At 50.4% G+C, this 56,832-nt stretch carries 59 protein-coding genes (1 of these 59 only partly in view); 34 read left to right on the top strand and 25 right to left on the bottom strand.

The features are described 5' to 3' along the window. From BKD14_RS08490 to BKD14_RS08450, 9 genes are all read left to right on the top strand, one after another. Positions 1-393 carry the final stretch of a DNA polymerase III subunit delta' gene (locus BKD14_RS08490; RefSeq protein ID WP_075655198.1) on the top strand. The gene continues 687 nt to the left of window position 1, outside the view, so only the last 393 of its 1,080 coding nucleotides appear in the window; the start codon falls outside the window, past its left edge; its stop codon occupies positions 391-393. 222 nt (positions 394-615) lie between these two features. Then, positions 616-2,154, top strand: a complete 1,539-nt coding sequence (gene metG / locus BKD14_RS08485; protein ID WP_022712076.1) for a methionine--tRNA ligase — start codon at positions 616-618, stop codon at positions 2,152-2,154. Between the two features lie 76 nt (positions 2,155-2,230). Next, positions 2,231-3,007: a TatD family hydrolase gene (locus tag BKD14_RS08480; RefSeq protein ID WP_075655196.1), complete on the top strand. Its 777-nt coding sequence runs from the start codon at positions 2,231-2,233 to the stop codon at positions 3,005-3,007. Between the two features lie 83 nt (positions 3,008-3,090). Then, entirely contained in the window at positions 3,091-3,915 is an 825-nt protein-coding gene (locus tag BKD14_RS08475; RefSeq protein WP_075655194.1) for an MBL fold metallo-hydrolase, read from the top strand. A gap of 129 nt (positions 3,916-4,044) precedes the next feature. After that, positions 4,045-5,064: a histone deacetylase family protein gene (locus BKD14_RS08470; RefSeq protein ID WP_075655192.1), complete on the top strand. Its 1,020-nt coding sequence runs from the start codon at positions 4,045-4,047 to the stop codon at positions 5,062-5,064. Positions 5,065-5,295: 231 nt separating this feature from the next. After that, on the top strand, positions 5,296-7,047 hold the full coding sequence (locus tag BKD14_RS08465) for an amidohydrolase (RefSeq protein ID WP_075655190.1): 1,752 nt from the start codon (positions 5,296-5,298) through the stop codon (positions 7,045-7,047). Between the two features lie 71 nt (positions 7,048-7,118). Next, positions 7,119-7,577, top strand: a complete 459-nt coding sequence (gene soxR / locus BKD14_RS08460) for a redox-sensitive transcriptional activator SoxR (RefSeq protein WP_022712071.1) — start codon at positions 7,119-7,121, stop codon at positions 7,575-7,577. A gap of 197 nt (positions 7,578-7,774) precedes the next feature. Then, on the top strand, positions 7,775-9,241 hold the full coding sequence (locus tag BKD14_RS08455; RefSeq protein ID WP_083647006.1) for an MFS transporter: 1,467 nt from the start codon (positions 7,775-7,777) through the stop codon (positions 9,239-9,241). Positions 9,242-9,244: 3 nt separating this feature from the next. Further along, positions 9,245-9,658, top strand: coding sequence for a DoxX family protein (locus tag BKD14_RS08450; RefSeq protein WP_075655188.1), 414 nt, complete (start codon positions 9,245-9,247; stop codon positions 9,656-9,658). A 64-nt stretch (positions 9,659-9,722) separates the two neighbouring features. Here BKD14_RS08450 and BKD14_RS08445 read toward each other — a convergent pair whose 3' ends face one another. Beyond that, positions 9,723-9,938: a hypothetical protein gene (locus BKD14_RS08445; protein WP_022712067.1), complete on the bottom strand. Its 216-nt coding sequence runs from the start codon at positions 9,936-9,938 to the stop codon at positions 9,723-9,725. Positions 9,939-10,200: 262 nt separating this feature from the next. Between BKD14_RS08445 and BKD14_RS19090 the strand changes: the two genes are divergently transcribed. Continuing rightward, positions 10,201-10,518: a WYL domain-containing protein gene (locus BKD14_RS19090; RefSeq protein ID WP_139316367.1), complete on the top strand. Its 318-nt coding sequence runs from the start codon at positions 10,201-10,203 to the stop codon at positions 10,516-10,518. A gap of 61 nt (positions 10,519-10,579) precedes the next feature. Here the strand turns inward: BKD14_RS19090 and BKD14_RS08435 are convergent, their stop codons facing one another. From BKD14_RS08435 to cml, 3 genes are all read right to left on the bottom strand, one after another. Next, on the bottom strand, positions 10,580-11,275 hold the full coding sequence (locus BKD14_RS08435) for a glutathione S-transferase family protein (protein ID WP_075655186.1): 696 nt from the start codon (positions 11,273-11,275) through the stop codon (positions 10,580-10,582). 110 nt (positions 11,276-11,385) lie between these two features. Continuing rightward, the gene (locus BKD14_RS08430) at positions 11,386-11,781 is read right to left on the bottom strand and encodes a cytochrome c family protein (RefSeq protein ID WP_075655184.1); all 396 of its coding nucleotides are present in this window, start codon (positions 11,779-11,781) and stop codon (positions 11,386-11,388) included. A 108-nt stretch (positions 11,782-11,889) separates the two neighbouring features. Beyond that, entirely contained in the window at positions 11,890-13,107 is a 1,218-nt protein-coding gene (gene cml / locus BKD14_RS08425) for a CmlA/FloR family chloramphenicol efflux MFS transporter (protein WP_075655182.1), read from the bottom strand. Between the two features lie 322 nt (positions 13,108-13,429). On the opposite strand from cml, the gene BKD14_RS08420 reads away from it, so the two are divergent. The 6 genes from BKD14_RS08420 to BKD14_RS08395 all read left to right on the top strand — a co-directional run bounded on the left by BKD14_RS08420 (position 13,430) and on the right by BKD14_RS08395 (position 22,329). Further along, positions 13,430-13,675: a hypothetical protein gene (locus BKD14_RS08420; RefSeq protein ID WP_075655180.1), complete on the top strand. Its 246-nt coding sequence runs from the start codon at positions 13,430-13,432 to the stop codon at positions 13,673-13,675. Positions 13,676-13,993: 318 nt separating this feature from the next. Next, the gene (locus BKD14_RS08415) at positions 13,994-14,662 is read left to right on the top strand and encodes a protein-L-isoaspartate O-methyltransferase (protein WP_022711750.1); all 669 of its coding nucleotides are present in this window, start codon (positions 13,994-13,996) and stop codon (positions 14,660-14,662) included. 380 nt (positions 14,663-15,042) lie between these two features. After that, complete coding sequence (locus tag BKD14_RS08410; RefSeq protein WP_022711751.1) at positions 15,043-16,335, top strand: TolC family outer membrane protein; 1,293 nt, start codon at positions 15,043-15,045, stop codon at positions 16,333-16,335. A 306-nt stretch (positions 16,336-16,641) separates the two neighbouring features. Further along, complete coding sequence (locus BKD14_RS08405) at positions 16,642-17,520, top strand: DUF2497 domain-containing protein (protein WP_075655178.1); 879 nt, start codon at positions 16,642-16,644, stop codon at positions 17,518-17,520. Between the two features lie 276 nt (positions 17,521-17,796). Further along, positions 17,797-20,529, top strand: a complete 2,733-nt coding sequence (locus tag BKD14_RS08400) for a valine--tRNA ligase (RefSeq protein ID WP_075655771.1) — start codon at positions 17,797-17,799, stop codon at positions 20,527-20,529. Positions 20,530-21,084: 555 nt separating this feature from the next. Next, positions 21,085-22,329, top strand: coding sequence for an OmpP1/FadL family transporter (locus BKD14_RS08395; protein ID WP_083646940.1), 1,245 nt, complete (start codon positions 21,085-21,087; stop codon positions 22,327-22,329). A gap of 82 nt (positions 22,330-22,411) precedes the next feature. Here the strand turns inward: BKD14_RS08395 and BKD14_RS08390 are convergent, their stop codons facing one another. Beyond that, a complete protein-coding gene (locus BKD14_RS08390) occupies positions 22,412-23,281 on the bottom strand; it encodes an NAD(P)-dependent oxidoreductase (protein WP_075655176.1) in 870 nt (289 codons plus the stop codon). 65 nt (positions 23,282-23,346) lie between these two features. Further along, positions 23,347-24,276, bottom strand: a complete 930-nt coding sequence (locus tag BKD14_RS08385) for a LysR substrate-binding domain-containing protein (protein ID WP_075655174.1) — start codon at positions 24,274-24,276, stop codon at positions 23,347-23,349. A gap of 177 nt (positions 24,277-24,453) precedes the next feature. Here BKD14_RS08385 and BKD14_RS08380 point away from each other — a divergent pair, with 177 nt between their 5' ends. The 4 genes from BKD14_RS08380 (at position 24,454) to BKD14_RS08365 (ending at position 29,169) form a co-directional block, all read left to right on the top strand. Next, positions 24,454-26,901 (top strand): FAD-dependent oxidoreductase, encoded by a 2,448-nt coding sequence (locus BKD14_RS08380; RefSeq protein WP_075655172.1) that lies wholly within the window; start codon positions 24,454-24,456, stop codon positions 26,899-26,901. 39 nt (positions 26,902-26,940) lie between these two features. Then, positions 26,941-27,690 carry an electron transfer flavoprotein subunit beta/FixA family protein gene (locus BKD14_RS08375; protein WP_022711761.1) on the top strand — a complete coding sequence of 250 codons (750 nt, stop codon included), beginning with the start codon at positions 26,941-26,943 and terminating at the stop codon, positions 27,688-27,690. Between the two features lie 15 nt (positions 27,691-27,705). After that, positions 27,706-28,638 (top strand): electron transfer flavoprotein subunit alpha/FixB family protein, encoded by a 933-nt coding sequence (locus BKD14_RS08370; RefSeq protein WP_075655170.1) that lies wholly within the window; start codon positions 27,706-27,708, stop codon positions 28,636-28,638. Positions 28,639-28,737: 99 nt separating this feature from the next. Continuing rightward, entirely contained in the window at positions 28,738-29,169 is a 432-nt protein-coding gene (locus BKD14_RS08365; RefSeq protein WP_075655168.1) for a GFA family protein, read from the top strand. Positions 29,170-29,171: 2 nt separating this feature from the next. Here BKD14_RS08365 and BKD14_RS08360 read toward each other — a convergent pair whose 3' ends face one another. Next, on the bottom strand, positions 29,172-29,669 hold the full coding sequence (locus BKD14_RS08360) for a GNAT family N-acetyltransferase (protein ID WP_075655166.1): 498 nt from the start codon (positions 29,667-29,669) through the stop codon (positions 29,172-29,174). A gap of 161 nt (positions 29,670-29,830) precedes the next feature. On the opposite strand from BKD14_RS08360, the gene BKD14_RS08355 reads away from it, so the two are divergent. From BKD14_RS08355 to BKD14_RS08340, 4 genes are all read left to right on the top strand, one after another. Further along, positions 29,831-31,411: an ATP-binding protein gene (locus BKD14_RS08355; RefSeq protein ID WP_075655164.1), complete on the top strand. Its 1,581-nt coding sequence runs from the start codon at positions 29,831-29,833 to the stop codon at positions 31,409-31,411. Next, positions 31,408-32,013, top strand: coding sequence for a response regulator (locus tag BKD14_RS08350; RefSeq protein WP_075655162.1), 606 nt, complete (start codon positions 31,408-31,410; stop codon positions 32,011-32,013). The genes BKD14_RS08355 and BKD14_RS08350 overlap by 4 nt, the downstream gene beginning before the upstream one ends. 106 nt (positions 32,014-32,119) lie before the next feature. Further along, positions 32,120-32,605, top strand: coding sequence for a heme-binding protein (locus BKD14_RS08345; protein ID WP_083646938.1), 486 nt, complete (start codon positions 32,120-32,122; stop codon positions 32,603-32,605). Positions 32,606-32,761: 156 nt separating this feature from the next. Then, entirely contained in the window at positions 32,762-33,358 is a 597-nt protein-coding gene (locus BKD14_RS08340) for an ankyrin repeat domain-containing protein (protein ID WP_210215504.1), read from the top strand. A gap of 3 nt (positions 33,359-33,361) precedes the next feature. Here the strand turns inward: BKD14_RS08340 and BKD14_RS08335 are convergent, their stop codons facing one another. The 4 genes from BKD14_RS08335 to proV form a co-directional block, all read right to left on the bottom strand. Further along, positions 33,362-34,006, bottom strand: coding sequence for a pentapeptide repeat-containing protein (locus tag BKD14_RS08335; RefSeq protein ID WP_175576082.1), 645 nt, complete (start codon positions 34,004-34,006; stop codon positions 33,362-33,364). A 260-nt stretch (positions 34,007-34,266) separates the two neighbouring features. Beyond that, positions 34,267-35,133, bottom strand: coding sequence for a glycine betaine ABC transporter substrate-binding protein (locus BKD14_RS08330; RefSeq protein ID WP_075655156.1), 867 nt, complete (start codon positions 35,131-35,133; stop codon positions 34,267-34,269). A gap of 30 nt (positions 35,134-35,163) precedes the next feature. Continuing rightward, entirely contained in the window at positions 35,164-36,081 is a 918-nt protein-coding gene (locus BKD14_RS08325; RefSeq protein ID WP_075655154.1) for a proline/glycine betaine ABC transporter permease, read from the bottom strand. A 21-nt stretch (positions 36,082-36,102) separates the two neighbouring features. Then, entirely contained in the window at positions 36,103-37,308 is a 1,206-nt protein-coding gene (gene proV / locus BKD14_RS08320) for a glycine betaine/L-proline ABC transporter ATP-binding protein ProV (RefSeq protein WP_028233844.1), read from the bottom strand. 517 nt (positions 37,309-37,825) lie between these two features. On the opposite strand from proV, the gene BKD14_RS08315 reads away from it, so the two are divergent. After that, positions 37,826-38,143 carry a DUF982 domain-containing protein gene (locus BKD14_RS08315; protein ID WP_022711774.1) on the top strand — a complete coding sequence of 106 codons (318 nt, stop codon included), beginning with the start codon at positions 37,826-37,828 and terminating at the stop codon, positions 38,141-38,143. 11 nt (positions 38,144-38,154) lie between these two features. Here the strand turns inward: BKD14_RS08315 and BKD14_RS08310 are convergent, their stop codons facing one another. After that, positions 38,155-39,603 (bottom strand): GGDEF domain-containing protein, encoded by a 1,449-nt coding sequence (locus BKD14_RS08310; RefSeq protein WP_245293600.1) that lies wholly within the window; start codon positions 39,601-39,603, stop codon positions 38,155-38,157. 397 nt (positions 39,604-40,000) lie between these two features. Here BKD14_RS08310 and BKD14_RS08305 point away from each other — a divergent pair, with 397 nt between their 5' ends. Next, positions 40,001-40,609, top strand: coding sequence for a TetR/AcrR family transcriptional regulator (locus tag BKD14_RS08305; RefSeq protein ID WP_075655763.1), 609 nt, complete (start codon positions 40,001-40,003; stop codon positions 40,607-40,609). After that, a complete protein-coding gene (locus BKD14_RS08300) occupies positions 40,606-41,538 on the top strand; it encodes an EamA family transporter (protein ID WP_075655152.1) in 933 nt (310 codons plus the stop codon). The genes BKD14_RS08305 and BKD14_RS08300 overlap by 4 nt, the downstream gene beginning before the upstream one ends. Before the next feature lie 5 nt (positions 41,539-41,543). On the opposite strand, the gene BKD14_RS08295 is transcribed toward BKD14_RS08300, so the two are convergent. Next, entirely contained in the window at positions 41,544-42,224 is a 681-nt protein-coding gene (locus BKD14_RS08295; protein ID WP_075655150.1) for a YafY family protein, read from the bottom strand. Between the two features lie 80 nt (positions 42,225-42,304). Between BKD14_RS08295 and BKD14_RS08290 the strand changes: the two genes are divergently transcribed. Beyond that, the gene (locus BKD14_RS08290; protein ID WP_139316366.1) at positions 42,305-42,628 is read left to right on the top strand and encodes a hypothetical protein; all 324 of its coding nucleotides are present in this window, start codon (positions 42,305-42,307) and stop codon (positions 42,626-42,628) included. Positions 42,629-42,663: 35 nt separating this feature from the next. Here BKD14_RS08290 and BKD14_RS08285 read toward each other — a convergent pair whose 3' ends face one another. From BKD14_RS08285 to BKD14_RS08275, 3 genes are read right to left on the bottom strand one after another with little or no spacing between them, the layout of a single operon-like run. Then, complete coding sequence (locus BKD14_RS08285; RefSeq protein ID WP_075655146.1) at positions 42,664-42,882, bottom strand: DUF2283 domain-containing protein; 219 nt, start codon at positions 42,880-42,882, stop codon at positions 42,664-42,666. Positions 42,883-42,925: 43 nt separating this feature from the next. Beyond that, positions 42,926-43,384 carry a GFA family protein gene (locus tag BKD14_RS08280; RefSeq protein ID WP_022711781.1) on the bottom strand — a complete coding sequence of 153 codons (459 nt, stop codon included), beginning with the start codon at positions 43,382-43,384 and terminating at the stop codon, positions 42,926-42,928. A 55-nt stretch (positions 43,385-43,439) separates the two neighbouring features. Continuing rightward, positions 43,440-44,507 (bottom strand): D-alanine--D-alanine ligase family protein, encoded by a 1,068-nt coding sequence (locus tag BKD14_RS08275; RefSeq protein ID WP_075655761.1) that lies wholly within the window; start codon positions 44,505-44,507, stop codon positions 43,440-43,442. 186 nt (positions 44,508-44,693) lie between these two features. Here BKD14_RS08275 and BKD14_RS08270 point away from each other — a divergent pair, with 186 nt between their 5' ends. Next, positions 44,694-45,047 (top strand): cupin domain-containing protein, encoded by a 354-nt coding sequence (locus BKD14_RS08270; RefSeq protein ID WP_075655144.1) that lies wholly within the window; start codon positions 44,694-44,696, stop codon positions 45,045-45,047. 140 nt (positions 45,048-45,187) lie between these two features. Here the strand turns inward: BKD14_RS08270 and BKD14_RS08265 are convergent, their stop codons facing one another. Then, a complete protein-coding gene (locus BKD14_RS08265) occupies positions 45,188-46,012 on the bottom strand; it encodes a methyltransferase (RefSeq protein ID WP_075655142.1) in 825 nt (274 codons plus the stop codon). A 113-nt stretch (positions 46,013-46,125) separates the two neighbouring features. Between BKD14_RS08265 and BKD14_RS08260 the strand changes: the two genes are divergently transcribed. Further along, the gene (locus BKD14_RS08260) at positions 46,126-46,317 is read left to right on the top strand and encodes a CsbD family protein (protein ID WP_075655140.1); all 192 of its coding nucleotides are present in this window, start codon (positions 46,126-46,128) and stop codon (positions 46,315-46,317) included. A gap of 75 nt (positions 46,318-46,392) precedes the next feature. Here BKD14_RS08260 and BKD14_RS08255 read toward each other — a convergent pair whose 3' ends face one another. Both BKD14_RS08255 and galE read right to left on the bottom strand, forming a co-directional pair. Then, positions 46,393-47,382: a bile acid:sodium symporter family protein gene (locus BKD14_RS08255; protein WP_075655138.1), complete on the bottom strand. Its 990-nt coding sequence runs from the start codon at positions 47,380-47,382 to the stop codon at positions 46,393-46,395. 146 nt (positions 47,383-47,528) lie between these two features. Then, positions 47,529-48,539: a UDP-glucose 4-epimerase GalE gene (gene galE, locus BKD14_RS08250; RefSeq protein WP_022711787.1), complete on the bottom strand. Its 1,011-nt coding sequence runs from the start codon at positions 48,537-48,539 to the stop codon at positions 47,529-47,531. 123 nt (positions 48,540-48,662) lie between these two features. Between galE and mazG the strand changes: the two genes are divergently transcribed. Continuing rightward, the gene (mazG, locus tag BKD14_RS08245) at positions 48,663-49,487 is read left to right on the top strand and encodes a nucleoside triphosphate pyrophosphohydrolase (protein WP_075655136.1); all 825 of its coding nucleotides are present in this window, start codon (positions 48,663-48,665) and stop codon (positions 49,485-49,487) included. Positions 49,488-49,528: 41 nt separating this feature from the next. Here the strand turns inward: mazG and BKD14_RS08240 are convergent, their stop codons facing one another. Further along, a complete protein-coding gene (locus tag BKD14_RS08240) occupies positions 49,529-50,134 on the bottom strand; it encodes a flavin reductase family protein (RefSeq protein WP_075655134.1) in 606 nt (201 codons plus the stop codon). 35 nt (positions 50,135-50,169) lie between these two features. Next, the gene (locus tag BKD14_RS08235) at positions 50,170-50,763 is read right to left on the bottom strand and encodes a nitroreductase (RefSeq protein ID WP_022711790.1); all 594 of its coding nucleotides are present in this window, start codon (positions 50,761-50,763) and stop codon (positions 50,170-50,172) included. 206 nt (positions 50,764-50,969) lie between these two features. Here BKD14_RS08235 and BKD14_RS08230 point away from each other — a divergent pair, with 206 nt between their 5' ends. Continuing rightward, positions 50,970-52,103, top strand: a complete 1,134-nt coding sequence (locus tag BKD14_RS08230) for a hypothetical protein (protein WP_139316365.1) — start codon at positions 50,970-50,972, stop codon at positions 52,101-52,103. A 149-nt stretch (positions 52,104-52,252) separates the two neighbouring features. Here the strand turns inward: BKD14_RS08230 and BKD14_RS08225 are convergent, their stop codons facing one another. The 3 genes from BKD14_RS08225 to BKD14_RS08215 form a co-directional block, all read right to left on the bottom strand. Further along, positions 52,253-53,029 carry an amino acid ABC transporter ATP-binding protein gene (locus tag BKD14_RS08225; protein ID WP_028233848.1) on the bottom strand — a complete coding sequence of 259 codons (777 nt, stop codon included), beginning with the start codon at positions 53,027-53,029 and terminating at the stop codon, positions 52,253-52,255. Next, a complete protein-coding gene (locus BKD14_RS08220; RefSeq protein ID WP_075655132.1) occupies positions 53,029-53,709 on the bottom strand; it encodes an amino acid ABC transporter permease in 681 nt (226 codons plus the stop codon). The genes BKD14_RS08225 and BKD14_RS08220 overlap by 1 nt, the downstream gene beginning before the upstream one ends. A gap of 133 nt (positions 53,710-53,842) precedes the next feature. After that, the gene (locus BKD14_RS08215; protein WP_022711794.1) at positions 53,843-54,634 is read right to left on the bottom strand and encodes an amino acid ABC transporter substrate-binding protein; all 792 of its coding nucleotides are present in this window, start codon (positions 54,632-54,634) and stop codon (positions 53,843-53,845) included. 443 nt (positions 54,635-55,077) lie between these two features. On the opposite strand from BKD14_RS08215, the gene BKD14_RS08210 reads away from it, so the two are divergent. Beyond that, on the top strand, positions 55,078-55,512 hold the full coding sequence (locus BKD14_RS08210; protein ID WP_075655130.1) for an NUDIX domain-containing protein: 435 nt from the start codon (positions 55,078-55,080) through the stop codon (positions 55,510-55,512). A gap of 83 nt (positions 55,513-55,595) precedes the next feature. Continuing rightward, a complete protein-coding gene (locus BKD14_RS08205) occupies positions 55,596-56,357 on the top strand; it encodes an SIMPL domain-containing protein (protein WP_022711796.1) in 762 nt (253 codons plus the stop codon). An 87-nt stretch (positions 56,358-56,444) separates the two neighbouring features. Here the strand turns inward: BKD14_RS08205 and BKD14_RS08200 are convergent, their stop codons facing one another. Continuing rightward, the gene (locus BKD14_RS08200; RefSeq protein WP_022711797.1) at positions 56,445-56,741 is read right to left on the bottom strand and encodes a putative quinol monooxygenase; all 297 of its coding nucleotides are present in this window, start codon (positions 56,739-56,741) and stop codon (positions 56,445-56,447) included. Between the last annotated feature and the right edge of the window lie 91 nt (positions 56,742-56,832).

The raw sequence follows: 56,832 nt of genomic DNA, 5'->3' as shown, positions 1-56,832 counted from the left end.
AGTGCGCGGGCGGAAGGTTCTGTGCGCAAAGCTTTGTTGCTGGTTGCCCATGGCGGTTTAGAAATCACTGATACAGTCGATGCTGTACTGAGCGGCAATCATTTTGATCTGCCAAAAGCGCAGGCGCTTGCCTCTGTACTTGGTGGCCGCGAAGCCGATGTTCAGAACCAGCTCTTCCTTGAATATTTGCTGGATAAAGCTGCCGCGCAGGCACTTGGTCTTGCTGAACAAGGGCAGGCGGTGCAGGCCAGCCAATGGTCACAATTCTGGGATGATCTGCGCCGCGAGGCTATGGAAACGGAAAGCTATAATCTTGACCGCAAACAGGCGGCACTGATTATGATGGAAAAGATGCATCGCGCTATGCGTAGCGGCATGCCGGCCAGAATTTGAGATTCGGGGTTTGAGACCGGCTGATGCCGCCGAGCAAACCGGTCACTGTGAAAGGGCAGAAATATGCCATTCACAGGATCAAGAAACCGCATAAACAAGCATGAGTTTCTGAATTCGATGCATTTAGTGCTGACTTACGGTCTGACATGCGATATGCCGGTTTTATCAGTTATCATCATATTGACTTCATGAGATAAAATATCTCGACAAGACGGATCCGACATGAGCCGCGAAAAATTTTACATCACTACCCCGATCTTCTATCCGAACGGCACACCACATATCGGTCATGCCTATACATCGATTGCCACCGATGCCATGGCGCGCTTCCAGCGTCTGGATGGCAAAGATGTGCTGTTTCTGACCGGTACAGACGAACATGGTCTGAAAATGCAGCAGACCGCCGAGAAGGAAGGCATTACGCCGCTTGAACTGGCTGACAAAAACTCCGCCGTGTTCCGCGAAATGCTGGCGAAAATCGGTTCGAGCCATGACCAGTTCATCCGCACCACGGAAGAACGTCATTACAAAGCCTGTCAGGATATCTGGGAGCGCATGGTCGCGAATGGCGATATCTATCTCGACAGCTATGCCGGCTGGTATTCGGTTCGTCAGGAAGCTTATTTCGACGAGAGCGAAACAACTGTCGGTGAAGATGGCGTTCGCCGTGAGCCTATCGGTTCACCGGTGGAATGGCATGAAGAAGAAAGCTATTTCTTCCGCCTGTCCAAATACCAGCAGCCGCTGATCGATTATTTCGAAAAGCATCCGGAATTTGTCGGCCCGTCTGAGCGCCGCAATGAAGTGCTGAGCTTCATCAAATCCGGCCTGCGTGATCTGTCCGTTTCCCGTACCACCTTTGACTGGGGTGTGCCGGTTCCGGGCAATGACAAGCATGTGATGTATGTCTGGGTCGATGCACTGACCAACTATCTCACCGCTATCGGCTATCCGGATATGGATGCGGAGAAGGCACAGTTCTGGCCTGCAACTGCGCATATTCTCGGTAAGGACATTGTGCGCTTCCATGCAGTTTACTGGCCAGCATTCCTGATGTCGGCCGGTCTGCCTCTGCCGGAACGTGTTTTCGCGCACGGCTTCCTGTTCAACCGCGGCGAGAAAATGTCGAAGTCGGTCGGTAATGTGATCGATCCGTTTGCATTTATCGATCGTTATGGTCTGGATCAGGTGCGCTACTTCTTCCTGCGTGAAGTGCCTTTCGGTCAGGACGGCAGCTACAATCACGAAGCGATTGTCAACCGTACCAATGCCGATCTGGCCAATGATCTGGGCAATCTGGCGCAGCGCTCGCTGTCGATGATCGCCAAAAACTGCGAAGGTAAAGTGCCGGAAAAAGCTAACTTCCATGAGGAAGATACGGCTATTCTGAAACTGGCTGAAGAAGCAATTGAACTTGCCCGTAATGCGATGAAGGTTCAGGCCATTCATCAGGCGCTGGCGGCAATCTTCAATGTTGTATCCGAAGCCAATCGTTACTTTGCAGCTCAGGAACCTTGGGCACTGCGCAAGACCGATCCGGTACGTATGGGCACAGTATTGTATACGACCGCAGAAGTGCTGCGCCGCGTTGCAATTATGACTCAGGCCTATATCCCGACATCTTCAGCCAAACTGCTGAATATTCTGGGTGTTGCAGAAGACAAGCGCAGTTTCGCTGATCTCGGCGATGTGCTGATCAGCGGTGCTGAACTGCCTGCACCGGAGCCGATCTTCCCGCGTTATGTGGAAACTGAAGAGTAATATCTTATATCAGATACGGGCGAATTATCGCCCGTATCATTTTCCCGAGTGCTAAGCCTCGGGCAGGACTTTTATTATGCTTGTAGACAGCCATTGCCATCTCGATTTCGCTGATTTTGCAGAAGAGCGTGACGCGATTATTCAGCGTGCTCTCGATGCCGGTGTCGAAAAGATGATCACCATCTGCACCCGCGTTAAGAAGTTTGATCAGATTTTAGCGCTCGCGGAGAGCTATGATCCGCTTTATTGCTCGGTCGGCACCCATCCGAATAATGCCCATGAAGAACTGGATGTAACCGCTGATGAGCTGGTACGTCTTGCGCAGCATCCGAAAGTTGTGGCAATCGGTGAGGCAGGCTTAGATTATCACTATGATTATTCAACACCGGAAGCGCAGCGCCAAGGCCTGCTGACACATATTGAAGCGTCGCGCCGCACGCAATTGCCGCTTGTGATCCATGCGCGCAGTGCGGATGAGGATATGGCTGCATTGCTGCGTGAAGAGACCGCCAAAGGCGCGTTCCCGTTTATTCTCCATTGCTTCTCGTCCGGCATTGAACTGGCACGCACCGGCGTTGAGCTTGGCGGCTATGTGTCTTTCTCCGGTATCATCACTTTCAAGAACTCTGCCGAAATCCGTGAAGCGGCAAAAATCGTGCCGCATGATCGTCTGCTGGTAGAGACTGATGCACCTTATCTGGCACCGATGCCACATCGTGGCAAACGCAATGAGCCGTCCTATGTTGCGCATACAGCTGCAGTTCTGGCTGATGTCATTGGTGTGAGCGATGCGGATATCCGCCGGATGACCGGTGAGAATGTGCTGCGTCTGTTTACCAAAATATCTCGTTGATTATGTTCGTTCAAACTATCAGATAATCATTTCAACCTTTTGATATTTAATTATTAAAAGGCGTATAAAAGCGGAACTGGCACATGTCTGACTTCTATCGCTTTACGGTTCTTGGTTGCGGTTCATCTCCGGGTGTGCCGCGTCCGAATGGCGATTGGGGCAAATGCAATCCAGACAATCCGAAAAACCGCCGCCGCCGTGCATCGCTGCTGGTGGAACGTGTCAGCCCCCATGGCACAACGCGTGTGGTGATCGATACGGGGCCGGATTTTCGCGCACAAATCATTGACGGGCTGGCAGGCAAAACAGACCGTCATATCGATGCGGCGATCTATACGCATCCTCATGCCGACCATATTCACGGTATTGATGATTTGCGCAGTTTTGTGCTCGACAGCAAGAGCCTGATGCCGATCTATGCAAACCGTTTGACGCTCAACCGGCTTTATGAGGCTTTCGGCTATTGTTTCGCTACGCCCTTCGGTTCAAGCTATCCGCCAATTCTTAAAGCCCATGAAATCGGTAATACCGAGAGTTTTACCATTAACGGGGCAGGCGGTTCGATCCGCTTTAAACCTATGCCGATGGTGCATGGTGATATTACCAGTCTCGGCTTTCGTATTGAAAATGTGGCCTATTGCTCGGATGTGAACGAATTTCCGCCGGAAACAGCCGCTTCTCTGAAAAATCTGGATGTTTTGCTGATTGATGCTCTGCAGTACAGGCCGCACCCGAGCCATTTCAGTCTGGATGAAGCGTTGGAATGGGTTTCACGCCTGAAACCGCGCCGTGCTATTCTCACCCATATGCATGTGCCGCTGGATTATGATGAAGTGCGCGCTCTTGTACCTGAGAATGTCGAGCCAGCCTATGACGGTATGGTTTTTGAAGTCCCCGCAAATCACTGATTTAGCTCAGCCTGTTGTTTTTATTTGCAATCGGGCAATCCTCTCCGTAGTTTCCTGTCGTGCAGTTATTTCAGGAGGCCATATCGTAAATATGGAGCAATAATTGCAGCATGAGGAGGAAACTGATTTATGAAATTTACATTTGCTGAGCCTCAGCGCGCGCATAATCCGGCCATGTTTTTATCTGCCGGTGCCCGCAAACCCAATCCGGAAGTGCCTGAGCGCATACAGCGGCTTTTAACCGGCGCTAATGATGCCGGGCTTGCAATGATTGCAGCGCAGGATCACGGTCTGGCACCGGTCAGCGCCGTGCACAGCCCTGAATATCTGGAATTCCTGCAGGTCATTTACGGGCAATGGCAGACAATCAGCGGTGCGTCCGATGAGGTCATTCCGAATATCCATCCGAACCGCCGCGATTTTTCCTATCCGACATCACCGGTCGGTCGTGCGGGCTATCATATGGCCGATACGGCCTGTCCGATTGCTGCGGATACGTGGAATTCTGCCTATTGGAGTGCGCAGACGGCAATTGAAGCTGCCAAACTGGTGCAGAATGGTGAGCCTGCAGCCTATGCGTTGTGCCGTCCGCCCGGTCACCACGCCTATGCCGACATGGCCGGCGGCTTCTGCTTTCTGAACAATTCCGCGATTGCTGCACAGGTATTGCGCGAGAGCCATGACCGCGTGGTTGTTCTTGATGTGGACCTGCATCACGGCAATGGCACGCAAGGCATTTTCTATCACCGCGCCGATGTGATGACAGTTTCCATCCATGTTGATCCGGTGGTTTTCTATCCGTTTTTCTGGGGACATGCCTCAGAGCGCGGTGAGGGCGCGGGCCTTGGCTATAATTACAACCTGCCTTTGGCACGCGGATCCGGCAATCAGGAATTTTTGGATGCGCTGGATCTGGCATTGGATCGCATCCGCGCCTATCGGCCGGGTGCTTTGGTTCTGGCGCTTGGGCTTGATGCTTCCGAGCATGATCCGTTTGGCGGTTTTACCGTCAATGAGCAGGGTTTCACCAGCATTGCCCAGAAATGCGCAAGTCTGAACCTGCCGACAGTGATTGTGCAGGAAGGTGGTTATATCTGCGATCAGCTGGGCGGAAATCTCACGCATTTTCTGCGTGGCTTTGGCGGATAATCTACATTCAATGAATATTTGTTGAGCAGGCGGTCAAGAAACTGCCTGCTTCTTCAATAAAATTGTTTAAACGAACTTGATTTTGTGTATATTCAAAGCTGTTTTATATAAATTTCATTTGTATTTATTGTGATTTTAAAATTATTATTATTTTCAGTTTTATTTGATCTTACATATATGTGCGTTCAGGAATAATCCGGCATCAAATAATCATTACAGGGGAAATATCCGATGTGTTTAGCCTGCAATCCCGGAGTTACAGCCATTCTGAGAAACGCCGCATCACGGCGTAATTTTTTGAAATATATGGGAGTGGCGGCCACTTCTGTTTTCGCCGCCTCAGTTATGGAAAGCAGAACAGCGCTGGCCGCAGCTTCTGCTGACGGATCCGCTGATGTGATCTTTAAGGGCGGCACTATCCTCACCATGAATAAGGAGAATGCCCGCGCTGAAGCTATTGCCATTCGCGGCGATACTATTCTCGGCGTCGGAACGGCTGAGGATATGCAGGCTTTAAGCGGCTCTAAGACGCGCATTGTTGATCTTGGCGGCCGCACGTTAATGCCGGGTCTGATTGATTCGCATATGCATTCGACCTTTGTGGTGCTGGATGACTGGATTGACGTCAGCCCGATGGCCACACCGACCTTTAAGGATGTCTGGCTTCAGCTGAAAGCTGGCGTGGAGAAGGCAAAATCAGGCGACTGGATTCGGGCGAAGAATTTTGACCCCAGCATCACCAAAGATGCCCGCCCGCCGACAATGGCAGAGCTTGATGCACTGGCACTGGACAATCCGTTTTTCATGATGGAGAGTAACGGACATATTGCCTATGCAAACAGTGCTGCCATGAAACTGGCTGGCATTACGGAAGACACCAAAGACCCTTCCGGTGCACGCTTTGTGCGTGATGCAAATGGCAAACTCAGCGGCAGGCTTGAAGAGAGCGCGGCGCAGGAACCATTTATCGAAAAGATGCCGCAGCCAACGGCAGCGGAAGTGCAGAAGCGCATTCGCGGACTTTTCGATCATGCGGCATCTGTGGGCTGCACAAGCCTGCATGATTGCAGCATTGGTATGTTGTCCGGCGTCAATGATATTGCGCTTCTTGATGCCGTGATGGCTGATAATCCGCCGGTGCGCTATCGCGGGATGCTGATTTCAACATTGATGGATGAATGGGACAAACTCGGCATCAAACCCGGTCATGGCAATGACCTGTTCCGTATTGATGGTATCAAAGCCTGGGCAGACGGTTCCAATCAGGCCGAAACCGGCTATCAGCGCGAGAATTATCTGGGCAGCAATAGCCGCGGGGCACTGAATTACAGCCTTGAGCAAATCACCGAAGTCATAAAGCGTGCGCATGATGGCGGCTGGCAGGTCGGCGTTCATGCCAATGGTGACGGGGCAATTGACACGGTGATTGAAGCCTATCAAACCGTGCTGCAAGGGACGGCACCGAATGATCTGCGCCACCGGATTGAGCATTGCAGTGTTCTGCATCCTGAGCAGATGGAGAAAATGGTGCGGCTTGGCCTGTCGCCGTCTTTCCTCATCGGCCATGTGCGATGGTGGGGCAAGGCCTTCCGTGATCGCATTCTGGGGCCGGAGCGGGCGAAATATTATGACCCTTGCGCCTCGGCTTTAGCCGCCGGTTTGCGTATTTCGCTGCACTCCGACTGGAGCGTAACGCCGATTGAACCTCTGCGCTATGTGCAGGATGCGGTTGCCCGTGTGATGAATGAGGGCGGCGGTGTCTTCTTCTCCGACGAATGCATACCGGCAGAAGCCGCATTGCGTGCTGTAACCATTGACGCTGCATGGCATTGCCATATGGATGATAAGGTTGGCAGCCTTGAAACCGGAAAATATGCGGACTTCGCCATTCTGGAACAGGACCCGACTAGCGGCGTGAAAGATATTGGCAAAATCAAAGTCAGCGAAACATGGATGGCAGGCGAGCAGCGCTATACAGCCTGACATTTTCGTGAGTGCCTGTATTTATTGCGCAGCCTGATTTACCATACCTCATCCATTCTTGAGGTTTGATTATGTCATCGGGTAAACTCAAAGAAACGCTGACGGTGGGCGATGTTGCCCGCCGCAGCGGTGTTCCTGTTTCCACTATCCATTTTTATGAAGCAAAAGAGCTGATAGCCGGATGGCGCACCGCCGGTAATCAGCGGCGCTACCACCGTGCGGTTCTGCGCCGTATTGCTATTATCCGCATTGCCCAGCGTGCCGGAATTTCCCTGTCGATTATCCGTGATGCACTGGAAGATCTCCCGCATGACCATGTGCCGACAGCACGGGACTGGCGGCAATTTACCAATGCATGGAAAGATATGCTGGAGGAGCGCATTGTCAGCCTGATGCAGCTGCGCGATCAGATTGCCACTTGTATCGGCTGCGGGTGCCTTTCTCTGGCGGATTGTCCGTTGCGCAATCCGGATGATGAGCTTGGTGAGCAAGGGGCAGGGCCGCGCCGCCTGCTGAGAAAAAAACTTTAACACAACAATACAAATACGGCTTGACCTCAACTTTGGTTGAGGTTTTATAAGCGTGTCGGTGCTTGCGACGACTTGTCATTTTTGGCCGGTTGTCACGGCATTCTTTTGAGATGCTGCATGAATTTCTCCGTGAAAATCCGGTGAGGTCTGCGGCGGCAAAGGAACCTTTGCGTTCACACGCATTTTGGAGAGCCGACATGAGAAATGATACGACGGGCGCAGTATCAGCCGGTGCTGATGCCGCCACGGTAAAAAGAGATAATGCTCCGGCCGGCTGGGGTGAATTATTCAGCGGAAAAAACGGAATCTATGCGCTTGCCCTTGCCGGTGGCGTAACTTTGCATGCCGTCAATATGTATATCGCCACAACGGTTATGCCTTCCGTGATCGTTGAAATCGGCGGGCTCGATTTTTATGCATGGACAACAACATTATTCGTGGTCGCCTCAATTCTGGGCGCGGCTCTGACCGCTAAATTACTGAAAAGCACAGGGCCGCGCGGTGCCTATCTGGTCGCCACATTGTTATTTGGCACCGGCACGCTGATTTGCTCGCTGGCGATCAATATGCAGGTTATGCTACTCGGACGTGCAGTACAGGGACTGGGCGGCGGCTTTCTCTATGCACTTGCCTATGGTCTGACACGGATCGTGCTGCCCGAGCACCTATGGGGGCGGGCGATTGGCCTGATCTCGGCTATGTTTGGTGTGGCAACTCTGATTGGCCCCGCAATCGGCGGTGTTTTTGCTGAATATAGCGCATGGCGTGCGGCTTTCTGGTCTTTGCTGCCCTTTGCTGCTTTGTTTGCCGTGTTAGCTTTCACAACTTTACCAAAGCGCAGCTGGGATAAGAATGAGCAATCCTCCATACCGGTTTTACAGCTTATTCTGCTGACCGGTGCAGTGCTGGCGGTTTCAGCCGGCAGCCTGTCAAAAGAATTGTCATGGAATATGATCGGTCTGGCCGGAGCGCTGACTATGGTTGTCGCCATAGCTCTCGTGGATATGAATGCCAGATCCCGCCTGTTGCCGCGCAATGCTTTCAATATTTCCACACCGCTGGGGGCGCTCTATCTGATGATTGCTCTGCTGATGATGAGCATGCAGCCGGAAATTTATGTGCCTTATCTGTTGCAGAAACTGCATGGTCAGACTCCGCTCTGGGCAGGCTATCTTGCAGCACTGATGGCGATTGGCTGGACAGCGGCTTCTTTCCTCAGCTCACGTTGGCAGAAGAGCGGCGGTTTTCTGATTTTCTCAGGTCCCGTCATGGTACTGGCGGGGCTGATCCTGCTTGCCATTTTCATGTCGGTTCATGGTGGCGGAGACTGGAGATATTTGCTGCCTCTCTGCATCGGGCTGGTTCTGATCGGCTTTGGCATTGGTCTGGCATGGCCAGGTCTGGTCACGCGGGTTTATCAGAGTGCACCGGCAACCGAACAGGATCTTGCTTCAGGAGGCATGACCACAGTGCAATTATTCGCCATTGCATTCGGAACAGCCTGCGCCGGTATGATTGCCAATTTTGCCGGTATATCGGATGCGGGTGATGTTGCCGGTGCGTCCAATGCCTCGCTATGGCTGGCGGGTATTTTCGCAGCGGCTCCGGTTCTGGCTATATTTGTGGCGATGAAAGTCGTGCGCCTCACCGGAGGCAAAGGATAAGCCATGCCGGACATCATCGCAAAAATACTGGATTCCTATTGGTTTGATATTCTGGCGAGAATTCTGCTCACACTGGTTTTCTGGACAAGCGGTCTGGCAAAATTATTCGATTTCACTGCCAATGCAGGGATTATGGATGATTTCGGTCTGCAACCGGGCTGGGCTTATAATCTCGTGACACTGATCCTGCAAATCGGTGCCTCGCTGATGATTATCTGTAACAAAGGTGTCTGGCTGGCAACCGGCGCACTGGCGGTCTTTACGGTGCTGACGATACCAGTTGCGCACCCGTTCTGGGCGAAGGAAGGAGAAGAGGCTTTCCGCGACATGACTGTCGCTCTGGAACATGCCTCAGTTATTGGCGGCTTGGCAGTATTTGCCCTCTATTCCCGCTACAGAGCCCGCAATTGCTGGTGAGCAATATGCAACAAACAGTCACTCCTTTTAAGCGGAGTGACTGTATCTGAAATACCCTATGCAATCAGATATAGGCCGCAACCATATTGGTGAAGAACAGAATAATGCTGAAAATCACGATCAGGGAAATAACCCAGACACCGAAAGCTTTGATTTCCGCATATTGAGAGCCGGATTTTGCCTCAAGATATTTTTTTTCAGCAAAGGCTGCGATGACAACCGACAGCGGCAGCCCGATAAACAGAAGAGAAACAATGAGCGTGGTTGCCTTGAAAATCATCTCATACTCCTGATTTTCCATTTCTGTTTAATAACAACAGCTTCAATCTATAGGCCTTTGCATCAATTGCAATAATGAATCATGATATCCGCCTATGTTGCTGAATATATTTCATATATTAAACATTCAATATTAGGCATTAATTATATTACTTATATTGATATTCGATTTTATTTGCGACTATAGTCTATATTCGTGTGGTTTTTATTGAAATTGTCCCCGACTTCTGTCATTGCACGCCCAAACGCGGGAGGGGTACCGCATGCTGGCATTTCCAATACTCTGCGACGCAATCCGGCAGAGAAGACAAGTTCGTTTTATTTATAAATCATTTCGTTGGATCATCGAGCCATATTTGCTCGGCTATTCCGCACAGGGAAATATGGTTCTGAATGGCTGGGTTATCGCGCATCGCAGCGAGGCCGGCTGGCAGCAGTTCCATGTTCCGCTGATCTCGAATGTGGCGCTGTCCCAAAAACGCTTTCTGCGGGCAAGGGCGGATTATAATCCCTATGATGAATCCGTTGCTCAGGTAGTCTGGCGTTTTGAGAGCTTCAACACCTCGATTGATACGGATTAAGATCAATTGAAACCATCTCCATACAGCGATCATGCGTGACCGCTGTATGGAATGATCTTCGTTATCCGGCTGCTCTGAGATCCTGCAGCCATGGCCCTGCATTGCGCGCTTCAACCTCATGCGCCTCATCGCGCCAGACCTCAGCGAGACTAGCAGTATACCAGTCCTGCATCACTGGCAGATTACGCAAATGGGCAGCATAGGCTGCGGCTTTATCGCTGAGCCTGATACCATAGGTCTGGAAGCGGAAGGCAACCGGCGCAAAGAATGCATCAACAGCACTGAATTCAGCACCCGCCAGAAATGGCCCGCCAAACGCATCCAGCCCTTCATTCCAGAGCTGGTCAATGCGGCCGATATCTTTCTGCAGGGCAGGTGTTGTCTGCGCACTGACATCAATCCGCAATCCGATATTATTGGTGCATATTGAGCGCAGAGAGTGAAAACCGGAATGCATTTCTGCTGTCGCACAACGTGCCCAGGCTCTGGCTTTCTTATCCTGCGGCCAGATTTGCGGATGATTATCCGCCAGATATTCGGTGATCCCGAGCGAATCCCAGACTGAGATAAAGCTGCCGTCAGCCTGCTTTTCCGAGAGGCAGGGAACCTGCCCTGTCGGAGACGGGTTTTTATCCCAGTCTGCGCTGCCAAAAGGGATCTGAATTTCTTCAAACGGAATGTCCAGCTGCTTCATCAGAAGCCATGGCCGGAGTGACCATGAGGAATAGTTTTTATTCGCAATATAGAGCGTGTACATGAAATATCCGTCCTGATGCTGGTGCAACAGTCATTCCATGAAATGACTTTCCGGTACAGAGGAACAGCGCATATTTCCGCTATTCAGGACAAAAGAAACAGTTCCGTCAACTATGGCTTGGACGCAGCTTCCGCTTGCGCATTAATATAGGCCAGCAAATCGTCAATCTGCCCCTCCCACAGCCCCCAGAAACGCATTGTTGTGCCGGGGATCATGGTTTTAGGCGCTGTCAGGAATTCTTTGAGCGTCGCATCATTCCAGATCAGACCGTCTTCACCGGCCTGTTTCATAGCGGCAGAATATTGAAAACCTTCAATCGTGCCTGCTTTGCGCCCCTGTAACTGCATCAGATGCGGCCCCATGCGATTAGCCGGCTGATTGAGAATATGGCAGAAGCGGCATTTCTGGTAAATTTTCTCGCCGTTCTTGATGTCGCCTTCTGCCAATGCTGCCGCCGGTGCCGACAGACAAAAAGCAAGAAGTGAAATTTTAAACAGGCGGAGCATGTCAGATACCAGTCAGTTTTTAATCCGTTTTCGCTGATCTACGCCGGATTACAGCCTGCCGCAATATGGCACCGGTCAACAAATGGTGCCGGTGCCATATCCTGACTTTTATGCGCTGATGGTTTTTGTCAGCACCAGAGTAAGGAGTGCTGATGTGATGGTGAAAACAACCAGAGGCAGAATTGTATTGCCGCCAAGCAGCACGACCACGAGCGTTCCGGCAATGCTGACGATCAGGCTTTCAATGCAGTAATAAATGGCCGTAGCCGTGCCTGCATAGTCACCGAAGCTCTTCAGCGCTCCGTTCGCTGTTACCGAGCAGGTGAGGGCAATGCCCGCCGCGACCACCCACATGGCGACAATGAAGGCTGGCACAGACAATTGCATAACTCCGCCGAAGAGCAACATCAGCCCGCCACCGCACATAATCAGAAGCATACCGCGTCTTAATGTGCCGCGCAGTCCCCACCATTGCGTATAAAAACCGGCAAAACGGGCGAAAACCACCATAACAATGGCGATACTGGCAAAACACAGGCTGAACGTGACCGAAGATAGACCAAGCCCGTTGACCAGCAAGAGCGGCGCAGTGGAGAAGAAAACAAAGAACGAACCCATCGCGGCACTAAAGCCGGTTGTATAGGTCCAGAACGGCTTGCTTCCGAGAATGGAACGCAGCTTTCCCTGCGGTTTTGTCAGGCTTGGCACGCGGGTTTCCGGCCAACGCCATGCGGCATGCAAACCTGCAAAAGCACCAAGCGCTGCCAGCACCCAGAAAATACTGCGCCAGCCAAACTGAATATCCAGCAAAGCGCCGATCAGCGGTGCAAGTGCAGGCACAAAGGCCAGCATGGAGCTGAACAGACTGTAGATGACCGCACTTTCCGCACGTTGCGCATAAACATCGCGCACCGTAGCAAAAGTTGCCACCAGCATTGCCGCAGCCCCTGCGGATTGCAGCAGACGCAATGCCAGAAAGAGCGGCGCAAAACCGGTGATTGCCAGTCCGGCAGAGGCACAGGTAAAGAGCAGCGCTCCACCCAGCAAAACCGGTTTCCGACCGATTTTATCCGAGAGCGGGCCGAAGATAAGCTGACCTGTACCCAGTACGCCCAGATAGAGGCTGAGTGTCAGCTGCACCATTTCAGGGCTGGTCTGCAGCGCTTCCGACATATGCGGAATAACGGGCAGATAAATATCCATTCCCATAGATGCCAGAAGATCAAACGGCGCCATGAGAACCAGTGCCGCTGCAAGACTAAAATTCCATTGCACCGGCAGAATGCCCTCTGCGGGTTGCAAAGACTTGTTTTTATAGAAAGACATATGTCGAATCCACGCTGTGAGGCGTGCATACAAAAGCAATCATGCAGCGGTGCTTAAGCGACCGGCAGAGCGTGGCTTCTGAATGTTACGCCGTAAATTTTCTTCAGATGATGAAATTTACGGCTGAGCGGGTTGCGGATTCGACTGTACTCATGATGCGCATTGTTTAGATATTTGTCAGCATATTGTCAAAGCACTGTCTCTGTTCTGCCTGAGTTCTGCCTGAAACCAAGTATCAGTTTGCCGCTCCCGATCCCTGTATATAAATTGCACTTGCTTGATTACCTGCCGGATATGGCAGGCGAAAATGAGAGGGTTTGTAATGGCAAAGCTGATTATTGAAAAATATACCGAAGGTCAGCTCGGGAAGAAGACGAATGTTCCGCTTCCGCTGGTGCGGATAGCTGCACGTATTTTGCCGGATGCAGCGCTAAGCCAGCTAAAAGCAAAAGGGATTGATCTTCCGGCAGTCTGTGCTGCCAGCCGTATCGGCCAGCCTTATGAGACGGTTCTGGATATTCGTGAAAAGCGCCAAAACAAAAAAGTCGTGATCTCTTTGCAGCACTGACGCACTATAATTTTACAAGATAAATTTCTGTATCTTGCCGCTGATAAACGCAAATGTGAGCGGTTTATCAGCCATGCGGCACTATGAGCGCGGTAGGAATGTCGGTCTTTGATTGACTGCGCGGTGTATTTTTGCCAAATCAGCGAAAATGATTTTCATGGAAGTGCAGGTTTCTGCCTGTATAATGCTTCTGTGTTTATTGCAGAATGTTGCAGCAAATTTTAAATCCCGATCAGGCATTGCTGCCGCGGTCAGGTAAGCTGCAATGTGAGATTGAGATTATTACGTGCGTCAAACGCACAGGAAAGGTTTAGGGCTATGACAGCCGATTTCCGCGAGCTTCGTGTTAATATGGTTGATACGCAGATCCGCACGACGGATGTGACGGATCTTGCTGTTCTGGATGCTTTTCTGGCAGTTCCGCGTGAAGAATTTGTACCGGCGCACCGTCGTGAGCTGGCCTATATTGATGAAGATCAGCTGCTGGCAGAAACACCGGAAGGTGCGCGCTATCTGATGGAACCATCACCGGCAGCCCGTCTGGTGCAGCTTGCATCGGTCAAAAAACAGGATGTGGTGCTCGATATCGGTTGCGGCACAGGCTATCTGGCAGCGGTTCTGTCGCAGCTTGCAAGCTCGGTGATCGCTCTTGAAAGCAATGCGGATTTCGCTGCCACGGCTTCGGAAAAACTGCAGGCACTGGGTTGCGACAATGTTGTGGTTGTCAGCGGTGAACTGACTGCCGGCTACCCTAAAGAAGCCCCGTTTGATGTCATCATCATTGAAGGCGCAGTTGATTTTGTTCCGGAAGCTCTGCAGGCACAACTCAGAGACGGCGGCCGTCTGGTTGCTATCGAAGGGCAGGGCAATATGGGCGTTGCGCATATTTATGTGAAAGAAGACGGTATCGTATCCCGTCGCGGTGTATTTAATGCTGCGGTGAAACTGCTGCCGGGCTTCCGTCATGCGGCCGAATTCGTATTCTGATACGCAATAAATTCTTTTCAGAAAGCCTGTCACGGATCTCCGCGGCAGGCTTTTTGTTTATTACCGATATTTAAGCTTAAAATCTCTGTGTAACCTGATATTGTCACACTCGTTGAAAACCACTATTTTTAGCCCGCCGCTTACAAAAGGGTAAAAATTGTGGCAGACCAGAAATTGTTGTTTTGGCAACAATAACAATTTGTTTATTAATGAATTAAGCTGATGGGTGGAAAATCCGATTTTTACCCGTTATTAGCAAATGCCCGAATGAGTTTGGGAAATTTGATTCGAATTGTATGGGGTAAACCGTGGTCAATTTACGCAAACAGGTTTTAGCTGTTGCACTATTAGCGAGCACGGTACTCGCACCGGCTCCTGTCATGGCGGAAACGCTGTTCGGAGCAATGCAAAAAGCATATCACAATAATGCTTCGCTCAATTCATCCCGCGCCGGTCTGCGCGCAGTTGATGAAGATGTGGCAATTGCCAAATCAGGCTACCGCCCGACACTGAGCGGCACATATAAATATGGCCGCAGCCGTAACGGCACGACTGATATGTATTCGACAACAGGCGAGGTCGGCATTCAGCTGAACCAGACACTGTTCGATGGTTTCCAAACAAAAAACAGCGTGGCGGCGGCCGAAAGTAACGTATACGCCCAGCGCGAAAATCTTCGCAATGACGAGCAGAACCGTCTGTTCGAAGCTGTTCAGGCCTATATGGATGTTTACCAGAACCGCCAGATCGCTTCTCTGCGCCAGAAAAATCTGGCCGCATTGAACGAGCAGGTTCGTGCAGCCAAAGCCCGTCTGGATGTTGGTGAAGGTACCCGTACTGACGTAGCGCAGGCCGATGCGCAGCGCTCCGCTGCTGTTGCGCAGCTCAATGCTGCTCTTGCCAATGTTAAATCGGCAGAAGCAGTCTACCGTCAGGTAACCGGCTCTGCTCCGGATAAATTGCAGGCCGCCAAGCCTGCCGGTAAATCGCTGCCAAAGAGCATTGCTCAGGCCTATGCGATTGCTGAAGCCGGTCACCCTGGTGTTAAGGCAATGCAATTTGCCATGGATGCTGCCGGTCATAATGTGAAAGCTAAAGAAGGTGCCTTGCTGCCGACTGTCGGCGTAACGGCGTCCGCTTCGCATTCATCGGTTTATTCCGGTCTGCCAATGGCTGGTAACGGCAATTCCGCTTCGATCGGTGTCGGCGTTACTGTTCCGATTTATTCGGGCGGCAAAACATCTGCAACTGTTCGCAAATCTAAAGAACAGCTTGGTCAGGCGCGTATTCAGATTGATGTTGTGCAGGATCAGGTGCGTGCCGCCGTGGCCTCATCATGGTCGCAGCTTGAAGCCGCAAAAGCATCCCTGTCTGCCTATCGCGACGGTATCTCCGCAGCACGTCTCGCATTGGACGGCGTGATTGAGGAGCGCAATGTTGGTCAGCGTACAACACTTGATGTTTTGAACGCCCAGAATGATCTGGTCGATGTTCAGATCCAGCAGGTTCAGGCTGAACGTGATGTTGTTGTGGCAAGCTATGCTGTGCTTTCATCCGTTGGCCGCCTTACAGCACGCCAGATCGGTCTGCAGGTTGCAGAATATAAGCCTGAACAGCATTATGATGCTGTGAAAGATAAGTGGATCGGTCTGCGTACGCCGGACGGCCGCTAATCAGGATTAGATTCAAGCTTTTAAAAAGCGGCGCATTATGCGCCGCTTTTTTGTTTTCAGCTGACATTTCCGCGAGCGTTACGCGGCCACAATGACAGCAATAGTTAAAAATCACTTAAGAAATCTGTGTTTTACGCCGCAGCGGGGTCTGCAGGGATTCTCAAATCAGCAATGGTTCTGTACTTTAGAGCTAAGATTCGTTGAATTTTCAGACTGAAGAATTTTACGCATTATTCTGCCGGAGAAAACTTAAGGCTAAACAAGCCGTTTCCGCAGATAAGCGACAGCCAAAGGATGCTGCACGATATGGCTCAGACTTCCAGCGCAACACGTGAACCGTCCATGGAAGAAATTCTGGCTTCCATTCGCAGAATTATTGAAGACAGCGATGTCACAAAACAGGCAACAGCTGATCTGACATCAGCTCCGGCTGCAAAAGCACAGCCTGAAAACCGCGCTGAAACAGTTAAAACCTCAGAACCGCCTGCAGAAGAAAAACGCGGGGAGGTTGCCCAGTTTCCCCGTGCTGTTTCTTCGGAAACAGTACAAGCAAACAACCACGCTGTTTCTTTAGAAACAGCGCCAACTAATAATGCTGTTGTTTCGTCAGAAACCACAACTGCTGAAACTCAGCCGGCACCTTCATTCACGCTGGATGCGATCTTGCGTGGCAGCATTCAGGAACAGGCATCACCAGCACAAAAGCCGGAACTGACACGGGCTGAAATGCATGAGCGCAATGTTGCTCATGTGCGTATTGCGACGGTCAACCCACCGGTGCCGCCGGTTGTTGTTGCCGCTACCGAACAACCTAAGAGTGATGCCATAAAAATGTCAGAGGCGCTTCTTATGCAGGTTGCAGAAAAGCGGGTTGTGTCCATGACCCAGCCAGCCGCAAAAGAAGAGGTTGCCACTGTGTCTGAAAAAGCATTTGAAACCGCTCCGCAAACTGTATCCGCTCCTGCACAGGACAAGTCTCTGATTTCAGAAGCAGCGGAAAAGCAGGTTGCAGCATCTTTCGGCAGTCTCAGTCAGGCTCTTATCGAAGAGCAGAAGCGTCTGCTTAATGAGAAAATGGAAGCTATGCTGCGCCCGATGTTGCAGGAATGGCTTGATACCAATCTGCCGCCGCTTGTCGAACGACTGGTGCGTGAGGAAATCGAGCGCGTCGTCCGCCGCGGCTGACGGAAAGAATGCTCAATTGCGGATTTACAGCCCCTTTACCACTGTAAACGGGGCTGTTTTTATGTTTAAAGCCATCCTATATAGAATACGGAAATACCGTGATTTGCAGTGTGAGGCACGCAGTTTTCCTTGATTCTTTGTTTCAAACTTGCTTTGAAACATATCACTGAGACTTGTTTGTACCGGATAGGTGGTCGGATCTGCTGCTGCTAAGGCAGGATTGAACGATCACTGCTTTCGTTGCGCCTGCCTTCATATAAAGAGACAGAGTTTTTTATGTTAGAGAAAACCTACGATTCCGCGGCTACCGAGCCAAAAATTGCTGATATTTGGGAAAAAGCGCAGGCTTTTAAAGCCGGTGCGGGTTCCAAGCCGGGTGCGGATCCGTTTGCTGTGGTGATCCCGCCGCCGAATGTCACCGGTTCTCTGCATATGGGCCATGCCCTCAATAATACCATTCAGGATATTATGGTGCGCTTTGAGCGCATGCGCGGCAAAAACGTGCTGTGGCAGCCGGGCATGGATCATGCCGGTATTGCAACGCAGATGGTTGTTGAACGCCAGCTGATGGAACGGCAGGAGCCGAACCGTCATGAAATGGGGCGTGAGAAATTCGTTGAGCGCATCTGGCAGTGGAAAGAAGAATCCGGCGGTCTGATTTTCAATCAGTTGCGTCGCCTTGGTGCGTCCTGTGACTGGTCGCGTGAACGCTTCACAATGGACGAAGGTCTGTCCAAAGCCGTTCTGGAAGTTTTCGTCACGCTCTACAAAGAAGGCCTGATTTATAAAGACAAACGTCTGGTCAATTGGGATCCGAAATTGCAGACAGCAATCTCGGATATCGAAGTTGAACAGCGTGAAATCAAAGGTCATTTGTGGCACTTCCGCTATCCGCTGGAAGGCGTGGCTTTTGATGCGGAAAATCCGGACACTTATATTGTTGTTGCAACAACCCGTCCTGAAACAATGCTGGGCGATAGCGGTATTGCGGTTAATCCTGAAGACCCGCGCTATCAGTCCCGTATCGGCAAAAATGCCGTATTGCCACTGGTTGGCCGTGCGCTGCCGATCGTTGGTGAGGATTATGCTGATCCGGAATCCGGTTCCGGCGCGGTTAAAATTACGCCTGCGCATGATTTTAATGATGCGGAAGTCGGAAAACGTAATAACTTACGTAAAATCAACATCATGTCACCTGTTGCTACCATTTTGCTTCAGGACAATGAGGACTTTGCGGAAGGCCTGACACCATCTGCTGAGCTGGATGCGCTGATTGAACGCTTCCACGATCAGGATCGCTTCAAGGCGCGTAAAGCCATTGTTGAGATGATGGAAGAAGGTGGCTATCTCGAGAAAATCGAAGACCACACCCACATGGTGCCGCATGGCGACCGCGGCGGTGTGCCGATTGAACCATTGCTGACTGACCAGTGGTATGTAAATGCTGCGGAAATGGCCAAGCCGGCCATTGCGTCTGTTCGTGAAGGCCGTACAGCGATTGTACCGAAAACATGGGAAAAGACCTATTATGACTGGATGGAAAACATTCAGCCATGGTGTATTTCCCGCCAGCTGTGGTGGGGTCATCAGATTCCTGCGTGGTATGGTCCGGATGGTACAATTTTCGTAGAAAAGAGCGAAACAGAAGCTCTTGCCGCAGCTCAGAAACATTACGGTGAACCGACATCGCTGACCCGTGATTGTGACGTGCTGGATACATGGTTCTCCTCAGCGCTGTGGCCTTTCTCGACCCTTGGCTGGCCGGATAAGACACCGGAACTCGACACCTATTATCAGACAGATGTGCTGGTAACAGGTTTTGACATCATCTTCTTCTGGGTTGCCCGTATGATGATGATGGGTCTGCACTTCATGAAAGAAGAGCCGTTCCACACCGTTTATGTTCACGCTCTGGTGCGTGACAAGAACGGCGCGAAAATGTCGAAGTCCAAAGGCAATGTTATCAATCCGCTTGACCTGATTGATGAATACGGCGCCGATGCGCTGCGTTTCTCGCTGGCGATCATGGCCGCACAGGGACGCGACGTGAAGCTCGATCCGGCACGTATTGCCGGTTACCGCAACTTCGGCACCAAGCTGTGGAATGCGACACGCTTTGCGCAGATGAACGGTGTGAGCCGCCAGCCGGATTTCAAACCGGAAGATGCGAAACTGGCGGTTAACCGCTGGATTCTGACCGAGCTGACACGCGCGACCAGAGCCATCACTGAGGGCATTACAACTTACCGCTACAATGATGCGGCAAGTTCTGCCTATCGTTTTGTCTGGAACCAGTTCTGTGACTGGTATCTGGAACTTCTCAAGCCGATTTTCATGGGTGATGATGAAGATGCAAAGCGTGAAGCGCAGGCTTGTGCAGCTTATTGTCTGGATGAAATCTACAAGCTGCTGCATCCGTTCATGCCGTTTATGACGGAAGAACTATGGAGCCTGACAGCCGGTGAAGGACAGAGCCGCGAGACGCTGCTTGCCCATGCACCATGGCCTGATTTGTCCTTCGAAGATGCATCTGCTGCTGATGATATCAACTGGCTGATCGAACTGGTCAGCGGCATTCGTTCCGTTCGCTCGGAAATGAATGTTCCGCCGTCAGCACAGGCACCGCTTGCGGTTCTTGAAGCCAATGCGCTGACCAAAGAACGTCTGGCGCATCATGATGCGGCAATCAAACGTCTGTCCCGTGTTGCTGATATCAGCCTGTCTGATGCCGCGCCAAAGGGCTCTGCACAGCTGGTTGTCGGCGAGGCGACCTATTGCATGCCGCTTGGCAGCCTGATTGATCTTGGTGCGGAAATGCTGCGTCTTGAAAAAGAAAGTGGCAAGCTCACAGCCGAAATGGAGAAAATTGACAAGAAGCTCTCAAATGAGAAATTCGTTGCCAATGCCAAGCCGGAAGTTGTGGAAGCAGACCGTGCCCGTTTTGCTGAATTGCAGGAAGCACAGGGCAAAATTGCAGTTGCCATGCAGCGCCTGAAGGATGCCGAATAAACCGACCTTTTAGAGATACCTAAAGAACGAAAGCGCCCTCAAATCACACTGATTTGAGGGCGCTTTCTTTTGATGCCTCATTCAAACAGTAACCGGCAAATCAGGCTGCGGGTTAATCGGATTGATTCTGTGGTTTATTCGGAAAACTTACAACTATTTGATTTATCTATGTTTATTGAGTTTTGAATTAAAGTTCTGTAATGTGAATGCAGCATTTTTACAAACAATGATGCTGAAACTGATCTGCTGCATCACGTTTGAAATGCGCAAGACCGGTGGCGCGGTATAGGTTTCAAGAGGTGAAAAACGATTGTCTTTTTTGCGTGACATATTTGGCACAGCGCACGTTTTGAAGGCAAAATCAGGTCAAAACTGACGTTTTGGATGTGAATTTATACGGCAACTCACAAAAAAACTGAGTAAGACGATCAAAAATCTGATTTTCGGTCGACTCTGTGACGAACCGGTGGTTCGTTTTCAACTTTCTTGTACTTGCAGAACCCATTCGGCATGTTACGCTCACGTCAAAATTAAGTATAAAAATTGAGGGACAATATGCTTAAAACTGCCTTGAAATTATCTGCCGTGTCGCTGGCATTGTCGGGGGGAATTTTGACCGCGCATGCCGGTGGTCTGGAGCGCAGTTCTCAGGATTTCGATATTTTATTTGAAGAAGGCAATGTGGTGGAAACCGGTGCGACTTTTGTTGCGCCGCAGCGTAAGCTGAAGAACATTGGTGGCTCTACGGTTGGTGCTATTACAAGAGGTATCAATCCTACGACGGGAAAACCGTACGAGACTTCAGTTGATGAAGCCACCTCTTATTGGGTGCCTAAAATCTCAGCACGTTTTCAGTTAACAGATGAACTTGCTTGTGCAGCACAATATCGTCAGCCATGGGGTATTGAAACTGATGTAGGTATGGGTACAGAGCGTATGTATACCGCCATCAAACAAAAAATCTCATCACGCGATTATGGTCTGAACTGCTCGTATCGCTTTGCTGTAACGGATAAGAGTTTCGTACGCATTCTTGGCGGCGTCAGTTATCAGGAGCTAAAAGGCTATCAAACACGTCTGCTGCCACAACAGGCAATCCCTGGTGTCGGTACTTTGCCTTTTCGTATTGGTACACTTGATGTAGAGGATGAAAGTTTTGGCTGGCGTATTGGTGCCGCTTATGAAATCCCGGAAATAGCTTTACGCACCAGTGTTGTTTATCAGTCCAAAGTTAAATACGAACTAAGTGGCACTGTCGACGGTGTATTCCCCGGCGCAGCAGCGAATGTGATGGGTGAAGTTTCAACACCACAATCTATTGATGTTAAATTTCAAACAGGTATAGCACCTGGCTGGTTGGCTTTGGCGGGTGTTAAATGGACAGACTGGTCAAGTGTTGATCGTGTCGGATTTAATAATACTGGTGCACGATACGGAATTTTCCAACCCGGAGCTGAAGTTACAGCATTAAATTTATACTACAAAGACGGCTGGACTGTTATGGGTGGTATTGGTCATAAATTTAACGATCAATGGTCGGGTGCTGCAACAATTACATGGGATCGAGCAACAAGCACAGGCCTTACATCTCAGACAGATGTATGGTTGTTCGGTCTTGGTGCATCTTACAAGCCTCAGGAAAATTTCGAAATTCGCTTAGCTGGTGCATTGGGTTGGCTTGGCTCTGGCACACTCGATGACCGCGTAGTTAATGGCGAAGCAAAACCTACTGGATCAAAAGCAGATTTTTCCAATGACCTGGTGGGAGGCATGACTGTTTCTGCTAAAATTAAATTCTGATCGCATGATCGGATAAAGAAAAGGCGCTGCGATTGTGGTGATCGCAGCGCCTTTTTATGTGCTTAAACAGCACTTTAGCGGTTTATTTTTCGAGACGGGCGAGCAAGGACGATGTATCCCAGCGACCGCCGCCAAGTTTCTGCACATCCTTGTAATATTGATCCACGAGGGCAGTCAGAGCGAGCGTGGCACCATTGCGATCTGCTTCCTCAAGACAGATTTTCAGGTCCTTGCGCATCCAGTCAGCAGCAAAGCCGAATTCATATTCGCCTTTAATCATTGTCGGTGTGCGGTTTTCCATCTGCCATGAACCGGCAGCACCTTTGGACAGCACATCAATCACGGTCTGAATATCCAGTCCGGCACATTTACCGAAATGAATGGCCTCAGCCAGTCCCTGAACAATACCGGCAATGCAAATCTGGTTCATCATCTTGGCGAGCTGACCGTTACCAACAGCGCCCATCAAACCAACCGAACGGGCATAGGCAGAAATAACCGGCTTGGCTTTATCGAAAACAGCCTCATCAGCGCCGCACATCACAGTGAGAACGCCATTCACAGCACCGGTCTGTCCGCCGGATACCGGCGCATCGATGAAATGGAAACCACGCTGGCGGGCTTCCTTGTCGAGTTCACGGGCAACCTCAGCAGAGGCTGTGGTATTGTCGATGAAGATAGTGTCTTTGCCCATGCTCTGAAATGCACCGTCTTCGCCAAGGGTGACTGAGCGCAGATCATCATCATTACCGACACAGCAGAACACAAAATCCTGACCACGGGCAGCTTCGGCCGGTGTTGTAGCAAAACTGCCTTTAAATTCCTGCGCCCAGGCCTGTGCCTTAGCCGTGGTGCGGTTATACACGGTTACTTCATGTTCGCCGCGTGTTTTGAGATGGCCAGCCATCGGATATCCCATAACACCGAGGCCGATAAACGCAACTTTAACCATAGTAACTCCCATTTAATCAATGCTCTAAAGATGTTGGATAAAGTAATTTCTAAAAGAGAAACCCGCTATGGATTGTTAAGCGGCAACTCCCGATGCATTTGCTCCAAAATCCAGTCACGGAATTTCTCTGTGCCGGACTTGATCTGGCGCGATGCCGGAGCCACCAGAAAAATGCTCTTTCCGGCCTTGTAGGAATTCTCCAGCGGTATAACCAGTTTACCACTTTCCAGATAACTGCCGATCAGATGCCGCCAGCCGAGCGAAATACCCTGACCGTGAATTGCCGCCTGCATTGAAGCGAGATTATCGCTGAACACCACATCATGAGGCAGTTTGGCACTGGAAACACCCTGATATTCAAGCCATTCACGCCAGCCGATACGGGAGCGATGTTTTTCTTCAAAATGCAGCAGGCGGTGGTTGAGCAAATCGGCCGGCGTATGAATAGGACCATGAGCAGCCAGATATTCCGGACTGCACACACAGACCGTTTCTTCCAGACACAGCTGCCATGAGCGCAAGCCCTGCCATTCGCCATTACCGAGACGGGCGGAGAGGTCAATATCCTCTTCGCCGAGATCAATATAATCTTTCGGGCTTTCCTCAATATGCAGCGCGATTTCCGGATAGCGGTTTTTGAAATCTGCAAGGCGCGGCAAGAGCCATAGCGAGATAAACACCGCCGAGAATGAGGCGCGCACAATGTCTTTTTGGTATTTTCGCTGCAGGGACGAAATCACCATATGCAGATGATCAAAAGAGGCCTGCACCTCCTGATAGAGCCGCTGTCCTTCCGGCGTCAGCTCCAGTCGCGCACTTTCACGGCGAAACAGTTTCAATCCTGTCGATTCTTCAAGTAACCGTATGGTTTTACTCACTGCGGGCTGGCTGACATTCAGCTCTTTGGCCGCGGCAGTGAAGCTTAAACGCCGTGCTGCGGCCTCAAAGGCAAACAGGTAATTGGCGGAAGGAATGAGATTACGGAGTCTGTGCATAATCTGAAGTTATACCTCGGACTATTTTTTTACAAGATCACAAAGCATCTGCCGCATCCTATTGTGAGATCAAAATCAGCCGTAATTTTGCGCGCTGAGAAAACATGAAAACAGTCTGAGATCATTGCACTAAGGAGAGGTGCACCGATCTTTCATAAAAATAAATCGGGTGGAATTATGCAAACTTATGCACGGGTTGTGGTTGTCGGCGGCGGTTGTGTCGGGGTTTCCGTTCTCTATGCACTGGCCAAACGCGGCTGGACAGATTGTGCGCTGCTGGAACGCACATCGCTGACAGCAGGCTCAACATGGCATGCGGCAGGGCTTATTCCCTCTTATGCGCGCAGCAATAATGTCGGCCGTATGATTGCGAAAACCATTGAGATTTATGAAGGACTGGAAGCCGAAACCGGCCAGAATGTCGGCTGGCATAAATGCGGCCAGCTGCGTATCGCCAATACGCGCGACCGGATGGATGAATATAAGAGCTATATGGATGTGGCCGAGGCGCAAGGCACCAATGCCCGTCTGGTTTCGCCAAAAGAGGCTATGGAACTCTGGCCGCTGCTGGAAAATAACAAGCATATGATCGGCGCACTCTATCATCCGGATGACGGACATATCGCACCGGCTGACGTGACCATGGCGATGGCTAAAGGTGCCCGTGATATGGGGCAGAAAATCTATCAGAATACGCAGGTCAATACTTTTGAACGTCTGCCAAACGGCGAGTGGAAAGTCTCGACCAATAACGGCGATATTATCTGCGAACATATTGTTTCCGCGACCGGCAATTATGCCCGCCAGACCGGCGCATTGCTCGGTATTGATATTCCGGCAATCCCGATCCTGCACCAATACTGGATCACCGATGCGGTACCGGAAATTATTGAGCGTAAAAAACAGGGGCTGCCGGAAATGCCGATCCTGCGCGATGAAGGCTTTGCCGGATACTTGCGCGAGGAGGGTGACGGATTGATGTTTGGCCCTTATGAGCGTACTGAACATCTGAAACTCTTTGCCGTGGACGGTGTGCCGGAATGGTTCGGCGCTGATCTGGTGGAAGAGGATTTCGACGCGGTTGAGTGGAACTGGGAAGTAGCCACAGATTATGTGCCGGCTCTTGCCCGCACCGGCATTAAAGCCAATGTGCGCGGGCCATTCCAGATGACTGCCGATGAATTGCCGCTGGCTGGCCCTGCATGGGATCTGCCAAATGTATGGCTTGCGGAAGGTGTGCCGGGCGGCATTCTCTGGGGCGGCACACTGGGCTTCCATCTGGCAGAATGGATTATCGACGGTGCGCCGTCCAAAGATATGTCGGAACTCGACCCGCGTCGTTTCTCCAATTATGCCAATAAAACCTGGACGCGTCACAAGGTGCAGGAAACATGGGGCACACACGCGGATATTAAATTTCCGGGTCAGACCATGCCTGCATCCCGTCCGCAGAAAACCGCGCCTTCCTATGATCGCCTCACTGAAATGGGCGCTGTATGGGATGTGCTGAACGGCTGGGAAATGCCGCAATGGTTTGCGCCAAGCAAAGAAGAAGCCATTCCTGATCTGAGCTTCCGCCACACCCAGCGTGCGGCTAAATATATCCGTGAAGAAGTGACTGCGGTGCGTGAAGGCGTTGGCCTGATCGAAATGACACCGATGACCAAATTTGAAGTTTCGGGGCCGGAGGCTGAAAGCTGGCTGGACGGCATTCTCGCCAATAAGCTACCGAAGCTCGGACGTATCGGTCTTTGTCATCACCTGAATAAAAACGGCGGCGTGGTCAGTGAATATACGGTTATCCGCTTCAAACCGGATGCATTTTATCTGATCTCCACACCGCGTGGCGAACGCCTGAACTTTGATGAATTATCAAAAATCCTGCCGGATGACCGCAGTGTTACACTGACCAATGTCACCATGGAACGCGGTGCTTTAACGCTTGTCGGGCCAAAGGCACGCGATGTGTTGCAGAAGATCACCGAGGTTGATCTGAGCAATGCGGCTTTCCCGTGGATGAGCATGCAGACCGGTACAATCGGTCTTGCCAGTGATGTGCGGATGCTGCGCGTAACATATGAAGGCGAGCTTGGCTGGGAACTCTATCATCCGATCGGCTATCAGCGTCATCTTCTGGATGAAATTCTGAAAGCCGGTGAGGAATTTGGCATCCGCATGGTCGGTCTGGCCGCATTGGAATGCTGCCGTCTCGATAAATCCTACCGCGCTATGTATCGCGATATGAATGCCGAACTGACGGCATTGGAAAGCAGTCTCGACCGTTTCATCAAATTCGATAAAGGCGACTTTATCGGCCGCGATGCTCTCGTCCGCCAGCGCGAAGAGGGGCTGAAGCGTCGTATTTGCACCATCACCATCGCCACAGATGGTGCCAGTGTGCAGATGAATGAGGGTGTTTATCACAATGGCAAACTGGTTGGCCGTATTACCTCCGGCGGTTATTCCTGCCATTTCAGCCATGATATCGCCCTTGCCCTGCTGCCGCCGGAATTAGGCAATCAGACCGGGCTGGAACTGGAAGTTCAGGTGCTGGGTGAATGGCGTAAGGCAAAAGTGGTTGAAGAGTCGCTCTACGATCCGACTAATTCGCGTTGCAAAATGTAATTTTAACAGTCTGATACATTGAATTGACAGGATAAAATCATGAAAGTTCTGGTCGCAGTTAAACGGGTTGTTGATTACAACGTGAAAATCCGCGTTAAGGCCGATGGCAGTGGTGTTGACCTTGCCAATGTTAAAATGGCGATGAACCCGTTTGATGAAATTGCCGTGGAGGAGGCGTTGCGCCTCAAAGAAGCGGGCAAGGTTTCGGAAGTGATTGTGGCTTCTGTTGGCCCCACACAGGCGCAGGAAACGCTACGCACAGCACTGGCTATGGGGGCTGATCGCGGTATTCTGGTGAAAGTGGATGATGCTGTTGAACCGCTTGCTGTTGCTAAAATCCTAAAGAAACTGGTTGAGGAAGAGCAGCCACAGCTGGTGATCGTCGGCAAACAGGCGATTGATGATGATGCCAACCAGACCGGCCAGATGCTCTCGGCACTGCTGGGTTGGTCACAGGCAACCTTTGCATCGGAACTGGAACTTGGTGAAGGCAAAGCCGGTGTGACTCGTGAGGTTGACGGTGGTTTGCAGGCGATTGAAGTGAAACTGCCAGCGGTGGTGACTGTTGATCTGCGTCTCAACCAGCCTCGCTATGCTTCTCTGCCGAATATCATGAAAGCCAAGAAAAAGCCGCTTGATGAAAAAAGCGCGGCAGAACTTGGCGTAGATACTGGATTGCGTCTCAAGGTTCTGAAAACCGAAGAGCCGGAAAGCCGTCAGGCAGGTATTAAAGTGGCCAATGTGCAGGAACTGGTTGCAAAACTGAAAAACGAAGCCGGACTGATTTGATAGGGAAATAAGATCATGGCAATTTTACTTTTAGCGGAACATGACAACCAGACCCTGTCAGACCAGACAGCAAAGGCGCTGACCGCAGCACTGGCTATCGGTGGTGATGTGGATGTGCTGGTTGCAGGGCAAAATGCCAAATCTGCGGCTGATGCAGCAGCAAGCCTCAAAGGTGTACGCAAAGTGTTGCTGTCAGAAAATGCAGCACTTGAAAACCAGCTCGCAGAACCACTGGCCGATCTCATTCAGACATTGAGCGCGGATTATGATGTGATTATCGCCGCTGCCACAACCACAGGCAAAAATGTGCTCCCGCGTGTAGCTGCATTGCTTGATGTGATGCAGGTGTCGGACATTATCGAGGTAATCTCGGCGGATACATTCAAGCGCCCGATTTATGCCGGCAATGCCTTGCAAACCGTTCAGGCACTGGATGCGAAAAAGGTGATTACTGTGCGTACTGCCGGTTTTGCTGCGGCAGAAAAGGGCGGGGCGGCTGCGGTTGAAAATATTGCCTATGCCAATGACCCGCAATTGTCGAAATTTGTTGAAGCAAAGCTTTCCGGCGGAGATCGTCCGGAGCTGACTTCGGCAAAGATCATTGTTTCCGGTGGCCGTGCGCTTGGCTCCGCAGAGAAATTTCAGGAAGTCATGCTACCGGTGGCGGATAAGCTCGGCGCTGCCGTTGGTGCAAGCCGCGCAGCAGTGGATGCAGGTTATGCGCCGAATGACTGGCAGGTCGGACAAACCGGTAAGGTGGTCGCACCAGATCTTTACATCGCTGCCGGTATTTCCGGTGCTATCCAGCATCTGGCAGGGATGAAGGATTCCAAAGTAATCGTGGCGATCAATAAAGACGAAGAAGCTCCGATCTTTCAGGTCGCAGATTACGGACTGGTCGGCGACCTGTTTGAAATCATTCCGGAACTGGAAAAAGCACTCGGCTAATTTTTCCATCAGAATTTATTGAAATGAAAAGGCATTCACCTGTTCAGGTGGATGCCTTTTTGCTTTAACCTGACATGAAATTTATGGGAGAACTGAGCGATGAGCGAGACAAATAAAACAGTCAACGGTGCCTGTCATTGCGGGACCGTGCGGTTTCGGGTGAAACTGTCCGACGGGCTGAACTCCGCGCGCCGCTGCACTTGCTCCTATTGCCGGATGCGCGGGGCTGTAGCTGTCTCAGCGCAACTTGGCGGTTTGGAGATTATCAGCGGTGAAGATGCGCTGACGCTCTATCAGTTCAATACCAAGGCGGCGAAACATTATTTCTGCTCAATTTGCGGGATTTATACGCACCATCAGCGCCGTTCCAACCCGCAGCAATATGGTATTAATGCCGCTTGTCTTGAGGGCGTCAGTCCGTTTGATTTTGATGAGGTTCTTGTCACCGATGGCATTAATCATCCGTCTGATGACAAATCAGCAAACAGGCCGCCCTATGTCGGTGTATTGAAATATATCCGCTGCGAATAATGCTACTGATCGTTGATAATCGCCCAGCGTTCATGGTCACGCCAGTCGCCATTGATAAACAAATAGCGCGGTGAAAAGCCTTCTTTGTGAAAGCCCGCACGTTCGACAAGGGCGAGGGAGCGTAGATTGTCCGGCTGGATATTAGCTTCAATCCGGTGCAGGCCGATTTCCCTGAAGCCATAAGCCACCGCCTGCTTCAGGCCTTCGGTCATTAATCCGCGACCGGCCAGATGCACCATGCTGTAATAGCTCAAATAGGCGCTGCAAAACGCCTTCATAAAAATCTGGCTGAAGGTGAAAACACCGGCAATCTTGCCGCTCTCCGTATCGCGCACAACAAATGCCTGTGATGCGCTGCTTTGCAGATTACCAAACCAGTCTTCAAAACCGGCGAGATCAGTAAAATTGCGCATCCATGGATGATGATGATTGCGGCTCGCAAGATTGCCCGCGATCAGTTCGGTTGCATCTGCTCTTCTGACAGGTTGTAAATTAATCATTTCATCCTCCGGCCGGATGCGTTTTATGACGTTTAGTACAGCGCACTGACAAGCCCAAACCTGTGTGATGAAGAAGTTTTTCGGCCTGTGCATTGCGTGTTGCACTATATTATGTCAGCGATATTCAAGTGTAATTACAATATTGTGTATGGGGGAAGCGTTTGACGGGCAATAAACAGATTTGGAAATCCTATCTGACAATATCGGTTATCTGGCTGATATTGCTATTGCTGTTTGTCGCATTCACCGCCCGTCAGAGCATTAATCAGGCGCGTGACGAGGTGAAGCAAACCGGCACAGCGCTGCATCGTGTTCTGTCGCAGCGTGCCGCCCAGCATGATGCTCACCTCACCAGTTTGAACGCACTGATCCTCTCTGCCAGTCCGGCACCGGTGGATGCTTTGCGGCAGGTATCGCGCAATATTATCCGCTTTTACCCGCGCATCAGTGTAATTGACGTCATGCTGCTGAACCGCACCGGCTCCAAGGTTAATGCAGAGCCTGTGCTGATGGTTGATGAGACTGAGCATGATAATATCGCCGTTGATTTTGCCGCGCAGGTCGCAGAACAAAAACCGGGCGAGGTGCGCACTTATCTGTCTGACAAGCTGGCAGACCGTTATTATCTGGGCAAAAAATCCGACAATGCCAATCCCGGTTATGCGATTTTCATGGCTATCAATCCGGCTCTGATGATTGAACCGGATGAGCGGCCGGATTGGGCAGATCTGACCCTGTCCATCAATGATAAGATTATTCTTGAACAGCAGTCCGGTCTGCAAACAGTAGCATCGCGCTTTCTGGAGCAACCGGTTTTCTCTCAAAAAATCGACAGTCAGAACCAGCCGCTTTTGCTGCGTCTCAGCCGTCCGATGGCGCTGTCAGATGTGATTGATCCGCTGCGCACCATATTATTCGCGGTTTTGTCATTAATTGCTTTGACCGGTGCTTATGCGCTCTGGCGTTTTCAAAAAGCGACCAGAGAGGCCGAGCAGAAAGCACAGTTGTCGGAACATGAAACGCGGCTTGCTCATGCGGCGCGGGTGAATTCTATGGGCGAGCTGGCCTCCGGCATCGCTCATGAACTGACACAACCGCTGACAGCCTTGCTGAGCCAAAGTCAGGCCGCATTACGCCTTGAGGCATCCGGTGAGCGGCCTGAATTATTGAAACAGGCTTTGGCCGCCAATGTGCGGGAAGCATCGCGTGCCGGTGAGATTTTGCAGCGTATGCGCAATTATATGAGCAATCATGAACCACAGCGTAAATCTATAGAAATAAACCAGATTATCCGCGATGTGGCGGAATTACTGCGCACGGATCTGGCGCAACGCAATATCAGCCTGCATCAACAAACCGAGAAAATATCGCCGATGGTTACTGCTGATCCGGTAGAGATGGAGCAGGTGCTTTATAATCTGATCCGCAATGCTGCCGACAGTCTGAGCCAGAGCGAGATCAGCGATAAACGCATTACTGTGACAGCTGAAGCCAGAGACGGGCAGCTCATCCTGAGCATTGCTGATAATGGCGGCGGCATTGCCGATGATATTCTGCCGCGTTTGTTCGAGCCGTTTTTCACCACCCGTGAAGCGGGTATGGGGCTGGGGCTTTCGCTCTGCGCAACCCTGATTGAGCGGATTGACGGGGAAATATCGGCAGCAAATGCACCATCCGGCGGTGCAATCTTTACAATTACCATTCCGATGGCTGAGCCTGAGCAATCAAAGGCAGCAGAATGAAAAATCTCAAAATTTATCTGATTGATGATGATGAGGCCGTGCGCGAGGCATTGTCGCTGTTGTTGCAGACCTATGGCATGCATGTGGAGACATTCCGTGATCCGGCGACATTTCTGGCGCATGTTGATCCGCAAAAGCCCGGTTGTCTGATACTCGATTTGCGTATGCCGATGATAAGCGGCTTGCAACTGCAACAAAAACTGCTGGAACGCGGGATCGACTGGCCGGCGATTATGATTACCGGTCACGGGGATATCAATGCCTGCCGGCGTGCTTTCAAGGCAGGCATTCTCGACTTTCTGTCCAAGCCCGTGGATGAGCAGGTTTTACTGGAGGCACTGGAGACAGCTTCTCAAGAGCTGGATAAAATTCTGGAACGGTCAGAAGCGCAAAAACTGATTGCCAGACTGACCGACCGCGAGCATGAGATTTTCGATCTGATCTGCAAAGGTTTTGGCAGCAAAGAAATTGCCTCTGCGCTGAATATTTCCGTGCGCACCATTGATGCACATCGCGCCAATATTGCCGAAAAACTGGAAACCAGTTCAGTGGTGGATTTTGTGCGGCTGCAATTATCCGGCAGCAGTGCAGGGCATCCGTAATTCTACCTAGAGCTTTCAGCGGTATCGCGGATTCACGCAAAATGATTGTTTCACTAGATTGAGTGTCAGAAAGCCGGTTGCTTTCATCAACACTCAGGAGACGATCATGAAACGCATTTTGTTTGCCGGTGCTGCGGCACTTGTACTGACCTCAGCTGCTTCCGCGCAGGTTTTGCAGGAAAAGAACATGCCGCTCGATCTTGCGGTAAACATTGCCAATGAAACAATCGCTGCCTGCTCTGCCAAAGGCTACAATGTAGCCGTAGCTGTTGTTGACCGTGCAGGCGTGCTGCGCACTCTGATGCGCGCTGATAATGCCGGTGCTCATACACCTGCCGCAGCGACCGCCAAGGCTTTTACCTCGGCCTCTTCGCGCACTCCAACCGGCGTAATGGCTGAAAATATCCAGAAAAATCCGGCAGCTGCAGAACTGGCTAACATTCCGGGCTTCCTCGTACTGGCTGGCGGTGTACCGGTTAAAATTGGCGATGCAACCATCGGCGCAATCGGCGTCGGCGGCGCACCGGGCGGCCATCTGGACGAAGCCTGTGCAGTTGAAGCACTCGACAAGGTCAAAGACCAGCTTAAATAATTGCCCCAACCGCCGCACTGTTGTCTCAGTGTGGCGGTTCACGCATGATGTATTTTCAATGAGGAGAGAGACATGTCACATTTATTGTCCCTGCGGAATATTTTCAGAAGCACTCTGCTTATTGCCGGTTTTATTTTGACAATCACGGGAGTTGCCATGTCCGCCTCAGCCAGCAAAGAACGCAAATTACTGGATGCCGCTGCCACCGGTGATGTCGCAACTATTCAGAGCCTGCTGAAAGATGGTGTGAAAGCCGATACACGCAACGACCACCGCCAGACTGCATTGCTGGTTGCAACCCATAATAATCAGATCGAAGCGGCAAAAGTTCTGATTGATGCCGGTGCAGATGTGAATGCCAAGGATATGATACAGGACAGCCCGTATCTCTATGCCGGAGCACGCGGCCATCTGGAAATTCTGAAAATGACTTTGAACCATGGTGCTGATCTGAAAAGCACCAACCGCTTTGGCGGTACGGCACTTATTCCGGCATCGGAGCGCGGTCATGTGGAAACGGTGCGCACGCTGATTGAGGCCGGCGTTGATGTCGATCATGTCAATCGTCTCGGCTGGACTGCGCTGATTGAAGCCGTAATCCTGAGCGATGGCGGGCCTGCCCATGTAGAAATTGTAAAGCTTTTGAAAGCCGCCGGTGCCGATCTTTCTATCCCTGATAATGAAGGTGTAACAGCACTTCAGCATGCTAAAAAGCGTGGCTTTACTGAAATCGTTGCAGTGCTTGAGAAATAGTTTCTACAGAACCAGCAGACCGATGCCGCTGAGGATATCCGTTGCCTGACTTTTTGAGATGATGGCACCTTTGAGCACTGAGGCATCGTGAAATGTCAGGCTGCCCAGATCGCAACCACGCAGATCAGCGCCTTTGAATTTGCTCAGCCGTAAAGTGGCGCCACGCATCCGGCAATCCTGAAAGACCGTATCGCGGAAATCACATTCTCTGAGATCAGCTTCGCTGAAATCCATATTTGTCAGAATTTTATTGCGAAACGACGCGCGCGGCAGAAAAGCTGCAATCAGCAAACATTCTTCAAAATCAGTGCCGATCAGGCTGCAATCAGTGAAATCCGCACCGGTAAGTTTGGAGCGTGAATATTTCACGCCATTGAGATTGGACCGGCTCCACAGTGTATTGGAGAGATCGCAATCGTAAAATTGTGCGCTATTGCCGTCAATATTGGACAGGTTCGCACCACTGAGACGGCATTTATTGAATTGCGTTTCAGTAAGGATTGCGGCTTTGAAATTACAATTTGTAAATATGCATTCTGTGAAAATACAGTCCGATAAATCCTGACCGGATAAATCAGCCCCGTCACATATTAGGCCGCTGAAATTGCGGGTGCCGTCACTCATTTGCTTTAAGAATGCGACTGGCACAGGGCTGTTCTCAGCGTTTGCGGTTCAGGACAACATAGGCAACGCAACCGGCCAGACCGAAAGCGATAATACCCTGAATAAGAAATACCCACTGTATCATACTCATAACATCACCTTTTCATTGCAGGAAAAATATGATCTGCGCAGTGCTTTATCATTCCCCCGTGGCGATGTCAGCATTTTAAAACAGCAATATTACAAGCCGGAATAAAAAAACGGCAGCGCTTGTGCACCGCCGTTTTCAACCGAACTATCAGAGATTATTCAGCCAGCCATTCTTTGATACGATCAGGATTGTCGGCAATATATTTGTCGACGGCCTTGTCGTATGATGTTTCCTGCGCCTCAAACATTGCTTTTTCGAGGTCTTCCAGCGGGATATTCATCTTTTCCAGCAGAGAGGCGACTTTCGGATTGTCTTCCTTAAAGCCTTTGCGGGCGAGGGCATTCACATGCTCTGCGGCACCAAGCGCACCTTCAGGATCTTCCAGATAGCGCAGCTTATATTTACCGAACATCCAGTGCGGGCTCCAAGCTGTGGCCACAAACCAGCCGTCTGAGCGGGTTGCACGGTCAACCGTTGTGAGCATCGCTGCCTCACTGGAAATCTGAAGCTTGTAATTCAGGCCGTATTTTTTGATTGCTTCTTCTGAAAGGCGGGTCAGACCGGCACCCGGATCAATACCCTGAATCTGACCTTTCAGCTTCTCGTGAATATCGGCTTTCTTTAGGTCTTCAATCGACTTGATATCGCTCTCGGGCACGGAGGCGGGCACAACCCAGCCAAGTTTTGCACCTTCATAGAGCGGCCCCAGATCTTCAACCTTGCCTTCAACACGCTTGTAATAATCCGCATGTGTTGCAGGCAGCCAGGCCATCATCATCGCATCAAGATCACCACGGCTCACGCCCTGATAAAGCGGTGCAACATCTGTCTGCACCAGCTCAACTTTCTGATCCAGATTATCCTGAATAAGTTTAGCCGCGAGTTTGGTCACAAACTCAGCATCGGACCAGGGTGCCCAACCAAGTTTGACCACTTTGGCATCGCCTGCAGCCAATGCTGAAGTTGCCATGGTTCCCGCCAGCAATGCCGCCAGGCTTAGACGTGTCAGTTTCCCGAACATATCTTCTCCTTTAAGGTTTCTATAGGTGAATTAAGCTTCCTGCTTGCGCAGGGAAGTTGTTTTCTTGGCTCCGGTTTCCGCTTCCGGCTGTTTGCGCAGCGCTGCAAAGCGCTTGAACAGACCTGGTTGCGGTTTACCGAAGCTCTGAGTGATACGGTCAAGCACAACGGCCAGAATGACCACAGCAAGTCCGCCCTCAAAACCGGTGCCGACATCAAGACGCTGAATACCGGTGAGCACTGTATTCCCCAGACCACCCGCACCGATCATCGAGGCAATCACCACCATCGACAGCGACAGCATGATAGTCTGGTTGATACCGGCCATAATCGAGGGCAGGGCATTGGGAAGCTGTACTTTGAACAGCAGCTGTTTTGCCGTACAGCCGAAGGCCAGACCGGCTTCAACGAACTCTCCATGAACCTGCCGGATACCGAGATTGGTCAGGCGCACAACCGGCGGCATGGCAAAAATCACAGTCGCAATTGTGCCGGGTACAGCGCCAAGACCGAAGAACATGGCCGCCGGAATGAGATACACAAAGGCAGGCATAGTCTGCATCAGGTCGAGCACAGGACGTATGAAAGATGCCAGCAACTCGCTGCGCGCCATGGCAATACCCAGCGGAATACCAATGACAATGGCAATGATTGTTGCGGCCAGCACCAAAGACAGGCTCTCCATCGTGCCCGACCACAGTCCCATATGATGGACGAGTGCCAGTGCGAGAGCAGTGAAAATCGCAAATTTCCAACCCACACGCCACAGCGACAGCAATGTCAGAATGGCAATACCCACAACAGCCGGAATTGCCAGCAATCCACCCTGAATACCGCCAGTAACAAAGCCGATAACCGCAGCAATCATGTCCAGCGCCGGTGTGAAATGGTCGAGAATGTAATTCACAGTGATATCGGCACCTTTGCCGATACTAAAATTCATATCCATATTTATACCAATCGTTTCAGCTCAACCGGCGCGGTCGAGCGTTTCCAGAAGTGCCGATTTGGAAATCGCACCGACATATCTGTTTTTTTCATCAACAACCGGAACCGGCCAGCGGCTTTCAGCAACGCGGCCAAGCACGTTGGAAAGCGGTTCGCTTGCTTCAATAGGAGTGATATCGCTTAAGAACGCTTCCCTGTACGGATGCGGGGATTTGGCTTTGACCTTCTCAATCAGCCCGTCCTGACTGATCATGCCGTGATAGCTGCGGTCACGGCCGACAATAACGGCAACGTCACGCCCCGTTGTTTCCATCTGTTCCAATGCGGAGGCGGCAGAAACACCCTGACGGTCAAAGATCGTCAGCAGGGTTTTACGCGCCACATCACCGGCAGAAAACACGTGAGACACATCCACATTCTTGAAGAAGGAGCGCACATAATCATTCGCCGGAGCAGAAACAATCTCATCCGGCGTGCCAACCTGTACAACCTTGCCGTGCTGCATGATGCAGATACGGTCGCCGATGCGCATGGCTTCGTCCAGATCGTGGCTGACGAAGATAATCGTGCGGCTGTTCTCCGATTGCAGGCGGATCAGCTCATCCTGCATTTCCGTGCGGATGAGGGGATCAAGCGCGGAAAACGCCTCATCCATCAGCAGGATTGTCGGCTCATTGGCCAGAGCGCGGGCAAGGCCGACACGCTGTTTCATACCACCGGAAAGCTGGTCGGGCATGCTCTGGGCATAGGGCTCCAGACCGACGGCCGTGAGCGCTTGCATTGCGCGCTCATGGCGCTCGGCCTCAGCCATGCCGGCAACTTCAAGGCCGAAGGCAGCATTGTTGAGAACAGTACGGTTTGGCAGCAATGCGAAAGACTGGAAAACCATGCTCATATCGCGGCGGCGCAGATCGATCAGCTCGCCTTTGGACATTTTGGTAATGTCGCGTCCGTCAACGGCAATGGTACCGGAGGTTGGCTCGATCAGCCGGTTCAGCAAGCGCAGGAGTGTGGATTTGCCGGAGCCGGACAATCCCATGATGACGAAAATCTCGCCATCCATAATTTCAAAGCTCGCACCGTCAACGCCGATAGTGCAGCCCGTATCCTTGTGGATCTCTGTTTTGCTTTTTCCGGAACGCAATTGGCTCATTGCTTTTTCCGGCTTTTCACCAAAGACTTTAAAAACATCTTTTAAAGATAGTTTTACAGACTTTGGCTCATTCATACTCTCATTAATTGTATAAACAGCCATATAATAAGTTAACCCTGCCATAATGGCAGACCTATTCTCCTTTTGTATTTAAATAAGAGAAATATCTGCGAAATTAATGCAAATATTATGCTTTAAATTTCATTTAGAAATTGCAGATAAATCTAAACTGATATTCAACAATATATAGAAATATCGAAAAAAGTCCACCCAACATATGGGAATTGCTGCAAAACCCTATGTTTTCAGGGCGCAGCGCATAATCAGAAAAAGGTAGCGCAGCTATAAAACAAGCCCCCATGAGCCTATGAAACTGCATTTGATGCAAGGGAGATTCTCACCATATCCATGATACAAAAGCAGATGAAAAATCTGCAATATTGATTGAGTATGAAGTAAAAGATCAAAAACTTCACAAAACAGATGAAATTTTTATTATTAAATATTCAATATTAAATTTTATAAATATACGCTTTAATATTTGCAAAAATGAAGTATCATCATGCATATCGCAATCTTCGATGGATAATACATGGAGAAAGACTGGAACTTCTTTATTATTGTCGAGCCGGTGCAAGGGCAGGTATTTAAAATATCCTGCTGGACCGATTTGTCTGTGTTTTTGCTGTGCCACTGGCCGGTAAAATACGGAACATCCTATACTGTGGCGGTATGTACTCTGTCACAGAATTATTATAAGAAATCCAATATTGAACTCATCATTAAACATTTCATTGCTGCACTCAATGAAGCAAAAATTCCCTATTACTTCAAAACAGACAAGCATATAGCTGATGCAATAGTACCGGCAATCCCGACAGGCATATCAGCCACCGCCATTAGCGAGTAAACCTCCACTCATCAAGACAGAGGAATAGCAACTTCCGTGCGGTTTCTGCCGTTTTGCTTAGCCTGATACAGCGCCTGATCTGCGGTTTTAATCAAATGGCTGAAGTCAGGATGGCCATTGAATGTGGAAACACCAATCGACAGCGTAATATTTTGCGACCCGCCATCCGGCAGTGAGAATTGCTGACCGGCAATTTTCAGTCGTAGTTTTTCAGCCGTTTCCAAAGCAGTCTTTGCACTTGCTTCAATCAGCACCACAAGAAACTCTTCGCCGCCATAACGGAAGACAAAATCGCTGGCACGGGAATGCGTGAAAATGCTTTCTGCCACCTGCTGGAGAATATGGTCCCCGCCACCATGGCCGTAAGTGTCATTGATACGTTTGAAATTGTCGATATCGACCATCATGACACTCAGCTCCATCCGGTTTTGTGAAGCCATTTTGACCTCACGCGACAGAATGGAAGGTAGGAAGCGTCTGTTCAGTGTGCGTGTCAGCGGATCGCGACCGGTTTCCATCGCAGCAGCAGCCTGAAAGAGTTCTGCCAGCAGAAATTTGATCTCTCCGGTTTTATTTTTAAAGGATTCAATCAGTTCGGTTAGATTTTGATCCGCATCGGCACCGGCAATGGCAGGCAGCAAAACGGTGTCAATATATTTCATATCCGCACGAATATTTTCCAGAACCAGCGAACCATGAAAAATCATATCGCCTTTATGATGCAGCCACAGGCCAAAATCAGAACTGGAGAGCAGAGGCAGCACAGCTTCGCGTCTGTTACCATAGAGACTGAACAGAACCGACTGGCTCCACTCCATGAGGCTGGCACGCTGGATTTCACGTTCCAGTGTCACATCCTGACTGAGTGCGAAAGCGCGATAGGCTTCATCCGTCTGTGCATCGCTTTTGGTATTGCTGACAAAAGCCTGGCTCATAAATTCAATAGCAATATTAATGGCATTGCCGACATAATCGGCCATGACAGCAAAGTCACCAAGACTGATTGTCTGACTTTGCAGCTGACAAACAATCTCGTTTTTCAGCAGGCGCGCGCCTTGCATAACCACATGAATAGGCACCTGAATACGCGCATGAACCTCGCCGATCTTGCGCTGCTCAGCCACAAACACCGCAACATCCATGGTTCGCTCAACAAAAAGGCGGCGCAGCCAGCCGCGCATCGAATGCTGCAAACGGTCGTGAACCACATCCTGAGAGAGAAACGGACTTGCATCCGGATTTTGCAGCAGCCGGTCGTAGAAAACACCTACCAGACGGTCTTTATCCGCCTCGATCAGACAGGCAAGCTGCTTTGCAAGATTATCAGGCAGGCTATGAATGAGCTGAACCCATTCGCTCTCGGAAGGCGTCAGGCAGATATGAGGATTACGGATATCATCACCGGACATCTCTGTAGGCAGAGCAGGGACATTCATAACCGTCATAGCTTCATCACTCATATGCTGGAGCGCATATTAAAAATCCGAAACTTTTGATCTGTTTCCGGCTTTAAGAATGCGCATAATTTCAAAAACCAAAGCAATTCCAATAAGTTCCCCTAACTGAAAATGCCTTAAACTCTGTTAAAGAGCATGCCCGATAATGATATCAAACCGTTCATTCCGGCAGATGCAAATCTCCCTGCAACGCGCAGATTGCACGCTGTTTGCTATCAGTCAGAGATCATAATTATACCGGCTTAAGCCCCGCCAAGTGTTCTCATTATTATGTCTTGTTGATGAATGATACGCTTAAATAGCTGTTTTTAAATGAATACTCCGTTCACAAATATATTACCGCTTGTCTGCTGAAAATTAATTATGTAGACTGACCTACCTAATGCTGAAAAGAGAAATTATGTCTGCCTCTGCAAAGCCGTCCAAAGCTCAATCTGTGCGTGATCGTCTGCTCGATGCGGCGGGTATCCTGTTTTATAATTACGGGATTAACGCAACCGGCATTGATATGATTACCGCAAAAGCAGGCGTGGCCAAAATGAGCCTGTATAATAATTTTGCATCAAAATCAGAGCTGGTCGCCGCTTTTATTGAGTTGAGGCATCAGGAATGGCTTGATTTATATGCTGTGCGTTTAGCACCTGCCACAAACCCGAAAGAGCGGGTTATGGCCGTGTTTGATGCCTACAGAGACCATGCTGAATATGATTATGAGAACGGTTTTCGCGGTTGCGGCTTGTTGAATGCTGCAGCTGAACTCACCGTAGGCGATAAGGGCAGGGAAGCTGTGCGCCGCCATAAGGAAGAAGTAGAGCATTTTCTTATTCAGCACCTGCAGGAATGGCGCACTCAAACAGGTAAAGCATTGACAGCGGAGCAGGTGGAAATGACCGCAGAACATCTGGCATTTCTGCTGGAAGGCTCATTCTCCCGCGCCGGTCTTGAAGGCGATAGTAAGCGTGTTCAACATGCAAGACGTCTTGCAGAAAGTATTTTGGCCGGTTTATGAGCAATGTATCAGTTATCAAAACGGATAGTGCAGGGCTTGGCATTGTCTGCGTTTTAATCGCGTCTTTCCTGTGGGGCACAACCGGCACTGCCGCAACTTTTGCACCCGAAGTCGGGCCCATGGCCATCGGCGCGGTTGCCATGGGGGTAGGTGGGCTTTTGCAAGCCCTGCTCGCTTTACGGGCTTTGAAACGCGATTACAGCAAGTTACAGCAACAATGGCTTCTTGTTTTGTTCGGCGCGGTTTCTGTAGCTGTCTATCCGCTGGCCTTTTACTCGTCGATGTATCTGGCGGGCGTCACAGTCGGCACGGTTGTCACAATCGGTTCCGCACCGTTATTTTCCGCGCTGATTGAATGGGTGATTGATCGCAAAACCCTGAGCAAGCAATGGATATTCGGCGCGGCTCTCGGGCTTTCCGGCATTGTTCTGCTTTGCTTTTTCGGTGGCGGCGACCATCAGACAGCATCAGTTGCATTTTCTGCGGGAGCGACTGCGGCAGGCGTATTGCTGGGACTTGTCGGCGGACTGACCTATGCCCTTTATGCATGGGCGGCACACCGGTTGATGTGTAAAGGCATTTCCTCAAAAGCGGCAATGGGGTCAATTTTCGGAGCAGGCGGCCTGTTGCTGATGCCGGTATTGCTGCTGACCGGCGGGGCATTGCTGGCCTCATGGAATAATGCGCTTGTCGGTGCCTATATGGCTGTCATACCGATGTTTACCGGCTATGTCTTATTTGGTTATGCGCTGGCGCGTATTTCCGTCAGTACCGCAACAACTATAACACTCACAGAACCTGTGATTGCCGCTTTGCTGGCCGTTGTAATCGTTGGTGAAAATCTGTCGCCACTCGGATGGCTCGGTGCTTTGCTGGTGATATCCTGCCTTGTTATTCTCTCTGCTCCGAAGAAAGAGCAGGCGCGGTAAATTCGTCAGGCAAGCGTTTTGAGATAGTCTTCAAAACGCTTGCCTTTTTCATCCCGGAATACTCTGTCTGCAAGCTGAATGGCTTCAATACGATCAGCACGCAGATTACGGAAATCCATGCGGTTCTCACACCAGACAGTCAGAAGCCAGACTTGCTCAAACATCGTCAGGCCAAGCGGGCGAACGCTTCGCTGACTGCGTTTATTCTCCAAATCGCAATAGGTAATATTTAATACGGCTTTATCGCGTAAAGCAGTGCGCAGGATTGCAAGATGTCCGGATGCCTTGTCACTCTCAGAACTTTGTCTTGCAACAGCGCGTAATGGCAGACGCGTATAGGCTTCACCTTTATCGTAACCAATAGCAGCACTGATTTTGGCCGAGACACGGCTGGCAGCTGCAGCCAGTGTTTCATCACCGCGGGACGCGATCAAGCGGGTTCCGAGCATCAAAGCATCCAGTTCATCAGGATCGAAATGAAGAGGGGGCAGAAAATACCCCTTTTCCAGCTGATAACCAATGCCGGCCTCACCGCGCAAGGGCGCTCCCATAGCCTGCAAAGTCGCCATATCGCGATAGATTGTGCGGACTGAAACCTGCAGTTCCTGTGCCAGCATTTCTGCTGAAACCGGCTCTGTTCGGCCTCGCAAATGATCGAGGAGAGCAAAAAGGCGAAGTGTGCGCATGGAATATCTATACAGCATCCTGACAGAAACTGTCAGGATGAATATTGTATGCAACGCTCCCCAAACAAGGAGTTAATGCAATGCAATCAGTTAAAAACCAGACATCCTTTCAGGCAAAAATATCCGGTCTCGAATTGGGGCGTTTTCGTCTGAAATACGGCGTCAATGAAGCGGATATGCACACTGCCTATGAATTGATGATTGCAAGCCATTTGTCCAAACAGAATGGCTGGTGCAGCCAGCATCTGGTAAAGCTGGGCGATGGTGTTTTTCTTGATATTGCTTTTGCGCTTACTGAGGATCATGCAAAGGCAATTTGTGCAAGCTGGCGCAATCAACCGGTCTGCGATGCTTTTCTGGCACTGATTGAGCCTGAGAGTATGGAATTCGGAACAATTTTATAAAACTTGTCCGGTTTCAGCCATTTCCGGTGAACAGATCAGGATTGCGATAATGCAAGCAAATATGCAGGTAATTTCTTACTGGCCTGCAATATCTCAATCCCGGTCAACCGCCCGTCGCTATTGAAATCCAGATTGATTTCCCCGTCCGTTTCGCGCGGATCACAGCAATAGGTAAAGCCGAAGGCAGTTTCATCTTCATCTGATTTGAACTGAATATAAGCAGCATCAGCGGCCGCATCGTAAGTCAACTTCATGATCGCATCCTGATGGGATAAAGTTTCGCACAAACTGGCTGTTTCACTCCATTTGCCGTGCAAATTCACCCATCAGCTTTTCATAGTCTTCTAAAGGCGGAAAAGCTTCATAATGATAAAGTGCCGGTGTCTGTGCCCAGGACAGCTTCTCCTTTGTCATGGTCTCCACGAAAGGTACAAACCAGCTATGGTCATCAAACAGTGATGGCCGGACATTGACGAAAGCATCAACGCCTTCAATGCGCGTGAACATCCATGTCATGCAATAGGCGCAGAAATAATGATGCTGTTGCGGACCATGTAAACCACCGATTACCGGCTTACCCTCCGTGACTTTAAAGCCGGAAGAGGGGATCATCGCCGTCAACGAAAACGCACTGCTGCTCATTGTCTGACAGCCTGTGCAATGACAGGCCGCCGTCATAATCGGTGCTGCGCTGACCTCAATCCTGACTTTTCCGCAGCGGCATTGCCCGCTGAAGGGGAGTTGCGGTGTTTTCATCACTGATATCCTTATAAAACAGGCATTTCATTGATTTAATAAGTCATATTCTTCATCAACTGCCGCGTTTCAGACCATGAGCTATGAGCCGGTCGAGAATTTGAGCATAGCTGACGCCACTCACAGCCATTACTTTCGAATACATACTGATATCGGTAAAGCCCGGAATCGTATTAATTTCGTTGAGTATGATACGCATATCATCCGTCACAAAGAAATCCACGCGCGCCATTGCACCGCAGCCGGTAGCACGGAATGCTTTTTTCGCCATCTCACGGATCTGCGTTTCAACGGATACCGGCAAGTCGGCCGGTACTTTTAAAGCTGCACCGTTCTCATCCGTATATTTCGCATCATAGCTGTAAAAACCATGGCTTTCAGCCGGTGTAATCTCGCCGCAACGGGAAACGAAAAGCGTACCGTCAGCATCCTCAAGCACAGCACATTCAATCTCGCGGCCACGGATAAATTCTTCTGCGAGAAGCTTATTGTCGTGCAGGAAACCTTCATCCAGCGCCAGCCTGTAATCCGCCGGCGTTGCAACCTTATTGACACCCACGGATGAGCCTTGCCGTGCAGGCTTCACAAAAAAGGGCAGGCCGAGCGCATTCTTGACAGCTTCAAACTCCGGTACATTTCCCGAATGGAGCGTCACAGCATGGGCAACAGGAACTGCGGCCTCTCTGTTCACACGTTTAGTCATGTCCTTATCAAGAGCGACGGCAGAACCGAGAATACCACAGCCGATCAGCGGAACGCAGGCAACTTCAGCCAATCCCTGTACCGCACCGTCTTCGCCATGAAGACCGTGCAAAACAGGAAATAAAGCATCAATTTTCGGCAATTCCTGAAGCCCCTGATCTGCATCAATACCGATAATTCGCCCGTAACCACCGGAAACAAGGCAAATTTCAGTACCGGAGGAGGGCTTCGCCAATTGTCCCTGCTCATAACTGCTGAGCAACCATTGTCCTTCGCGGGTCACAAAAACCGGTACGGCCTCGTATTTATCAGCATCCAGCGCCTGCATCACATTGGTCGCGGAAAGCACAGAAACATCATGCTCCGGCGAGCGGCCGCCAAACAGCACAGCAATACGTAATTTACTTTGTTTTCCGGTCATGACACCATCCATAATATCAATATTTTCAATAAGATGCGGGAGATAATGAATATCGTTTTTCAACCGGATCATTTTCCGGAAATCCGGCCATATTAAGTTTCAAAGATGTACAATCTTGGAAGCCGCGGCTTTTGAGTTTTTATGGTAAATAAAGACTGCATTCAGAATGAGGTTGAGGTGAACCACATGCAAAAACAAGCAGTAATTCTCGAGCGTACAGAATGGGCTGAAAAGCCTGATGTCTGGCACGGAGAGTTTGAAGGAAAGCGCTTTGGTACGAATGTATCAGTGATGTTTTATACGACCGAGCATATCGGGCGCGGACCAAGGCTGCACAAACATCCTTATGATGAGATATTTATCATACGTCAGGGCCGCGCTTTGTTCACAGTCGGTGACCGGCAGTTTGAGGCTGTAGCAGGACAGATCATCTTCGGACCAGCCAACATTCCGCATAAATATGTCAATCTCGGCCCGCATAGTCTGGAGATGACGGATATTCATGTCACCGACAAGTTCGAACAGGAAAATCTGGACTGATCCGAGACGGTCAGGCGGCTCACTACCAATCGGCCAAAGCCACATGCTTTAATCACATAAGATAGATTATGGAACTAATTGATATATAGAAGAACGGCAGATGTTATATCTGCCGTCCTGTAATCCTTGGATTTTAAGGCTTAAACCTTACGGGCAATATACAAATGGCCAGGAACCGGCTTGCCTTGTTCGCTTCGCACAGTGATATCCGTCACACGCAGCATTTTAATGCCATGGCTCAGCAGTAGCTTTTCAACATAATCCCGTTTATGCGCAAAACGCTGATGCGGCCCGACAGTATAATCACTGCCGGCAAAATCCTTGTCAGCCAGCGTTTCGCTTGAAAATGCGAAAATGCCATTGCGGTTCAAATTCAGCGGGATTTTCGAGAAAAACGACTCCAGCTCACCCATATATGGCAGCACATCCGTAGCGATAATAATATCCCATGCCGGCGCAGTCGTCTGGTCAAGGAAATTCACAACTTCACCGACATAAAGCGCATTATAATCGCCTTTTTCATCCGCAATCGCGATCATATTTTCAGCGATATCAACGCCGGTGCGATGCTCGGTCATTTCGAACAAGGCATCCGCACCAAGACCGGTGCCACAGCCCAGATCGAGCATACGGGCATAATGCACATCAGGATCAATTTCTTCCAGCTGGTCGGCCAGCTGCAGCGGAACATCATAACCCAGCTCGTCTACGAGGATCGTGTCAAACATCTCTGCATGCTGATCGAACAAAGTGGCGACATAGGCCGGAGGCGCGCTCACAGGCACAGCGCCTCGTCCCATACTGGCCAGTCTTACAGCAGCGCCGCCATGGTCTGCCGGATCAATCTCCAGCGCCTTTTGATAGGCTTTTGCAGCACCGTCAAAATCACCGGATTTTTCCAGTTTCAGCGCTTCATTATAGGCTTGTTCCAGCGCGTCTTCATCAAATATCGGCGTCTCAGACATGTTTTATAACTTTCTGTATTTAGGAATACGCTGCACAAATACCGGAACTGTTGCGCTGCTTATACGTTGATCCGGTGAAGTCATTTTACATCACACCCTCAAGGGAGATTATCATGAACAGCACAACAGATAAAATCAAAGGCCTTGCTAACGAAGCCGCCGGTAATGTCAAGCAGGCAGTTGGCAAGGCAACCGGTTCTGCAAAATTAGAGGCTGAAGGCCGTGCACAGGAGCTGAAAGGTGAAGCCCAGCAGGCTAAAGGCAAAGCCAAAGATACAATCAAAAAATTCGTTGATAAGGCTTAATAGCTACGCATAAATTATTAATATATATCATAAACTTAAAGAGAAGAGGGTGATGCACCCTCTTCTCTTGTACTGTCAAAGTCCCTGCTCTGCCTGACTGCTTTCAAGCGCATCCGCCTGTGCCGCATATCTTCTGGCAAGCACCGCACAAGCCATCAGCTGTATCTGATGAAAAATCATTAATGGCAGTACAATTCCGCCCACCATCGCAGCCGGAAAGATTACGCTGGCCATTGGTGCGCCGCTGGCAAGGCTCTTTTTAGACCCGCAGAAAATGATTGTAATCCGGTCTGCACGCGAGAAGCCAAGCATTTTAGCAATGAAGCCGGTAAACCACAGAATGAAGGCCAGCAGACCGATATTCACGGCAATCATAATTGCCAGATCATGACCGGAAACTTCCGTCCACAATCCCTGCACCATCGCTTCACTGAAAGCGAGATAAACGACCATCACGATAGAGCCGCGATCGACAAGCCCCAGCGCTTTATTATGACGGCGTATAAAATGCCCGATCCATGGCTGTAAAATCTGTCCGGCAACGAAAGGAACCAGCAATTGCAGCAGGATGGACTCTAATGCATCAAGCGAAATGCCCGCCTCACCCTGTGTTGTGAACAGCAATCCGACCAGCAGCGGCGTCAGAAACATTCCGAGAATATTGGATGCGGAAGCGGAAACAATCGCAGCAGGTACATTGCCTTTGGCGATGGAAGTGAACGCGATGGATGACTGAACAGTAGATGGCAGAACGCAGAGAAACAGAATTCCCGCATAAAATGCCGAATTTGCAAAACCCGGAATTGCCCAGCCAAGCGAAAGCCCGATCAGCGGAAACACAACAAAAGTGACCGCCAATACGACGAGATGCAGCCGCCAGTGCACAATGCCCTGCACAACGGCTTGCTGCGATAATCTTGCCCCATGCAAAAAGAACAGCAGTCCGATTGCAAATTTTGTCGCCAGTCCGAACCAGTAAGCAGCCTCACCTTTGACGGGTAAGAGCGAAGCGACCAGAATAGCCAGAATGAGAGTCGAGATAAATTTATCGGGAAGAAAACGCATATATCCAAACTCATTTCTGTATTCTGAATCTGATGTAATAAATTAAAATAATGACATATATCATTATAATTAAATGATTTTACGGTAGATATAATTGTTGCTTTGCACTATCAGCGTGATGCAAAGCAAATATCTTTCAGACGATCTTAATCCGCATATCCGTTCGGATTTTTTGACTGCCAGTTCCACATATCTGCGCACATTTCACGCAGAGTTTTCTTGGCACTCCAGCCAAGCAGCTCTTTGGCATGAGCAGGGTCCGCATAGCAGGACGCAACATCACCGGGACGGCGCGGTGCAATTTCATAGCGGATCTGCTGGTTGGAAACATGCTCAAAAGCTTTGATAACATCGAGCACGCTATAGCCCTCACCTGTGCCGAGATTGATAGCCATGCATTTTGGTTCATCCAGCTTTGCAAGTGCTCTGAGATGCCCTTCGGCAAGATCGGTCACATGGATATAATCGCGCACGCCGGTGCCGTCCGGTGTCGGATAATCATTCCCCCAGATGCTCAGTTTTTCACGGCGGCCGGTGGCAACCTGCGCAATAATCGGCATCAGATTATTCGGAATACCCTTCGGATCCTCACCGATCAGCCCGCTTTCATGTGCGCCGACAGGATTGAAATAGCGCAGAATGGCAATGCTCCACTCAGGATCACTATTATAGAGATCGCGCAGCATTTCCTCGATCATCAGCTTGGTGCGGCCGTAAGGATTGGTTGCGGATAATGGATGGTTTTCATCCAGCGGCAGATGCTGCGGATCACCATAAACAGTGGCTGAGGAAGAAAAGACCAGCTTTTTCACGCCGGTACTGCGCATGGCCTGCAGAAGGCGCAAAGTGCCGAGCATATTGCAGTCATAATAATAAAGCGGCTTCTGGGTCGATTCACCGACAGCTTTCAAACCGGCAAAATGGATCACCGATGTGCATTGATAGGTCTGAATGACTTTCTGGAGAAACTCGCGGTCACGGATATCGCCGGTTTCGCGTTTCGGCATTCTTCCGGTGATCTGCTCAATACGCTGAAAAACCTCCGGGTGGCTGTTGTCGAAATTATCAACCACGACCACATCATGGCCGGTTTCAAGCAGGCGAACGCAAGTATGCGAGCCAATATAGCCGGCACCGCCGGTTACCAGAATTGTCATTCGTCTCTCGCTGATTTGTTTACAGACGGTTTTCTTGTGCCCGATTTTATGGCACCAGTAGGTTTAAATTGCCATATCATAAACCGGAATTATTTCCGGTCGCTGTTGAGACAGGAACCAGACATGCAGCCTTCCCGCGATATTCAGACCCTTTTAGACATTATGGTAGCGCTGCGTGATCCTGAAACCGGCTGTCCGTGGGATGTGGAGCAGGATTTTAGCACTATTGCGCCTTACACGCTTGAAGAAGCCTATGAAGTCATTGATGCCATTGAGCGCGATGATATGGACGACCTGCGTGAAGAGCTTGGTGATCTGCTGCTGCAAGTAGTGTTCCATTCCCGTATTTCCGAAGAAAAAGGCGGTTTTGATTTTGGTCATGTTGTGGAAGCTGTGACCAACAAAATGATCCGTCGCCATCCGCATGTCTTTGGCGATGACGAGGCGCGCTCGGCTGGTATGGCCAAAGGGTCATGGAACCGTATCAAACAGATTGAAAAAGATGAGCGCATTGCCCGCCGCACCGCGCTTGGTCTTGAAACCACTGAGAAAAAAGGCTTTCTCGATGACGTGCCTACTTATCTGCCTTCATTGGTCAGCGCACTGAAATATCAGCAGAAAGCTGCGCGCGTCGGTTTTGACTGGGCGGAAGCAGCGCCTATTCTGGATAAGGTTGCGGAAGAAACGCAGGAACTGCGTCAGGCTATGGACAATCAGGACAAGGCCAATATTGCAGAAGAATATGGTGATCTGCTGTTCGCCATGGTCAATCTCGGGCGCCATCTTGAATTGGAACCGGAAATGGCGCTGCGCGCAGCCAATGAGAAGTTCAAGCGCCGCTTTCACTTCATTGAAGATGAACTCAACAGCGGCAGTCATTCGCTGGAAGCTGCCACTCTCGATGAGATGGAAGCTCTCTGGAATAAAGCGAAACAGGCCGGAAAATAGGATTTACAATTCTCCGGCCTGCAAGCAGATTATGGAACAGATTATTCGCCCCATTTGGGGCGGAACATCTGATAAACCGTGTCGGTTGTGGCGAAATCCATATAGCCAAGACGGGTTACCGGTCTGGATTTGCTGATATCAATCAGACCATCGGTGAGGATAACCTCATCAATATGCACACCGACCACCTCGCCGATCACCATATAGGAATCCGTCAGCTGGCCATCCCTGCCCTGTAACTGCCGAATATCCACAGCAACGCATTCCAGCGATGCATAGGCCTCCGCTACACGTGGTGCAGCAATTTGCTCACAGGCAGCAGCAGTCAGCCCCGCATAGTCGAACTCGCTGGCACCGCGCGGCGCATTGACGGATGTTGCATTCATCTGTTTTGCCAGATGCTCACCGACCATATTGGCCGTAAATTCACGCGTTTCCTCAATGAAAGCCACACTATCCTTGTAGCCTGATGAACTGAACATCAGCAAAGGCGGCGTATCGCAGACAATATTGAAAAAGGAATAGGGGGCGAGGTTCAAAGCCCCCTCTTTCGAGCGCGTGCCGATCCAGCCGATCGGACGCGGCGCAACAATGGCCTTGAGCGGATTATGCGGCAGGCCATGGCCGTTTTGCGGTTCATAAAACATCAAATTACTCTGCTTTTCCGTTCCGGCAAGCCGGTTCAGCCCTGATATGGCCCGCTATAGTCCGAAACAATTGCCTGCAACTCAGGACGCGGACGATCCGGCGCCGGAGCTTTAGGCGTACCCAAATGCACAAAACCGGCTACTTTTTCATGGGGAGCAACTCCGAGCAGGCGTTTGCCCTCCTCGTCATCGGAATACCAGTTGGTAATCCAGTTGCTGCCATAGCCCAGTGCATTGGCAGCATTGCAAAGCTGCATCGCCGCAGCACCAGATGACAGGAACTGCTCCCATTCAGGAATACGGTCAGTGTCGCGCGGGCTGCAGATAATTCCGATAACAAGCGGCGCACGGGAGAAGCGTTTCAGCTCTTTCTCACGGTGGCTGTCGTTAAATTCTTCATTCTGCTGCTGTGCGCGCTGTGCTGCCCGCTCTGCCAGCATTTCACCAATCTGAATGCGGGCATCGCCGCGATAAATGATAAAGCGCCACGGATTGAGCTTGCCGTGATCCGGCACGCGGGAGGCAATTGTCAGGATCTGCGCCAGTTCATCAGCCGATGGTGCAGGCTCAATCAGGCCGACAATCGGTGTGGAGCTGCGGGTTTTCAAAAAATCAATGAGATCTGACACGTTACTTCCTGCCTGTTCTGTTCGATTCCGTCATTATGACCGTCTTTATTGCCAATTCTGCTCTGCAATGACAGAGCGCATATGCAGTAATATGTGTTTATAATGCAAACGGGCGATATTTTGCTGGGCGCAGCCTTGAAAATGCCTTTACACTGCGGTCAAACAATAAAGACTTGAGACTTTGAAATTCAAATGAGTACCGGCTTATGAAATTCAGCCCTGTTCTGCACGCCAGAAACTTATCAGCCAAGAACACACAGCGTGTAAAGCAATGCCGCAATCTCTGCGCTTTTGCATTGGTTTCGACGGGTCTGATGATCGGTGGTTCAGCGTCAGCTCAGGAACTGCCTCAACCGCAGGACGGTTTCTCCATGCGCGTTGTGCCGGGCGCACAATTCGACAAGCTGCAATTACCTAAAATTTCAGTGCCGGAAGGCGAAACGCCGGACAACACACCGCCGACCGGTGCAATTATGTCGCCGGCAGCTCCGGCAGCGGGCATCACACCTTACGCTGATCCGCGCAGCCTGCAGAATTCACCGCTGGCCAATCAGAATGAGTTGCTGCTGGAAGCACAGCTGACAGCGGACGGCCCTGCTCTGAGCCAGGGGCTGGTATGGCGTGTATTCTCACCGGAGCCGGATGGTGAGGACAAGCTGCCGCTGATTGCAACAGCAACAGGCGGCACTGCCAGCTTTTCACTGCCGGAAGGCAGCTATCTCGTGCATGTCAGCTTTGGCCGCGCCGGAGCCACCAAGCGCATTACCGTGCGCAATGCCAGTCGCCATGAAAAACTGATCCTTGATGCAGGCGGTCTGAAGCTCAGTGCCAAACTGCCGGACGGCAAGGAAATTTCTGACAAATTCCTGCGCTTCTCGATTTATGAAAATGACGATGAAGGCAATGAGCGCTCGCTGATCGTGCCGAATATCAAACCGGATACGGTGGTGCGCCTCAATAGCGGCACCTATCACGTGGTTTCCAATTACGGCAATGCCAATGCCGTAATCCGCGCTGAAATTGTGGTCAGCGCCGGTAAGCTGACGGAGGCAACTGTTGAGCATAATGCGGCGGAAGTCACCCTGAAATTGCTGCGCGATGTCGGTGGGGAAGCGCTTGCCGATACATCATGGAATATCGTCAATACCAATGGTGATATCGTCTATGAAAGTGTCAGCGCCTATGCATCGCTGGTGCTTGCATCCGGTGATTATATCGCTGTGGCCAAAAACAAAGACCGTCTCTATCAGCGTGAATTTACCGTGGAATCCGGTAAAAACGAAGATGTTGACGTATTTGCCAAAGCCGAGAACGAAGTCGATAGCGATCAGGTTGATTAAAACATTTCCCAAAAATGGAAAATGCTCTGAAGTATCATTGTCATTTCCAAACTAATTTCACACAGCAATAAAAAACCTGCAATCATATGATTGCAGGTTTTTTATTTATATCAATATTTTGACTGAATTTGTTAATGCAAAAAATTCAATCAAATACCCGCCCCCTGGCTGAACCCCTGACCTTCATGGGTCAGCGTATTCACGAAGCGGCGGGTACGATCTTCCTTCGGCGAGCGGAAGATTGCCTGCGCGGTACCACGCTCTACAATCACACCATTATCGATAAACAGCACATCCTCGGCTATTCTCGATGCCAGCCGCAAATCATGGGTCACCATAATCATGGTTGTGCCTTCTTTGGCCAGCTGCGCCAGCACATCGACCACCTCACCGGACAATTCCGGATCAAGTGCCGAAGTCGGCTCGTCGCAGAGCAGAATTTTAGGCGACGGAGCCAATGCACGGGCGATGGCGACACGCTGTTGCTGACCACCAGAGAGGGTTGCAGGCCATGCATCAGCCTTCTGCGACAGGCCTACCTTTTCAAGCAGCTGCTTTGCCCGCTCCCTCGCCTTTTCCTTCGGCCATTTCTGAACTGTAATCAGACCCTCGGTGATGTTCTCGGTGACTGTACGATGCGGAAACAGCTGAAAATTCTGAAAGACCATGCCGGAGTGACGGCGGATCAGATGAATTTCTTTTTGGCTGACTTTGCGTTCAGGAGAAAAACTCAGCCTGTCACCCGCAATTTCAATATCACCGGAAGTCGGCACTTCCAGCAGATTGAGACAGCGCAGCAATGTGCTTTTACCGGCGCCGGACGGCCCGATAAAGGCTGTCACACTGCCCTCGGCAATTGACAGAGAGATATTGTCGAGCACGGTATGGTCGCCGAATTTTTTTACGATATTTTTGAGTTCGATCATCATGAACGGACCTCCAGAAAGCCGCCATAACGCTTCAGACGTGCTTCCAGACGGGTTTGCAGATAAGACAGCACAGAGCTGAGTGCCAGATAAAGGAGCGCGGCTTCCACATAAAGGATCAGCGGCTCATAGGTAACCGCAACGATACGCTGCGCCGCCTGAAACATTTCAGGCACAGTAATTGCCGCAGCCAGAGATGTGTCTTTAACCAGAGAAATAAAACTGTTGGAGAGCGGCGGCACGGCATTGGGCGCAGCTTGCGGCAGGATCGTGCGGCGCATCGCCTGCCCCCAGCTCATGCCTGTTGCATAGGCTGCTTCCCACTGCCCTTTAGGCACAGCGACAATCACGCCGCGGAAAATTTCAGAGGAATAAGCACCGATGCTTAAAGTAAAGCCGATCAGCGCCGCCGGAAATGCATCCAGCGTAATGCCGACACTCGGCAATCCGTAAAAGATCAGGAACAGCTGCACCAGCAAAGGTGTGCCGCGGATCAGCCAGACATAAAAATTGACGATTGCTGCAACGGGACGCGGCGCGAACAATCGGGTCAGAGCCACAAAAAGACCGAGTGTTGTGCCGAACAGAAATGACAATAATGTCAGCGGAATAGTGAAAACCAGAGCTGCCCACAATAGCGGCCCCAAAGATTCAAGCATAAGCGATAAAACGTCAGACATTGAATGCGTCCCCGTCATAATTGTTTCCCCTCAGACGGAATTACTGAGGCTGAAAATGGTTCCTGCCCCGTTGCCCGCGCAACGGAAAACCGGCGATAATATATCGCCGGTATCAAAGTTCCGGGAGGATAACTTATTTAGAGACGTCTGCGCCGAAATATTTTTCGGAGATTTTGGCATAAGTGCCGTCGGTTTTGATCTGCTCAAGCGCTTTGTTGACTTCGGCAAGCAAATCTTCCTCGCCTTTGCGCAGCAACACGCCGGAACGATCAGCATTTTCAAGCTCGGCAGCAACTTCCAGCGGCACATCAGGCTTCTGCTTTTTGAAGTCGAGGAAGGACAGGCTGGCATTCACTGTTGCTTCCGCACGGCCGCTCAGCACCAGCTGAACCGACTGGTCAAAGCCGTCATTGGCAACAATTTCCGCACCATATTCACGGGCAATTTTACCATAGTTGCTGCTCAGCGACTGTGCGGCTTTGCGGCCCTTCAGGTCTTCAAATTTCTTGATATCCGTATTACCGGTTTTCACAATCAGCACGGCTTTTGAAGCAATATAAGGCTCGGAGAAATTGTATTTCTTCTGGCGTTCCGGCGTAATGCCGACCTGATTGATAACTGCATCATAGCGGTTGGCATCGAGACCGGCGATCAGACCGTCCCATTTGCCTTCAAGGAATTTGGCTTCAACGCCGAGACGCTTGGCAATTTCCTGACCGATTTCCACGTCAAAACCGACCAGCTTGCCGTCTTTGTCATGATAGGTGAACGGCGCATAAGTGCCTTCTGTACCGATCTTGAGAACGCCTTCCGCTTTGATGCGATCCAGAGCAGCATCAGCGAAAGACTGGCTGGTCATAACGCCCGAAGCCAGAACGGCTGACTGCAACACACCAACTGCAACAATAGACTTAAACCAGCTCATATACCTTGTCCTTTTAAACGCAACCTTTTCACTGAAAAGGTTATTCTCATATTATAAAAGCTTTCCGGGCGGAGCTGCTGTGGTGCAGTCCGTGTTGCGAATAAGATGTCACGGCCACTCAAACCATCACAGATATAATTCCACGTCCTGCAATTTATTATGCAAAAATAAATTCCTAATTTTGTCCTATTGTAGAATTTTATACCAATCATAATCTTCAGGCTGACAGAATGAAAAAACACATTCTACAGAAACGTTTATTCTGCCCACTGATTTTCTGAATAATGCATGAACCGGTGTTTTGTTGCCTGATAGACGAAGATTTTTGCTCAAATCAGACTATATTGCAGAAAATCATTCATCCAGGCTTCATATTTGCGTCGCTATAAGAAGCTGTCGCTTGTCTGAAGTTCCTTTTAACACTGCCCTCAGGAATTTTTCTCATGTCCGCAGAAACTACCCCGACAAACCGTATCCGTATTGCAGCTGCAATTCTGATGGCACCGGACAACCGGATCTTGCTGGTACGCAAAGCGGGCACAACCGCATTCATGCAGGCAGGCGGTAAGATTGAAAACGGAGAAACACCGGTTGCAGCATTACAGCGTGAGCTTAGTGAAGAACTGGGACTGACGGTCAATCAGGATCAGGCGCATTATCTCGGAGCTTTCTCAGCACCGGCCGCAAATGAACCGGGCTATACGGTTGAGGCTGAGGTGTTTCGCATTGCCCTCACCCAGCCGGTCGCCAAGGCCGCAGAAATTGAAGAAATTGTCTGGGTTGATCCGCTGCAAAAAGTGGAACTGCCGCTGGCACCTTTGACGGAGAATTATTTGCTGCCGCTATGCAAGGAATTTATGCCTGTCGCAAAACTATAATCAGATTGCCTGCTTTTAGCCTAAAAACATCCGTAATTCATTGAAATATAGCAGTTAAACCGATTTCATTATCAGGAGAAACTATGACACACCGTAAAACAGCCGCCCTTTTCGCTTCAGCATTTCTTGCGGTTTCTTTTGCCAGTGCGCTTTCGCAACCGGCCTTTGCACAGGAGAAAAATGTGTCAGAAAAACAGCAGGCATTCATTGTGATCACAGGTGAAGGTGAAGCTCAGGCCGCTCCGGATATGGCTATTCTCGACCTGACCGTCTTGCGGGAAGCTAAAACCGCCCGTGAAGCGATGACCGACAACAATAAGGCAATGTCTCAGGTACTGGCTGCGATGAAAGAAGCCGGTATTGAAGACCGTGACCTGCAAACCTCCGGTGTCAATATTCAGCCGACCTACACTTATCCGAGCGATAAAAACGGCCTGAAAGCACCGAAAATCATCGGCTATAACGTAACCAACGGCCTGACCGTGCGTGTGCGCGATCTCGATAAAGTCGGCGATCTGCTGGATAAATCCATTGATCTCGGCGTCAACCAGAGCGGTGGCCTGCGTTTCGTCAATGATGATCCGTCAAAAGTGCTGATGGATGCCCGTAAAAAAGCCATGGAAAATGCCATGGAAAAGGCAAAAGTCCTGACCGAAACTGCCGGTGCAAAACTCGGTCGCGTGCTTGAAATCACCGAATATGGCAATAATCCGCGCCCGATGCCGATGGCACGCACCAAAATGGTCGCAATGGCTCAGGAAGCAATGGCTGATTCAGTACCGGTTTCAGCCGGTGAAAACAGCTACAATGTGAATGTGACCGTAAAGTTCGAAATCACACAATAAGCGAACCGGTCATATAACAATCAGAACCCTGCCCTTGCGGCAGGGTTTTTTATTATGCGCGGGATTGTACGGGAAAATCGCGCCGTGTCATTCCAAGCGGTCAAGAAAATAGGCGAATTCTGTATTTTCGACATTTTGCGCCCCGTTTTCATGGAAAAACTGAATATGCGGCCCTTCATTATGATGTTTGTGCTGATGTTCCTGTGATGCCCAGTGCTCTATGAAAACAAAGCGGGACGGGTCGGCACGATCAATGAACAGATCATAGCTGATATTCCCCTCTTCTTTGCGGGACTGATCGACAATCGCCTTAAGATCGCGCCGTAATGTTCCTTCTTTACCCGCCTTGGCGCGCAGGCTGACAACAACGAAGAGATCGCCCATAAACATGCTCCTCTCATTTGAAATCCTTGCCTGTTCAATGCGGACAGAGCATTTCCAATGGTCAAGAATAAACCGGAAATGTTCTGCCCGC

It is taken from the genome of Pseudochrobactrum sp. B5 (assembly GCF_001939785.1).
Classification (GTDB): Bacteria; Pseudomonadota; Alphaproteobacteria; order Rhizobiales; family Rhizobiaceae; genus Pseudochrobactrum; species Pseudochrobactrum saccharolyticum.
This window is presented reverse-complemented; position numbering and strand designations above follow the sequence as displayed.

Bases quoted from the DNA above. Each gene is read 5' to 3' on its own strand.
- mazG (WP_075655136.1), top strand. From the start codon at position 48,663: ATGCAGCCTTCCCGCGATATTCAGACCCTTTTAGACATTATGGTAGCG.
- BKD14_RS08275 (WP_075655761.1), bottom strand. From the start codon at position 44,507: ATGACCGGAAAACAAAGTAAATTACGTATTGCTGTGCTGTTTGGCGGC.
- metG (WP_022712076.1), top strand. From the start codon at position 616: ATGAGCCGCGAAAAATTTTACATCACTACCCCGATCTTCTATCCGAAC.
- BKD14_RS08455 (WP_083647006.1), top strand. From the start codon at position 7,775: ATGAGAAATGATACGACGGGCGCAGTATCAGCCGGTGCTGATGCCGCC.
- BKD14_RS08465 (WP_075655190.1), top strand. From the start codon at position 5,296: ATGTGTTTAGCCTGCAATCCCGGAGTTACAGCCATTCTGAGAAACGCC.
- BKD14_RS08385 (WP_075655174.1), bottom strand. From the start codon at position 24,276: ATGCACAGACTCCGTAATCTCATTCCTTCCGCCAATTACCTGTTTGCC.
- soxR (WP_022712071.1), top strand. From the start codon at position 7,119: ATGTCATCGGGTAAACTCAAAGAAACGCTGACGGTGGGCGATGTTGCC.
- BKD14_RS08475 (WP_075655194.1), top strand. From the start codon at position 3,091: ATGTCTGACTTCTATCGCTTTACGGTTCTTGGTTGCGGTTCATCTCCG.
- BKD14_RS08270 (WP_075655144.1), top strand. From the start codon at position 44,694: ATGCAAAAACAAGCAGTAATTCTCGAGCGTACAGAATGGGCTGAAAAG.
- BKD14_RS08470 (WP_075655192.1), top strand. From the start codon at position 4,045: ATGAAATTTACATTTGCTGAGCCTCAGCGCGCGCATAATCCGGCCATG.
- BKD14_RS08225 (WP_028233848.1), bottom strand. From the start codon at position 53,029: ATGATCGAACTCAAAAATATCGTAAAAAAATTCGGCGACCATACCGTG.
- cml (WP_075655182.1), bottom strand. From the start codon at position 13,107: ATGTCTTTCTATAAAAACAAGTCTTTGCAACCCGCAGAGGGCATTCTG.
- BKD14_RS08360 (WP_075655166.1), bottom strand. From the start codon at position 29,669: ATGATTAATTTACAACCTGTCAGAAGAGCAGATGCAACCGAACTGATC.
- BKD14_RS08330 (WP_075655156.1), bottom strand. From the start codon at position 35,133: ATGTTCGGGAAACTGACACGTCTAAGCCTGGCGGCATTGCTGGCGGGA.
- BKD14_RS08315 (WP_022711774.1), top strand. From the start codon at position 37,826: ATGGAGAAAGACTGGAACTTCTTTATTATTGTCGAGCCGGTGCAAGGG.
- BKD14_RS08350 (WP_075655162.1), top strand. From the start codon at position 31,408: ATGAAAAATCTCAAAATTTATCTGATTGATGATGATGAGGCCGTGCGC.
- BKD14_RS08210 (WP_075655130.1), top strand. From the start codon at position 55,078: ATGTCCGCAGAAACTACCCCGACAAACCGTATCCGTATTGCAGCTGCA.
- BKD14_RS08400 (WP_075655771.1), top strand. From the start codon at position 17,797: ATGTTAGAGAAAACCTACGATTCCGCGGCTACCGAGCCAAAAATTGCT.
- BKD14_RS08300 (WP_075655152.1), top strand. From the start codon at position 40,606: ATGAGCAATGTATCAGTTATCAAAACGGATAGTGCAGGGCTTGGCATT.
- BKD14_RS08280 (WP_022711781.1), bottom strand. From the start codon at position 43,384: ATGAAAACACCGCAACTCCCCTTCAGCGGGCAATGCCGCTGCGGAAAA.
- BKD14_RS08450 (WP_075655188.1), top strand. From the start codon at position 9,245: ATGCCGGACATCATCGCAAAAATACTGGATTCCTATTGGTTTGATATT.
- BKD14_RS08415 (WP_022711750.1), top strand. From the start codon at position 13,994: ATGACAGCCGATTTCCGCGAGCTTCGTGTTAATATGGTTGATACGCAG.
- BKD14_RS08215 (WP_022711794.1), bottom strand. From the start codon at position 54,634: ATGAGCTGGTTTAAGTCTATTGTTGCAGTTGGTGTGTTGCAGTCAGCC.
- BKD14_RS19090 (WP_139316367.1), top strand. From the start codon at position 10,201: ATGCTGGCATTTCCAATACTCTGCGACGCAATCCGGCAGAGAAGACAA.
- proV (WP_028233844.1), bottom strand. From the start codon at position 37,308: ATGAATGAGCCAAAGTCTGTAAAACTATCTTTAAAAGATGTTTTTAAA.
- BKD14_RS08375 (WP_022711761.1), top strand. From the start codon at position 26,941: ATGAAAGTTCTGGTCGCAGTTAAACGGGTTGTTGATTACAACGTGAAA.
- BKD14_RS08405 (WP_075655178.1), top strand. From the start codon at position 16,642: ATGGCTCAGACTTCCAGCGCAACACGTGAACCGTCCATGGAAGAAATT.
- BKD14_RS08370 (WP_075655170.1), top strand. From the start codon at position 27,706: ATGGCAATTTTACTTTTAGCGGAACATGACAACCAGACCCTGTCAGAC.
- BKD14_RS08340 (WP_210215504.1), top strand. From the start codon at position 32,762: ATGTCCGCCTCAGCCAGCAAAGAACGCAAATTACTGGATGCCGCTGCC.
- BKD14_RS08310 (WP_245293600.1), bottom strand. From the start codon at position 39,603: ATGAGTGATGAAGCTATGACGGTTATGAATGTCCCTGCTCTGCCTACA.
- BKD14_RS08285 (WP_075655146.1), bottom strand. From the start codon at position 42,882: ATGAAGTTGACTTACGATGCGGCCGCTGATGCTGCTTATATTCAGTTC.
- BKD14_RS08240 (WP_075655134.1), bottom strand. From the start codon at position 50,134: ATGTTTTATGAACCGCAAAACGGCCATGGCCTGCCGCATAATCCGCTC.
- BKD14_RS08230 (WP_139316365.1), top strand. From the start codon at position 50,970: ATGAAATTCAGCCCTGTTCTGCACGCCAGAAACTTATCAGCCAAGAAC.
- BKD14_RS08255 (WP_075655138.1), bottom strand. From the start codon at position 47,382: ATGCGTTTTCTTCCCGATAAATTTATCTCGACTCTCATTCTGGCTATT.
- BKD14_RS08380 (WP_075655172.1), top strand. From the start codon at position 24,454: ATGCAAACTTATGCACGGGTTGTGGTTGTCGGCGGCGGTTGTGTCGGG.
- BKD14_RS08265 (WP_075655142.1), bottom strand. From the start codon at position 46,012: ATGTCTGAGACGCCGATATTTGATGAAGACGCGCTGGAACAAGCCTAT.
- BKD14_RS08430 (WP_075655184.1), bottom strand. From the start codon at position 11,781: ATGCTCCGCCTGTTTAAAATTTCACTTCTTGCTTTTTGTCTGTCGGCA.
- BKD14_RS08200 (WP_022711797.1), bottom strand. From the start codon at position 56,741: ATGGGCGATCTCTTCGTTGTTGTCAGCCTGCGCGCCAAGGCGGGTAAA.
- BKD14_RS08295 (WP_075655150.1), bottom strand. From the start codon at position 42,224: ATGCGCACACTTCGCCTTTTTGCTCTCCTCGATCATTTGCGAGGCCGA.
- BKD14_RS08305 (WP_075655763.1), top strand. From the start codon at position 40,001: ATGTCTGCCTCTGCAAAGCCGTCCAAAGCTCAATCTGTGCGTGATCGT.
- BKD14_RS08325 (WP_075655154.1), bottom strand. From the start codon at position 36,081: ATGGATATGAATTTTAGTATCGGCAAAGGTGCCGATATCACTGTGAAT.
- BKD14_RS08480 (WP_075655196.1), top strand. From the start codon at position 2,231: ATGCTTGTAGACAGCCATTGCCATCTCGATTTCGCTGATTTTGCAGAA.
- galE (WP_022711787.1), bottom strand. From the start codon at position 48,539: ATGACAATTCTGGTAACCGGCGGTGCCGGCTATATTGGCTCGCATACT.
- BKD14_RS08290 (WP_139316366.1), top strand. From the start codon at position 42,305: ATGCAATCAGTTAAAAACCAGACATCCTTTCAGGCAAAAATATCCGGT.
- BKD14_RS08365 (WP_075655168.1), top strand. From the start codon at position 28,738: ATGAGCGAGACAAATAAAACAGTCAACGGTGCCTGTCATTGCGGGACC.
- BKD14_RS08220 (WP_075655132.1), bottom strand. From the start codon at position 53,709: ATGTCTGACGTTTTATCGCTTATGCTTGAATCTTTGGGGCCGCTATTG.
- BKD14_RS08260 (WP_075655140.1), top strand. From the start codon at position 46,126: ATGAACAGCACAACAGATAAAATCAAAGGCCTTGCTAACGAAGCCGCC.
- BKD14_RS08435 (WP_075655186.1), bottom strand. From the start codon at position 11,275: ATGTACACGCTCTATATTGCGAATAAAAACTATTCCTCATGGTCACTC.
- BKD14_RS08410 (WP_022711751.1), top strand. From the start codon at position 15,043: ATGGCGGAAACGCTGTTCGGAGCAATGCAAAAAGCATATCACAATAAT.
- BKD14_RS08445 (WP_022712067.1), bottom strand. From the start codon at position 9,938: ATGATTTTCAAGGCAACCACGCTCATTGTTTCTCTTCTGTTTATCGGG.
- BKD14_RS08390 (WP_075655176.1), bottom strand. From the start codon at position 23,281: ATGGTTAAAGTTGCGTTTATCGGCCTCGGTGTTATGGGATATCCGATG.
- BKD14_RS08395 (WP_083646940.1), top strand. From the start codon at position 21,085: ATGCTTAAAACTGCCTTGAAATTATCTGCCGTGTCGCTGGCATTGTCG.
- BKD14_RS08420 (WP_075655180.1), top strand. From the start codon at position 13,430: ATGGCAAAGCTGATTATTGAAAAATATACCGAAGGTCAGCTCGGGAAG.
- BKD14_RS08345 (WP_083646938.1), top strand. From the start codon at position 32,120: ATGAAACGCATTTTGTTTGCCGGTGCTGCGGCACTTGTACTGACCTCA.
- BKD14_RS08205 (WP_022711796.1), top strand. From the start codon at position 55,596: ATGACACACCGTAAAACAGCCGCCCTTTTCGCTTCAGCATTTCTTGCG.